Consider the following 48,337-nt stretch of genomic DNA (forward strand, 5'->3'; position numbering starts at 1 on the left):
GCTCCGGTGACGATCCGGTCGATGCGCAGCCGCCGCCACAGGTGGTCCAGGACGTAGGCGCCGCCGAACGGGACCGATGCGCTGAACTCCAGGTCAGAGGCCGCCGTCGCGGCCGGGGTCTGGCCCGGTTCCAGCAGCCTCGATAGAGACGCGATCAGCCGCTTGACCGCGTCGCGGTCCAGTTCGTCCTCGCGGCCGAAGGTGAACAGCACCTTCGGCACGGCCCGGCCCTTGGCCGGGTCCCACTGGTTGTGGGCCAGGTGCAGGTAACGGACCGTCCCGGACTTGTTCTCCCGCTTGGTCGTCTTCACGTACACGACTCCAGACGATAGAGCCGCGCCCCTGGTCGCCGCATGCTAATCCTTGAAATCGCGTCTCTAGGCGATTCTGGCGCTTAGTCCAGCCCTCGACCCGCTGACCTGCAGGTTCAGGCGGTGGAGTGCTCCAGGACCCCCGAATTATGTCGAACGCAGGCGAAGGTGCGGAGGGCGTGCGGTGTGCGCAGGACGGCCGCGTACGACGCAGTCACAGGAGGGGTGTTCCTCAGAAAGGCCCCGGTCCGGGCCGGGGCGGTTTGCGGGGACGCCGGATGCCGCCGTCGCCTTCCCGGCGGCGCGGGACGTCCTACGCAAATATGAGGAACTGCACGGGCCGATGGTAGCGCCTCGCGGGCGCCGGATGCGCGGTCAGGTGCGGGTGAGGCGCCAGGTCTCGGGGGACCGGCAGGTGCGGGCGAGGCCGCGGATGGTGGCGCGGGCGGGGTCGCGGGCGATGGCGATGGTGAGGCCCATCTCGGCGGTGAGCCGGCCCGGCAGGGACGGCAGGCGGGCGCCGCCGCCGGTCAGCAAGAGCCCGCCGCTGCGGGCGGTGCGGCGCAGCGGGACCGGCAGGTCGGTGAGCATGTGCCGGATCCCGGTCGCGATCTGTCCCCGCACGTGCTCGGGGATACGGGGCAGGCTGTGGCCCGCCCGGTGTTCGGGCAGGTACTGGATGGACCGGGCGGCGTGGACGCGGCCCCGCATGATGACGGCGGCCTCGACGATGCCCGCGCCGATGTCGAGGATGAGGCGGGGCCGGGGGTCGCCGGGGTCGATGCCGGCGCCGATCGCGGCGGCGAGCGGTGCCTCCATGGGGTGCCACCGGAATACGGCGGAAACGGGCCGTGGCTCAAGTATCTGCTGGTCAGCGCGCTGAGAGTGCGGCGTATGCCGTGGATCTGCCGATCTTGAGGGTGCGGGCTGCTTCGGCGACGGAGACGCCCTCGTCGACCTACAACGTGACCCGACGATACCTTTCAGGCGTATTCCGGCTGGCCCCTCCCCGGACATGTGCGAGGAGCGCCGCGAGGTCTGGACCGCCGCCACCGAACTCCTCGAACGCCTGAACACCCCGGGGACGGATCACTATCATCTCGCAGATGATCACAACGGACGACGAATCCGGCGGAGCTTTGATCGGCCAGGTCCAGGTCGTCCAGCACGCGGGCGCCTCGATGGTCTTTTGCATCGACGACCGGGGCTACGGCATCAGCGCGTGGACGCCGTCGACCGGGCGCTGGACGTCATCGGATCTGACGTACGTGCACGCGGAAGACCCGAGGATGGCCGCGTTCCCCGACGCGGACAACGTCCTCACCACGTTCGCGGCCCTCTCCCGCGGCGGAAGGCTGCTCCTGGCGGCGGGCGGCCATGAGCAGGAACCGGCGCTGTGGGATTTCGACAGCGGCGAAATCGTGGCCCGCACGCCTCTCAGCGGCGCGTACACGGCCGCTGTCATCGCGCTCGACGAGGCGTTCGTGACCTACCAGCTGTACTCGGACGAGATCAGGCTCTGGGCGCCTGACGGCGCCGTCACGGTACTCGGCCACGTACCGAATCTGCGGCGGCTCGCCTTGGTTCGGGACGGCGACCGTACCCTGATCCTCGGGTTCGGGGAGAGGATCACGGCCTGGGACGCCACAACGCTCACCGAAATCGGCGAGTACGCACCGTTCCCGGGCCCGATCCGGGCCGCGACCACGTGCGTGCTGGATCAGGACGCGATGGCCTTCTCGGTGGTGAAGAAGGTCGGGCTCTACGCCTGGCCATTCGGCGCCGGCAAACCCCTCTACGGCCCTGTTCTCCTAAAGGAAGGGCTCCCCGACTCGATGGCGGTGACGAATGTCGACGGTCGTCCGCTATTGGTGATGCCGATCCAGAACTCGCTGCGCCTGCGGGACGCCAAGGACGGAACCCTGGTCGGCCGCATTCCCACGTCCGGGTATCGCGTCACGGCGATGCAGGCGGCGACCGTCGACGGCCGTCCCTCTCTCGTTACCGGCGGGGATGATGGCGTCCTGCGGATCTGGGACGAGACCGACCTCGCCGAACAACTCCGTCCAGTCTGAACCATCCCCCAGATATGGGCATTTGCCCGCAACCCCGTGACGGTGTCGGTGTTGATCACTACCATCCCGCAAATGATCACAAGCAAGGCTCGGGGCTTGAGCCTGGCACTCAACGGTCGTGTCCTGACAGGCCGGAGAGCGCGGGCATAGGCGGTGGAACGCCCGATCTTCAAGGGGTGCCACCGGAATACGGCGGAAACGGGCCGTGGCTCAAGTATCTGCTGGTCAGCGCGCTGAGGGTGCGGGCTGCTTCGGCGACGGAGACGCCCTCGTCGACCAGGCGCCGCAGGGCGGCGAGTTCAGCGGGGCCGATGACCCGGGGGCGGCCGATGCGCTGCTTTCCGGGCAGAATCTTCCTCTCGGCCTCGCGCCGCTTGGCGGCGGCGATCCCCTCGGCCTGACCGGGGTTGAGGAACCTGCGGACAGCCGTTGGCGGTGAGAATGATCTTGGGTTGGGGTGTCCGTTAGGGGAACGCTCACCGGACAACAACGGTGAGCGCCCGGACGCGAACGCGACCTGCGGCGACGCTGTCTCACATAGGTAGTCCGCGAATCTGTCCGGTGAAGGGGGGCTAAACGGTACGCTGCGCGGGTGGGAGAACTCATCGGCTACGCCCGTTGCTCAACCGTCCTGCAAGACCTCACTGCCCAGACCGAGATCCTTCTCGGACTCGGCGTGCCTGAAGACCGCATCTATCTCGACAAGGGACTGACCGGCACCAACCGGGAACGACCCGGCCTCGACCAGGCCCTCGCGGCCGTCCGCGTCGGCGACACCCTGGTCGTCCCTAAGCTGGACCGGCTGGCCCGCTCGGTGCCCGACGCCCGCGACATCGGCGACGCCCTGGTCGCCCGCGGCGTCCGGCTGTCGCTTGGCGGCAGCATCTACGACCCGGCCGACCCCATGTCCAAGATGTTCTTCAACATGCTGGCGGTGTTCGCCGAGTTCGAAGCCGACCTGCTGAAGATGCGCACCCGCGAGGGCATGGCCATCGCCCGCTCCCGCGGCAAGCTGAAGGGCCGCGCACCGAAGTTGACCAGCCGGCAGCAGGCCGAGCTGGTGCGCATGCACGCCACCGGTGAGTACACCATCGCCGAGCTGATGGAGGTGTTCTCCGTCGGGCGGGCGACGGTGTACCGCGTCCTCGAACGCGCCGGCCAAGAACGTGTAGGCGGAGCGGCATGAGTCGCCGCGATGCCAGGCTCGATCGGGACGTGGCCGCGCTGCTAGCCGCCAAGGCGTTCATCGAGATCCGCTGCCTGGCGGGGAATGCCCGGCGGAGGTCGGAGGATAGCTCCGTCGAGGAGGACCTGGACCGCATGAGGTTCCTTGCCGACCTGTGCCACAACATGCCGGGAATCGCCCGGCCACGTCGCTGGCGGCCGTCCCGCAAAGGCGCCTCCCTCAGCAGCTTCCAGCAGGCGATGGCGCAACGGCCGATGAGTTGGACCTGGAACACCGCCGGCCCGGAAGGGCGCGCATGGATGCTGCGTCACGTGGAACAGGCGGGGCTGACGTGGACGCCACCGCCACCGCTCCCAGCTCACCGCAAGGGCCCGTCGCCGATGACGCTGAGGCAGTGGGCCGGTGTTCTCCTGGGGCATTGGCCGGTCAGAGCCCCGATCGGGCGCCAACCGCTGCCAGCCGAAGCACGCATCCTCAAAGCCCTCGACACCGACGCCATCTGCGCTCTGTACACCGAGGCCGGGCGGCTGCGACTCGGACTCGGCAAAGGCGGACCATGGCTCCGGGAACACCTGGATCCCGACGGCGTCCACTACCTAGTACCGGACCCGGCGAGCTATTACTGGCCCGGCAACTCAAATGCCAGCGGCGGGAAGATCCGCTGGTGGCAGTGCACCGTGCTGCTGCGGATGTACGACGGCGAGCAGGTCAGCGGCATGCTCGCCGTACTCCCGGAAACCTTCGCCGCGCTGCCGCCGACCGTGCCCCGACGAGAACAGCTACGCCTCCTACACCGCGCCCGTTCCACCGAACGCGACACCTACCTATGGGGCCGTGACCACAAGCCCGAATGCGCCCCACAGGTATGCGGCTACGTCCCCGAAACCACCGACGACACCCCGCCAGCCGACTGACGAGGCCAGCCCGCTCATCCCTCTGAGCAGAGGACTTCGGAAATCTGTGCAGAGGACTTCGGAAATCGACAGACACTCTAACGACCAGGCTCGAAACCGTCCAGAAACCTCCGTCCATAAAGACGATGCGGCGAAGCCCGTCGATCATGGGGAGCAGAACTGGTGACACCGCTCAAGATCAAAATACTGGCGCGGCCTTTGTCCTCACCCGGCTCACACCTCTACGATTCTTCGCCCGTGATTCGCATACGCTCCTCCAATCTGGCCCGGAGATCCGACAGGTCGTCATCGGGGAATTCATGGGCAAGAAAGTCGAGCCCGTCGCGCAGGTAGGGCAGTGAGGCGCACATCCCGTAGTTGTCCGGATCCGGCTCCGCGAAGAGGTACTGCCAGTCGTAGAGACCCCTGGTGCGCAACATAACGTCGAGGTAGTCGCCGTAGCCGATGCGGAGCCGAGTGGGACCCTGCCTGATGTCGAAGTACCAGATCTCCGACGAGTCCTGGTTCCGGGTGAGCCTCAGCGCGGAGTAGGTGCCGGTCCCCCCCACCGGATGGGTCTCGAATATCTTGAACTCCTCGACCAGTTGCCGCACTTCTTCGGGGGCCGCCGGATTGATCACCGATCTCGGTACGCCACGTATCACCGCCTCGCCGATGTGCATGATACGGAATTCACCTGCGATCGCCTTGAACGGGTCCAGAGCCCGCCAGGCGAACAAGAGGCTGGAATGACGGTGAAAGTTCCGAGTCAGTTCTTCGGATAGCGGAATATCCTCCACTTTCCGTATTATCTCAAATGCGTCTTCGGCGCGTTCCATGTAAACAGCCAACGGTCCCCGGTCGTATTTTTCCGTTCGTATGGAACTGCGCGCCTTGATCTTCTCCACTGTCTCGCGAAGTCTGCGTTCGTAGTCGGTTTCCACGATTTCCTCCAGTTGAGGGTCTCGGTAGTCCTGGCTTTAGATCATGGGGCGAACAGGACGCGGGATTCGAGGTCGAGTTGCGTGGTCGGGGTGGCGGCCGGTGGGGTGAGGTTGAGGATCCAGTTGCCGAACCGGCGGATGACATGGGTGATGTAGGGGGAGATGGTGGCCAGGTTGTCGGGGTCGACGGGGCGGCCTTCGGCTGCGATGGCGTTGGCGGCGTCGGTGATGTCGCAGGCGGTGGAGTAGATCACGCAGTTGGCGAGCAGCTCGTTGAACTTGATGATCTTCTCTTGGTAGTCGGGGTCGTTGTGGCCGATGAGTTTGCCGCCGAACATGAGCCAGTCGGCGAAGCCGTGGAAGGCTTCGTTGCGGTTGGTGACCTGGGTGATCTGCTCGCGCAGGTCCGGGTCGGACAGATACCGCAGCAGCGTGATGGTGCGGACGGCGCGGCCGAGTTCGCGGAAGGCCCGGTAGAGGCGGTTCTTACGAGAGTGGTTGCCCAGACGGCGCAGCAGGGTGACCGAGGAGATCCGGTTCTGCCGGATGGAGATCGCCGTGCGCAGCAGGTCGGTCCAGTGAGTTTCGATGAGCCGCCAGTCGATCGCCTCGTCGCCGAACAGCGAGTCGATGTGCTGGTAGGCGGTCTCCGGGGTGGGCCGGTAGAAGATCAGGTCGTGCCAGTTGCGGATGCGGGGCAGCAGGTCGAACCCCAGGAGCGCTGCGAGGCCGAAGACCGGCAGCGACTGGCCTTGGGTGTCGGCGTGGATGGTGTCGGGCTGGATTTCTGAGGCGTTCTTCAACAAGCCCTCGATGATGTAGACCGCCTCCCACACCCCGCACGGGATGAAGTGGGAGAACAAGGCGACATAGGTGTTGGAGATGTGCCGGTAGGCCAGACCGCCGTAGCCGCCGTACCGGATGTGGCTTTCCGCAAGGAGGTTGTTCTCCCACGTCTCGACCTGGGAACCGTCCGCGGCGACGGTCTTGCCGTCACCCCACACCGAGGCGATATCGAGCTGGTTGAACGCGTTGATCACCGTGGTGGAGGCTTTGGCGATCTTCTCGCTGGTGGCGTGCTGGTTCGCGGCCCGGGCAAGCTCGGCAGCACTGACCTTGCCGCGCATATGCGCGGCGACCTGGGCCGGGCCGAGCAGGGTGCCGTAGGTGAACACCGTGAGCACGTACCGGCCGAGCGCTTCCTTGATCTTCGGGTCCGATCCGGAGGCGGGCCCGAAGCTGTGGTGCCAGCCCAGCTGGTAGGCGGTGCGGGTGAGGATGTCCAGCAGGTCCCGCTGCGGCAACCGATCGTGCACCGCCTCCTCCAGGAGAAGCGCCTCCTTGCTGCGCTCGGCGCCCCTCCGTCGCCGCAGGATCGGACGGCCGCCTTCCAGGACGAGGTCGGTGTTGCCCGGATAGCCGGCGTCGACGCCTGCGGCGACCTCGGTCAAAAGCCCCCGGTAGTGGCCGGTCAGCTCCGCAGCGTCCGTCGGGAGCCCGGCCTCGGCGCAGAACTCCTCCACCAGCGGCGCGCACTCCTGCCAGCTCATGAGCTGGTCGTGCAGGTTGGCGTAGGAGTCAGACCCCGCCACCGCGATGTCCCCCGACCGCAGCTCCGCGGCGAGGTAGGAGAACACGCACACCTCCAGGTGGCGGCGCACCAGCATCCCTGGCCGGGCCGGATCCTTGAGGATCTTCCGCCACATCGCTGAGGCGAACGCGTCCACGTCCGCCGACAACGTCGCCATCACCGTCGTGCCGTCGGGGGCTTGTTGTTCCACCGTGACCTGTTCGGGGACGAACGCGGCGCGGGCGTTCCGCTGGGCCTGCAGGTACTCCACCGCGTCCAGCACGCTGCGGTCGGCGTTGGTCGACTCCAGATCGATCGACTCCACCAGCGTGAACAAAGCGGAGCGGTGCGAGCGGTAGTGCGCCTCCAGCAGCGGTAGGTAGTTGTTGCCGTGATGGGCTGAGACCGCCTCGTGCGCGGCTGCCAGCGCCTCCAGCCCACCCGCCTGCTCCAGGGCCTTAAGCACCAGACGGCCGGCCCGTTCGGCCACGTCCCCCGGTGCCCCGCCCGCAGCGCCAGCCGCGTCCTGGTCGGGCTGTTGCCCGGCTGGGGTGGTGGCTTCGCGGACGCCGTCCAGGACGTCGCCGAACACGCCCAAGAGCCGCTCTGACTCCGCCCGGTGGATCTCCCGCAGCGCCTCCAGCTGGTCACGGCCCTTCTTGTGGATCGCCGCGATCCGCTTGCAGAACATCGTCACCACGTCGTCACGGACCCCGGTCCGCGCCGTGTGCAGCAGGCTGACGATCAACGTGAGCCGCTTGTCCTCATCCAGCACCTTGCGCAGGTCCGCGACGTCGGTCACCCGCGCCTCACCGGCGAAGTGCGCGACCTTGCCCGGCGGGACGCCTTCCAGCCAGGCCTCGGTCGGGCCGATCGCGTCCAGGTCCCGCAGAAACGCCAGACGGGCCTTGAACTTGCCCAGTGACGCGGCCTGCGCCACGTCCTTCAACCCGTCGTACTCGCTGCGCCGGGAGACCGGATCCACCGCCAGCAGCCGGGCCAGCCCCGCCCGGGCCGCAGCATCGACCCGGCCCGCCACCAGCGTGAAGAACCCGCGGTTCACCTCGGTGCGGATCTTCTTGGTCAGCTCGTCCAGCGTCGTGTAACCGGGCAGCTCGCACTGCGCCCGGACCAGCTCCTCCAATGCCACGTTGATCAAGTCAGCCGGATTGTCCTTCGCCTGCGCTGCCTTGCCGATCGCCTCGGCCGCCACCGCCCGAACCCCGGCCGCGTCGTAGGTGACGCCCATCCGGGTGCGCACGAAACTCCGATGCCGCTTCGCCGACCGCTCCGCGGCCTCAGCCAGCATCACGCCCTCGGGCAACCCGACCACACTGCGGATGTGCTCGGCGACCACCGCCGGGACGTCGGCGAGCTTCGGGAAGTACCCCAGCCGCTGGTAGGCCTTCAGCCACACCAGCAACGCCAGCAGGTGCTGGTCATCCTGCGTCTTACCGCGCGCCCACTCCACCTCGCCGGCTGACGGAGTGAACACCTCCGCCAGCTCCCGCGCAGACACCGCCCGCGTGAACCTCGGGTACGCCGTCCGGTCGATCGACGCCACCCGAACCCCCGGAAACCGTCACCAACCAGCGCGAACCCCTGGAGTCTACGGCCGATGATCAAGAGCGCGGCCCGTTTCTGCCGTATTCCGGTGGCACCCGTCCATGGTGCGGACGGGGCGGCCTGCGGCGGCGCGGACGGCGGCGGCCGCGCGGTCGAGCTGGGCGCCGCTGGCGGCTGCCGGCACGGCGAGCAGGATTTCGCGGAGTTCGCGTTCGGGGTCGGCTTCCAGGAGGGTGAGGCGGGTCAGCCGGGTGCAGGCGCAGGCGTCGGTCACCATGCCGTGCTCGATGGGGCGGGCCCGGAAGGTACGGCCGGTCCGGCCGGTGGGGGCGGGCCCGCCGACCGCCGAGGGGCGGTCGACGAGCACGTCGCGGGCGGGCAGCGTCGCCCGGATGCGGCTGCTGCCGAGGTCGATGGCCGCGTGCGGGCCGGGCGGCGTCAGGGTGGGCATCAGCGCCGTCGTTGCTGGCACCGCACGCAGCGGCGCGCGTAGGGGAGAATCTCCAGGCGGCCCGCGGGGACGGGTTCGCGGCAGTCTTCGCAGAGGCCGTAGGTGCCGTCGTCGAGGCGGGTGAGGGCGGCGTCGATCTCCTCCAGCGTGCCCTGCAGGCTCTCGCGGCGGGCGAAGGACGCCTCGTCGGGGGCGCCGTCCTCCTCGTGCTCCAGGACGGCGAGCTGGGCGATCCGGGTCTGGCGCTCCCGCTGGAGCAGCTCCCGGGCCTGGCGGGTCTGCGCGCCGTCCGGCGGGTAGCCGCCGGACGTGCCGTGGACCGCGATGTTCACCGTCATGTCTCTCGGGCTCCCTTCGGCGCCAGGGTCACGGGCCGGCCGACCTCCACCATGGACGGCGGGGGAGCGGTCGTCCATCGGGTGTGACACCCATCTTCGGTCGGGGCGCCGTGCAGCCGGGGTCAGCCGCTCCATTCGCGGCGGCGGGCCTCGGCGAGGGCGATGGCGGTGGCGACGGCGACGTTGAGCGAGCCGACGCGTCCGATCTGGGGGATGTAGGTGACGGCGTCGGCGGCGGCGAGGAGGGCGGGGGAGCAGCCGTGGTCCTCGCCGCCGACGGCGAGGCAGACGTCGCCGTCGAGGGGCGCTTCGTGCAGGGGGACGGCGTCGGTGGTGAGTTCGACGGCGATGAGGCGCAGGCCTTCTTTGTGGACGGCGGCGGCGGCTTCGGCGGGGGTGCCCGCGTGTTCCCAGGTGACGAGGCGGTCGGTGCCGAGGGCGGTTTTGGCGGCGTTGCGGTGGGTGGGGGGTGTGGTGTTGCCGGCGAGCCAGAGGTGGTCGACGCCGAACACGGCGGCGCTGCGGACGATGGAGCCGACGTTGAAAGGCTGTGTGACCGATTCGACCAGGAGGCCGAGGCGGGCGCCGGTGCGGCGCCGCCAGTCGCGGTTGAGGCGTTTGACGTCGGTGGGGCGCAGCTGCCTGCGCTCCTGCGCGGGGCCGGGGGTGGTCATGGGGTGGGGCCTTCTGCTCGGGGTGCGACGCGCAGGACGCGGTAGGCGGACCGGGAGGCGATCCGTTCGGTGGGGAAGCCCTGGCCGTCGAGCCACCGCTGGAGGGAGTCGGAGCCGAGGTGCTTCTGGACGACGAGGTGGGCGTGGCCGCCGGGGGTGAGGCGGGGGAGCCAGGCCAGGAGGAGGTCGTGCAGGGCGGCCTTGCCGATGCGGATCGGGGGGTTGGACCAGATCGCGGTGAAGCGGAGATCGGGGTCGACCTCGTCCCCCAAGATGAACCTTACATTGTCAAGGCCCGCGGTTTTGGCATTGCCTTCTGCGAGTTTCAAGGCTCGTTGATTAACGTCCACACCCCAAACCATCGCCTGGGGCGAACGCTTGGCCAGGGTGAGGGCGATGGGGCCGTATCCGCAGCCGAGGTCGAGGAGGTCGCCGGCCTGCGGAGGGGTGGGGGCCGTTTCGAGGAGGACGCGGGTGCCGGGGTCGACGCGGTCGGGGGAGAACATGCCGCTGTCGGTGTCGAGGCGCAGGTGCAGGTCGGGCAGGACGAGGTCGACGGAACGGCGGCGGCTGGCGGCGTCGGGCCGTTCGGCGAAGTAGTGTTCCCCCACGTCGGCCGACCGTATCAGCGTCCGGTGGGTACCGGCGCCGCGGCGGGGCGTCAGGGCAGCCGGGAGAACCAGGCCAGGGAGGCGCCCGCGGCGCCGAGCGCGAACAGCAGTGCGATGCCGGTGTAGCGGGCGGCGACGTCGCGGTGCTCGGTCTTGAAGCCGAGGGAGCTGCCGATGTTGGTGTAGACGTCGCGGAGCTGGTCGGCGTCGGCGGCCTCGTAGGCCTTGCCTTCGGTGCTGTCGGCGAGGGCGCGCAGGGTCTCCTTGTTGACGGAGACGCTGGTGGTCTCGCCCTCGATGTCGACGGTGCCGTAGGGGGTGCCGAAGGCGATGGTGGAGACGGGGATCTGGGCGACGCGGCTGGCGTCGATGGCCTCCTGGACGGTGCGTCCGGTGGTGTTGTCCCCGTCGGACAGCAGGACGATGTGGGAGGGCGGGGGGTCCTGGCGCGCTTCGGCGTCGAAGGACCGGACGGCCTGCAGGGAGGTGAAGACGGCCTCGCCGATGGCGGTGCGCTTGGCGAGGACGAGCTGGTCGATGGAGGCGATGGCGGCGTTGCGGTCGGCGGACGGCGCGGCGACGAGGTTGGCGCTGCCGGCGAAGGCGACGACGCCGACGTTGAAGCGTCCGGGGAGGTCGCCGATGAACGTCTTGGCGGCGGCCTTGGCGGCTTCGAAGCGGCTGGGCGGGACGTCCCTGGCCATCATGGACAGGGAGACGTCGACGGCGACCATGATGGTGGCGCGGTCGCGGGGGACTTTGACGGAGTCGGCGGGGCGCGCGAACCCGACCATCATGAGGGCGATCATGACGAGGAACAGGACGGCGGCGACGTGCCGGCGCCATCCGGGTCGTTTGGGGGCGATCTGGGACAGCAGGGCGAGGTTGGTGAAGCGGACGGCGTAGGTGCCGCGGCGGAGCTGCAGCAGTGTGTAGGCGGCGGCGAGGAGCGGCAGGAGGCCGAGCAGCCACAGGCGTTCGGGTGACAGGAAGGTCATGGGCGCGCTCCCGCGGTGCTGACGGACGGGCTCCGCTCGACGGACCGGCCGGCTGCGCGGCGTTGGCGGAGGGCGAAGCGGGCGATGTCGGCGATCCAGTCGCGGTCGGTGCGCAGGACGAGGTGGTGGGCGCCGCTGCGGCGCAGTGCCTCGCGGTTGCGGTCGCGTTGGGCGGCCGCCGCGGCGGCGTACTGCTCGCGGACGCGGCGGTTCAGCACGATCTCGTGGGCGGTTCCGGTCTCGGGGTCGGTCATCTCGACGAGGCCGATGTCGGGGAGGTCGAGTTCGCGGGGGTCGATGATCTCGATGGCGAGGACCTGGTGGCGGGCGGCGAGGCGGCGCAGGGGGCGTTCCCAGTCGGGCCGGCCGTGGGTGGCGGCAGGGGAGGCGGGGTCGAGGCCGGGGGTGGGGTCGCCGCCGTCGGGGGCGAGGAAGTCGGAGATGACGACGCGGAGGCCGCGGCGGGTCTGGCCGCGGTCGAGGGAGGTGATGGCGGCGGCGAGGTCGTGGGGGGTGGTGGCGCCGGTGCGGGCCTTGCCGGTGCGGGGGGCGCCGTCGTGGACGGATTGGGCGTCCAGGGCGGCTTGGAGGAGGGCGTACATGGCGGCTTTGCCGGTGCGGGCGGGCCAGCGGCGCATGCCGTCGGAGTGCAGGAGGTAGGCGCCGGCGCGGTCGCCGAGGCGGACGGTGAGGAAGCCGACGGCGGCGAGGGCGGCGACGGCGAGGTCGCGTTTGATCATGGTGCCGGTGCCGAAGTCCATGCTGGGGGTGAGGTCGACGAGGGCCCAGGCTTCGAGTTCGTGGTCGGCGATGAGGTCGCGGACGTGGGGTGTGGTGGTGCGGGCGGTGACGGCCCAGTCCATGTGGCGGACGTCGTCTTCGCCGGGCTGGTAGAGGCGGGCTTCGGCGAGTTCGGTGCCGGGGCCGGGGAGCAGGCCGAGGTGTTCGCCGTTGAGGAGGCCGTCGAGGCGGCGGGTGACCTGGAGTTGGAGGCGGCGCAGGGTGCGTTCGGGGGCGAGGTGGGCGAGTTTGCCGCTGCGCCGGCGCCGGGCCGAGCCGAGCTCGTCCGATGGGTGGGTCATGCGCTGGTCACCGCCGCTGCTCCGTGGTTCCACACGACGCGGGGCGGCGGGACGGCGGTGACGATCTGGGCGATGACGTCGGCGGTGTCGACGCCGTCGGCGAGGGCGTCGAAGGTGAGGACGAGGCGGTGGGACATGACGTCGCGGGCGACGGCGCGGACGTCGTCGGGGAGGACGTAGTCGCGTCCGGACAGCAGGGCGAGGGCGCGGGCGGCGGAGGCGATGCCGAGGGTGGCGCGGGGGCTTGCGCCGATGTCGATGACGCCGCGCAGGTCGGGCAGGCGGTACTGCTCGGGTTCGCGGGTGGCCATGACGAGCCGGACGATGTAGTCGGCGATGAGTTCGTGGACGGCGACCTCTTCGGCGGCGCGCTGGAGTCCGGCGAGGCGCGGGGTGTCGAGGATGCGGGTGGCTTCGGGTGGGTCGACGCTCATCCGCTGGAGGATCTGGAGTTCTTCGTGGGCGGCGGGGTGGTGGACGTCGATCTTCATGAGGAAGCGGTCGCGCTGGGCTTCGGGGAGGGGGTAGACGCCTTCGGATTCGATGGGGTTCTGGGTGGCCAGGACGATGAAGGGGTCGGGGAGGGGGTAGGTGTTGCCGCCGAGGGAGACCTGGTGTTCGGCCATGACCTCCAGGAGGGCGGACTGGACTTTGGCGGGGGCGCGGTTGATCTCGTCGGCGAGGACGAAGTTGACGAAGACGGGGCCGAGTTCGACGTCGAACTGTTCGGTGGAGGGGTGGTAGATGCGGGTGCCGACGATGTCGGAGGGGACGAGGTCGGGGGTGAACTGGAGGCGGGCGAAGGTGCCGCCGACGACTTTGGCGAGGGTGCCGACGGCGAGGGTCTTGGCGACGCCGGGGACGCCTTCGATGAGGCAGTGGCCGCGGGCGAGGAGGGCGACGATCATTCGTTCGACCATGTGGTCCTGGCCGACGATGACTTTTTTGACCTCGGCGAGGGTGTTCTGGAGGAGGGCCGCGGCCTCGTCGACGTCGGTGGCGGCGATGGTCATTGTGGGTTTCCCTCACTGTGCCTGGGTGCCGGGCTGGGCGCCTTTACGACCCTACGCGATCACTTGTACCCGTTCGCCGGGGATACGTGCGCGTCGCCGGTGATCGGTTGGGGGCGGGGGGTGTCCGGTGCGGGGGGTCGTTGTCCGAGCCGATGGTAGGGCGTGGTTGTTAGTGTTGCGGCCATGTCGAGGCCGTTGCCCCCGGGTGATCCTGCTCAGCTGGGGCCGTTCCGCTTGTCCGCGCGTTTGTCGGAGTCCGCTGCCGGGATCGTGTTCCTGGGGGTGGACGGTGAGGGGCGGCGCGCGAGTGTGGCGGTGCTGAATCGGGGTGCCGCGGGGGATGCGGCGGCGCGGGGCCGGTTCCGTGCGGCGATCAATGCGGCGGTGCCGGGGCGTGGGGCCGGGCCGGCGGTGGGTCCTGGTGGGCCGGCGCCGGTGGTGGCGGCGCAGCCGGATGGGCCGGCGCCGTGGGTGGCGACGTTGTATGAGGCGGATCGTGCTGGGGCGGAGCGGTTTCTGGAGCCGGTGGTGTTCCAGGGGTCGGGTCGGTCGTGGTGGGGTGGGCGGCGGCGTGGGCCGCAGTTCCAGCCGTATTGGCTGGGGTCGGGGGAGCCGGCGTTGGAGCGTCCGGGGCCGCCGGCGGGTGCGGGTGCGGTGGGGGTGGGGGTGGGGGAGCGTGAGCCGCGGCGGAATCTGGTGGCGGCGACGGTGGCGTTGGCGGCGGGTTTGCTGGTGCTGGCGTTGCTGATGGGGGTGTTGTTCGCGTGTCAGCCGGAGGTGGAGGAGCCGCCTCCTCCGCCGCCGGAGCCGACGCCGACGTTCGAGCGGCCTTCGCCGTCGCGGACGCCGACGTCGCCTTCGCCGTCTCCGTCATCTCCGGTGCCTTCGCCGTCTCCGTCGGGGACGGGTGGCGGTGGGGGCGCGCCGCTGTAGGTGTGAGCGTTGGCGGCCGCCTTGTGCGGCTGCGTTGTGTGGCCGGATGCGCGGGGTCGGGTGTGGTGCTGGTGGCGCTGGGGGTTCGGCTGGCGGCCGCGGCGCGCTGAGATGCGGGCGCCGTTTTGGCACATTCTCATGATCACTTCTGGGGTGGCCGGTCGTAGCCTGGGGCGATGACGGCACTGGATGAGTTCGCCGACCGGTATGTGGACGAGTTCGCTGCGCTGGATCCGTGTCTGGCGGCGATGATGGGGATCTCGGGGCAGGACGGGCGGCTGACCGACTACGGGCCGGACGGGGTGGCGGCGCGGGCGGATCTGGCGCGGCGGTCGCTGGTGGAGCTGGACCGGATCGCGGTCGGGGGCGGCGGGCGGGTGGCGGCGGAGGTGCTGCGGGAGCGTCTGCGGGTGGATGTTGCGCTGGGTGAGGCGGGTGTGCGCGATGGTGTGCTGGACACCATCGACGGGCCGGTGCAGCGGATCCGGACGGCGGTGGAGTTGCTGGATCAGGGGGCGGAGACCGACTGGGAGTCGGTCTGCGGGCGTGTCGGTGCCGTGCCGGGTGCGTTGGGCGGGTTGCGGGTGACGCTGGTGGAGGCGTGCCGGGCGGGGCGGTCGGCGGCGCGGCGGCAGGTGGTCCGCAATGCCGCCGAGTGCCGGGATGTTCCGGCGTATCTGGAGGGTCTGGCGGCGCGGTACGGGGATGGGCCGCTGCGGGGTGTGGTGGACGCCGCGGTGACGGCGGCGTCGGCGGCGCTGGAGGAGTTCGCGTCGTTCCTGGCGGGTGAGCTGGCGGGGCGGGCGCCGGTGCGGGATGCGCTGGGGGCGGACCGGTATCGGCTGGGTGTGCGGGATTTCCTTGGGACGGATCTGGATCTGGAGGAGACGTACGGGTGGGGGTGGGAGGAGCTGGCGCGGATCGAGTCGGAGATGGCGGAGGCGGCGGGGCGGATTCTGCCGGGTGAGCCGGTGCCGGCGGTGCTGGCGGCGCTGGACGCCGATCCGGCGTACCGGATCGTGGGGGCGGAGGCTTTTCTGGGGTGGATTCAGGGGCTGGCCGACCGGGCGATCGAGGATCTGGACGGGGTGCATTTCGACGTTCCGGGGCCGTTGCGGCGGATCGAGTGCCGGGTGCCGCCGGTGGAGTCGGGTGTCTACTATCTGGCGCCGGCGGAGGATCTGTCGCGTCCGGGGACGGTGTGGTGGACGGTGCGTGACCGGTCCGCGGAGGTGGTGACGTGGACGGTTCCGGCGACGATGTTCCATGAGGGTGCGCCGGGTCATCATCTGCAGTTGGGTGTGACGACGCTGAACCCGGGTTTGAACCGGTTTCAGCGTGTGGCGGGGGAGCTGCATCCGGGGCATTGCGAGGGGTGGGGGCTGTACGCGGAGCGGTTGATGGACGAGCTGGGGCATTACCGGGATCCGGCGCACCGGCTGGGGATGCTGGCGGGTGGGCAGCAGTTCCGTGCGGCGCGGGTGATCTTGGACATCGGGTTGCATTTGGAGCTGAGGATCCCGCGGGGGGCGGGGTTTCATGAGGGGGAGCGGTGGACGCCGGAGCTGGGGCTGGAGTTCTTGCGGGCGCATATGGGGCCGGAGGCGGGTGCGCCGGCGGCGTTCGAGATCGACCGGTATCTGGGGCGGCCGGGGCAGGCGATCGCCTACAAGGTGGGTGAGCGGATCTGGCTGGAGGCGCGGGAGGCGGCGCGGCGTCGTGGCGGTGCGGGGTTCGATTTGAAGGAGTTCCACCGCAGGGCGCTTGATCTGGGGCCGATGGGGCTGGATCTGCTGCGTGCCGAGTTGGCGGGTCCCTGAACCGGTGGGATCCGGTGGCCGCGTGGGCTTGGCGGGCGGGGGGTGTTCAGGTTGGGCGGGCGGGGGCGGTGTAGGTTTCCATGCCGGTTTCGCGCAGCCATCGGCGCCCGTTGGGGATGTGGGTGACGGGCGCCTCGTCGGCGGCGGCCTCGTGGGGGCCGGTGCCGTTTGCGATGGTGCCCGTTGTGGTGGCCGGGGGGACCGGTTCCGTTGGTGTGTCGGCGGTGGCGCTGCCGACGTGGCAGGCCTTTTCGTCGCCGGGTTCGATGATCCGCTTGTCGTAGTGGGGGGGCCAGCGCAGCAGGATCCGGCGGCCGCAGGTGGTGCAGGCCCATTCCTCGTGTCCGGACTGTGCGGTTTGGATCATCCGCATCTCGTGCGTCCTGTGCACGCTGTGGCCTCCTTGACCGTGGGTGGGTTTCCGGGCTAGGGGGTTGTGCTTCTGTGATTTCCCACGTCAAGCCGGTTAAACGGGACAGGCAAGGGTCTTTAAGGTCTGTGTCGCGGTGATTGTGTTCCGTCCGGAACCGGGGTCGGTGGAGGGCGCGGTCAGTGGAGGGCGCGGTGGACGGCGGCGCCGATGTCGGCGACGGCCTCGGCGGGGCGGCGGGCGAACGCGCTCCAGCCGAGGAATCCGTGGTCCAGGCCCGTGCCGGTGATGAGGGTCACCGGGACGCCGGCGTCGGTGAGCCGTGCGGCGTGCCGTTCGGCCTGGGGGCGCAGCCGGTCGTGTTCGGCGGTCGCGATGATCGCGGCGGGCAGGCCGCGGGGGTCGGGGTCCAGCAGCGGCGACACGTCGGGGTGGGCCGGGTCGGTGCCGCGCAGGTAGGCGCGCAGGGCGCGGTCGGCGCCCGAGGGCGGGAAGACCAGTCCGTCGGGGTCGGGCGGCTGCGGGGGGTTGCGGCGCAGGTCCAGCGCGGGGTAGACGAGGACCTGCAGGACGGGCCGCGCGGGGCCGGGGGCGCGCAGCCGTCCGGCCGCGGCGGCGGCGAGCTGACCGCCGGCGCTGTCGCCGGCCACGCCGATCCGGGCGGGGTCCAGGCCGAGGCGGGCGGCGTGGGCGGCGACCCAGCGGGTGGCGGCGACGGCGTCGTCCAGCGCGGCCGGGAACGGGTCCTCGGGCGGGCGGCGGTACCCGGCCGACACCCACGCGACGCCGCTGGCGTTCGTGAGCGCCCGCACGACGGGGTCGTAGGAGTCGACGTCGCCGAGCATCCATCCGCCGCCGTGGAAGAACACCAGCGCCGGTACGGGGGCGGTGGAGGCGGGGCGGTAGAGCCGTGCGGGCAGTGGTCCCGCGGGCCCGTCCATGACCAGGTCCTGCACGGTGTGGACCGGCGGCCGCGGGGATCGGGCGAGGTCGGCGGCGTGCTCGCGGCGCGCGTCCTGGACGCCGCGGCCCGGCGCGGCGGGCTCGGCGAGGCGGTTGCGCATGAACGCCAGGTATTCGGGGTCGCGTCCCATCGTTCCTCCTCCGCTGAGCCTACGGCCCCTTGTGCGCCGCCGCGGGCGGGTGCCAGCGGTAGGGCATGTCGGCCTGCCGCAGGATCGCGGTGGGGCCCAGGTGACCGGCGAGCCGCAGGAGGGCGTCGCGGGCCGCGACGGGCGCGGCGCCCGACAGGGCGGTCAGGCGGGCGATCCGGCCCCGGCGAGTTGCACGCCGCCGTCGCCGGGTACCTCGCCGGTGTCCTGCCCCCGCAAGGGCGGGAACCCGTCCCCGGACGGAACGGGCCTCAGAGGGCGTAGGCGGCGGTGTACCCCGCGGGCCTCCGCCGGAACGGGCCGCCGGGAAAACCCGTTGCGACCGCGGGCGGCGCCGGGCAGTCTGATTCGTGCGGACGCCGGAACGCCCGGCCCGAGGAGACCGGAAGGGGCCGATCATGATCTGTCGCCGCGACGATCGCACCCGGATCCGGACCCGGGCCCATGGGCGGCCGGCCCCCTGACACGCGTGTCCCACCAGCGCGCGGCGGCCGCCTCCCCACTCCGGAGACGCGGCCCTTTCCCGTTCACGACCTCGTAGCTCAGCGGCCAGAGCACCGGCCCGTCACGCCGGAAGCCGTGGGTTCGAATCCCATCGGGGTCGCACGGCCCGCACCGCGCGGGCCCGTGACGTCGTAGCCGAGTGGTTCAGGCGGCGGTCTGCAAAACCGCCTCACGTGGGTTCGAATCCCACCGGCGTCTCCGGCTCCGCCCCCGCGTCACCCTGGGGGCGGGGCCCCGGCTCCCCGTAGCTCAGCGGACAGAGCACCGGCCTCCGAAGCCGGGAGCCGCAGGTTCGATTCCTGCCGGGGAGGCGCCGGGCCGTCAGGGGATGACGGCCACAGCCTCGACCTCCACGAGCTGGTCGTCATACCCCAGCACCGTCACCCCCAGCAGCGTGCTCGGCGGATCGTGCTCCCCCATGTGCTCCCGGTACACCTCCCACACCTTCACCAGGTCGGCCTGCCGGCCGGAAGCCACGTACACCGTCGTCTTCACCACGTCCGACAGGGACGCGCCCGCGCCCTCCAGCGCCGCCCGCAGGTTCCGCATGACCTGCCGCGCCTGCCCGGCGTGGTCGCCGGGCGCGATCGTCGCGCCCGCCTGGTCCAGCGGGCACGCGCCCGCCGCCCACACCGCCCGCACCGGCGTGTCCGCGACCGCCGCGTACGCGTAGTCGACACCGGCCAGCCCCACGTCGCGCACCAGCCGCACACCCGCAGTCCCCATCGGTCCCCTCTCTCCTTCGATGACCCGCCCGGGCAACGCCCCGCCCACCAAGATCGTTCCGTTCCCGCCTCGCGCCGTCCGGACGCGGCCGACGCCGGGGGGCGTTCAGGCCGGATCCCGTCCTGAATGTGCGGCATGCTGGCGGCATGGCCGACCCCGCGATCCGTCTGCTGAACCTGCTGTCGCTGCTGCAGACGCCCCGCGACTGGCCCGGCACCGAACTCGCCGGGCGGCTGGGCGTCAGCGGACGCACCGTCCGCCGCGACATCGACCGGCTCCGCGAACTCGGCTACCCCGTCGAGGCCGCCCGCGGGCTCGGCGGTGGTTACCGACTGGTCGCCGGGACGGCGATGCCGCCGCTGCTGCTCGACGACGAGGAGTCCGTCGCGATCGCCGTCGGGCTGCGCACCGCCGCCGCCCACCCCGTCGACGGCATCGGGGAGGCCTCCGCCCGCGCCCTGGCCAAACTCGAGCACATCCTGCCGTCCCGGCTGCGGCACCGCGTCGCCTCCCTCGGCGCCGCCACCGAGCCGCTCACCACCGCCGCCGAACCCGGCGTCGACCCCGCCGTCCTGTCCGCCCTCGCCGCGGCGGCCGCCGCCGGAGAACGCGTCCGCTTCACCCACACCGGCGGCGACGGAACCGAGACCCGCCGCCACACCGAGCCGCACCGCATCATCGCCGCCCGGCGCCGCTGGTACCTCATCGCCTACGACCTCGACCGCCGCGACTGGCGCATCTTCCGCGCCGACCGCGTCACCGCGCCCCACCCCACCGGGCAGCGCGCCGAACCCCGCGACGTCCCCGGCGGCGACGCTGCCGCCTACTTCAGGGACGCCATGTCCTCCATGGCCCCCACCTACCGCGCCGAGGTCACCCTCGACCTGCCCGCCGACCGCGCCGCCGCCCACCTCGGCGCGGGCCTCGCCGGCGTCCGCGCCCTGGACGGCGGCCGCTGCCTGCTCACCACCGAGGCCGACACCCTCGACTGGATCGCGGCCCGCCTGCTCATGCTCGGCTGCGACTTCCACGTCCACGGCCCGCCCGAACTCATCGCCCACCTGCGCGCCCTCGCCGACCGCGCCGCCACCGCCACCGGGCGGCCCGGCGGAACCCCGCCGGGCCGCGGCCGCGCGCCCGCCTGAACGCGGCGCCGTACCGCCGTCTTTCTCCCGCCTCACCCTCCCGCCGCCGGCCCGCGTGTCACAGCCGGGCGGGCCGTCTCGTCTCGGGCCCGTACACGGGTGCTGAGAAGAACGCACCCACCCACGGCGAGGAGCCGATCATGAGTGAGCGGACCGAACGGCAGAAGGTCGCACTGGTCACCGGAGCGAACAAGGGGATCGGCCGCGCGGCGGCCGGGCAGCTCGCCGCGCAGGGCATGACGGTCCTGGTCGGCGCCAGGGACCCGGAACGCGGCGAGGAGGCCGCCGCGGCGCTGCGCGCGGCGGGCGGCGACGCGCACGCGCTCACCCTGGACGTCACCGACCAGGCCGCCGCCCGCGCGGCCGCCGGGCGGATCCGGGAGCGCTTCGGCCGCCTCGACGCGCTGGTCAACAACGCCGGCATCACCGGCTCCGGCCAGGTCTCGCCCATGGACGCCCATGACCAGGTCCCCAGCTCGGTCGACCTGGACATGGTCCGGGCGGTGTTCGAGACCAACGTGTTCGGGGTGATCGCGGTGACCAACGCCATGCTGCCGCTGCTGCGGCGGTCACCGGCGCCGCGCATCGTCAACGTCAGCAGCCATGCCGCGTCGCTGACCCTCACCGGCGACCCCGATGGCCCCTTCGCGGCGCTGCTGCCGTCGGCGGCCTACACCCCTTCCAAGGCCGCGCTGAGCGCGGTCACCGTGCAGTACGCCAACGAGCTGCGCAAGGACGGCGTCCTGGTCAACGCCGCGGCGCCCGGCTTCGTCGACACCGACAGCAACGACCACACCGGGCACCTCACCCCCGCGCAGGGCGCGGCGGTCGTGGTGCGCCTGGCCACCCTCGCCGACGGCGGGCCGACCGGCGGGTTCTTCAGCGAGGACGGCCCCGTGCCCTGGTGAGGCCGGCATGTCACAGACGGCCCGGGGCGTCTCGTCTCCCGTGGCAACGACGCGCACATATGCGGAAGGTGATGGTCATGCGGGTTTTCGTCGCGGGCGGGAGCGGGGTCCTGGGGCGGCGGCTGGTGCCGCGGCTGGTGGCGCGCGGCCACCGGGTGACGGCCACGACCACCCGCGCGGCCGGGCTGGAGCCGCTGGACCCCATGACCGGAACGGCGGCCGAACCGGGGATGGCGGCGCTCGCCCACGTCGAGGACGTGGTCGTCAGGGCCGGCGGCGCGGTCCTGCGCTACGGCTGGTTCTACGGGCCCGGCGCCACCGCCGACCTGGCCGAGCCCGTCCGCAAGCGGCGGTTCCCGGTCGTGGGAGGCGGCGCCGGCCACTGCTCGTGGGTGCATCTGGACGACGCGGCCGCCGCCACCGTCCTCGCGGTGGAGCAGAGCGCGCGGGGCGTGTTCAACATCGTCGACGACGAACCGGCGCCCGCGAGCGAGTGGCTGCCCCATCTGGCCGCGTGCGCGGGCGCCGGGCGGCCGATGCGGGTCCCCGCGTGGCTGGCCCGGCCGCTGGCCGGGGCGTGGCGGTGACGTTGATGACCGAGGGACGCGGCTTCTCCAACGCCAAGGCCAGGCGGGAACTGGGCTGGGAACCGGCCCACCCGTCCTGGCGGCAGGGCTTCCGCGAGGAGCTGGCGTGAGCGGCGTGAATCGGGACCGCGAGTTCCAGGAACTGCGGCCCCTGCTGTTCTCGATCGCCTACCGCATCCTGGGCAGCGTCGGCGAGGCCGAGGACGCCGTCCAGGAGACCTGGCTGCGCTACCAGGCGGCGCGCGCCGAACCCGCCTCGGCCAAGGCGTTCCTGGCGGCCGTGGTCACCCGGATCTCCATCGACGTGCTGCGCTCGGCCCGCGTCCGGCGCGAGGAGTACGTCGGGCCGTGGTTCCCCGAACCCCTGCTGGCCGACCCCTACCAGGACCCGGAGCGGTCGGCGGAACTGGCCGACTCGGTGTCGATGGCGGCGCTGCTGCTGCTGGAGCGGCTCAGCCCCCTCGAACGCGCGGTGTTCGTGCTGCGCGAGGTGTTCGGGTTCGGGTACCCCGAGATCGCCGACGCCGTGGAACGCTCGCAGGCGGCGTGCCGGCAGCTCGCGGTCCGGGCGCGCCGCCACATGGACGCGGGCCGCCCCCGGTTCGAGGCCGGCCGCCGCGAGCGCGAGGAACTCGCCGGGCGGTTCCTGGGCGCCTTCCGCGACGGCGACGTGGACGCGCTGACCGCACTGCTGGCCGCCGACGTCCAGATGGTCGGCGACGCCGGCGGCAAGGCCCCGCTGTGGGCCGAACGCTTCACCGGCGCCGGGAACGTGTCGCGGGTCCTGTCCGCCCTCGCCCGGCCGTTCGCCCGGATCGGGGCGACGGTGCAGCCGCACCCGGTGAACGGCCAGCCCGGCGCGATCTTCCGCGACCGGGACGGCAGGATCCTCAACACCTGGATGCTCGACGTCCTGGACGGGCGGATCCAGACGATCCGCACGGTCGGCAACCCCGACAAGCTCGGGCACCTGGGTCCCGTGGCGGACGCCTGGGCGGCGCTGCGCGAGGGGAACCGGCCGCGCCGCGCCGCGCCCCGGCCCGCCGCGGCCGCCCGGCCCCCGGGCGGGGTCACCCGGTGATCCTGTCCAGGAAGGCGTCCAGGTTGGCGTGCAGGCGGTCGATCTTCTCCTGAAGCGTCAGCGTTTCCTCCAGGTCCCCGCCGGCCGCCGACTGCTTGCGTCCCCGCAGGTACAGCGAGCAGTCCAGGTCGCCGCACAGGTACTGCCCGACGGTGTTGCCCTGCCGCCCGGCCTCGCCGGTGCGGCGCGCGGTCATCAGCGCCACGCCGCCGCCGGTGCGGGTGGTCAGGCACAGCGAGCACATGCTGCGCGCGGTGAAGCCGCGCCCGCCGCCGGAGGTCACCCGCAGCGCGACCCCGACCGGCCGGCCGCCGCGCTCGGCGATCAGATGGGCGCGCCCCGGCGCGCCCGGGTCCCGCCAGCCGAGGAAGTCCAGGTCCTCCCACGGCCGGTCCGCCAGGTCCCGGGGCAGCCCGAGGCGCCTGGCCTCGCCCTTGGTGGAGTTGACGAAGCAGCCGCGGATGTCGCTCTCGGTCATCGCCCTCATGGCGGCGAGGCTAATCGACCTGAAGTTGTTAGGCAAATTCCTAAGTCGTTTAGGTTCTGGGAGGATGGCCCCATGAAACGCGCGGGGGTGACCGCCGAGCGCCTGACCCGGGCGGCGGCGGAACTGGCCGACGAGATCGGCTTCGACAACGTCACGGTCACGGCGCTGGCACGCGGCTTCGGCGTCAAGGAGGCCAGCCTGTACTCCCACGTCCGGAGCATGCGGGACCTGCGGGCCCGGGTGGCCCTGCTCGCCCTCGCCGAACTCGCCGACGACGCCGCCGCCGCCCTGGCCGGACGCTCGGGCAAGGACGCCCTGGTCGCCTTCGCCGACGCCTACCGCGACTACGCCAGGAAGCACCCGGGGCGGTACGCCGCCGCCCGCGTCAGCCTCGACCCGCAGACCGCCGCGGCCAGCGCCGCCGTCCGGCACGTGGAGATGACCCGGGCGATCCTGCGCGGCTACCGCATCCCCGAGGCCGACCAGATCGACGCGATCCGGCTGCTGGGCAGCACCTTCCACGGGTTCGTCAGCCTGGAGGCGGCCGAGGCCTTCCGGCACTCCAGCGACGCGCGCGGCACCGACGCGTCCTGGTCCAGGATCCTGGACGTCCTCCACGCCGCCCTCACCGACTGGCCCCCGGCCTGACCCGCCCACCTCACGGCGCGGTAGAGCGGGTGCGCGGCCCCCGCCCCGCCTACAGCCGGGCCCGGGTGATCACGGCCGCCGGGGCAGGGCGCCGGCGATGCAGTCCAGGACGCGCTCCAGCCCGTGGCCGAACCGCTCCTCGCCGCTCATGTGGGGCAGCCGCGCGTCCCTGACGACCCGCTCCAGCATCGGGTGCGCGCCGGCGTCCAGCAGCTCCCGGACCCGGGGGCCGGTGCGCGCCATCAGCAGCTCGGGCGTCAGCCCGCTGCGCCGGTTCTCCCGGGCCCACTCGATCTCGCCGCGCACGACGTGCTCGACATAGCCGTTCAGCATGTCGAGCAGGATGAGCAGGTCGTCGATGGGGACGCCGACGTCCAGCGCGCCGATCGCGAACTCCGTCAGCCGCAGCCGGTTGGGGCCGAGGGGCGCGCGCGGGCGGGGCAGGGCGGCCAGCCAGGGGTGCCGCAGCCACATCGCGCGGGTGTTCCCGGCGACCAGCGCCAGGTCGGCGCGCCAGTCGCCGGTGGGCCGGTCCGGGAGGTCCATCTCGGCCAGGACGTGGTCGGCCATCAGCTCGATCAGGTCGTCGCGGGAGGGGACGTAGCGGTACAGCGACATCGCGCCGGTGCCGAGCTCGGCGGCGATGCGGCGCATCGAGGCCGCCTCCAGGCCGTCGGCGTCGGCGATCCGGACCGCCGCCTCGGTGATCCGGGCGCGGCTGTAGGCGGGGCGGGGGCCGCGGCCCTGCCGCTCCGGGATCGACCAGATGCTGACGTGCTCGCCGCCTGACACCGGACCTCCTCGCGCGTCCTGCGAAGCATCCTAGTTGCGTACGGCGTACCCGGTTGTCTAGTCTGGCGGGCACCGACCGCGTACACCGTACTCAGAGGAGGCGCCGTGACGGGCGAACCGATCGTCGCCGCCGAGGCGCTGCGCAAGCGCTACGGCGGCACCCAGGCCCTGGACGGCCTCGACCTCGCCGTCCCCGCCGGGACCGTCTGCGGGGTCCTCGGCCCCAACGGCGCCGGCAAGACCACCGCCGTGCGGATCCTGGCGACCCTCGCCGACGCCGACTCCGGCCGCGCCCGCATCGCCGGCTACGACGTCGCCCGCCACCCCGACCGGGTGCGGGCCCGCATCGGGCTGGCCGGGCAGCACGCCGCCGTCGACGACAGGCTCACCGGCCGCGGCAACCTGCGCATGTTCGCCCGCCTGTCCCACCTGCCGCGCCGCGACGCGCGCCGCCGCGCCGACGAGCTGCTGGAGCGGTTCGGGCTCGCCGGCGCCGCCGACCGGCAGGTGCGGGGCTACTCCGGCGGGATGCGCCGCCGCCTCGACCTGATCACCAGCCTCATCCTGGCGCCCCAGGTGCTGTTCCTGGACGAGCCCACCACCGGCCTGGACCCCCGCGGCCGGGGCGAGATCTGGGACGCCGTCCGCGAACTGGCCGCCGGCGGCACCACCGTCCTGCTCACCACCCAGTACCTGGAGGAGGCCGACCGGCTCGCCGACGACATCGCCGTCGTCGACCGCGGCCGCGTCATCGCCGGCGGCGCCCCCGACCGGCTGAAGGCCTCCATCGGCGACCGCCTCGACGTCGTCCTGGAGGACCCCGCCATGGCCGGCGGAGCCGCCGCGGTCCTGCACGCCCTCACCGGCGCCCACCCGGCCCTGGACGGCGGCCGGCTGTCGGTGCCGCTGCCGTCCGGCGCCGTCCGCCTCGCCGACGCCGTCCGCGAACTCGACCGCGCCGGCGTCGCCGCCGCAGACGTCGCACTGCGCCGCCCCACCCTGGACGAGGTGTTCCTGCGCCTCACCGGCACCGCCGCCCCCGAACACGGCAAGGAGACCACCCGATGACCGCGCCCGCCGCTCTCACCGCCCCCGTCCCCGCCGGCGCGGCGTCCCGCGCCGGGCGGCTGCGCTGGGCGATCACCGACGGCCTCACCCTCGCCGGCCGCGAACTGTCGCGCCTGCGCCGCGAACCCGGCGAGCTCGTCGCCGCGCTGATCTTCCCCGCCGTCATGGTCGTGCTGTTCGGCTACGTGTTCGGCAGCGCCATCGCCGTCCCCGGCGGCGGGAACTACCGCGAATACCTGATGCCCGGCCTGTTCGCCATGGTCACCTTCACCGCCGCCATGACCGTCACCATGCGCGTCGCCGCCGACGCCTCCCGCGGCGTCATGGACCGGTTCCGCTCCATGCCGATGGCCCGCTCCGCCGTCCCGTTCGGGCAGACCGGCGCCGACGTCCTCGGCGGCGCCCTCGGCATGGCCATCATGGCCGCCGCCGGGCTCGCCGCCGGGTGGCGCGCCCACAACGGCCTGTGGCCCGCCGCCGAGGCGTTCCTGCTGCTGGCCCTCATGCGGTACGCGCTGAGCTGGGCCGGCTGCTACCTCGGCCTCGTCGTCGGCAGCGAGGAGACCGCCGACCAGCTGCTGCCGCTGGTGTTCCCGGCCGCCATGCTGTCCAACTCCTTCGTCCCCACCGGCGGCATGCCCGCCCCGCTGCGGGCGGTCGCCGACTGGAACCCCGTCAGCGCCCTCACCGCCGCCTGCCGCGAGCTGTTCGGCAACCCCGGCGCCCCGGCCGGCGACGCGGCGTGGCCGCTCGTCCACCCCGTCGCCGCCACGCTCGGCTGGTCGCTGCTGCTGCTGGCGGTCTTCGTGCCGCTGTCGGTGCGGACCTACGCGCGCCGCGGCCGCTGACCTGCCCCGCGCACCCGCGGCCTCAGACGCCGAACGGCGCCGGGTAGGCGATCGTCCCGGACGGGACCGGGCCCGGCCCGTCCAGCACCAGCGCCATCAGCGCCTCGTCCGGCACCTCGAACGGCGCTGCGATCCCCAGCGACGACGCCCGCACGAACCCGAACCGCGGGTAGTACTCCGGATGGCCGAGCACCACCACCAGGCGCTCACCCGGCCGGCCCGCCGCCGCGGCCAGGACCGCGCGGACGGCCGCGCCGCCCGCGCCGCGCCGCTGCAACGCCGGGAGGACGGCCACCGGCGCCAGCGCGAGCGCGGCCGCCCCGCCGACACGGCACCGCGTCAGCAGCGGCGTACCCGGCGACACGCCCGCCCGGCGCCTCGGCGACCGCCGACAGGCCCGGCAGCCACGCCGCGTCGCCGCGCAGCGCGTCCACCAGGTCCGCCTCCCCGGCGGTCGGGAACGCCGCCTCGACCACCTCGCGGACCGCGCCCTCATCGGCGGCGGTCTCCGGCCTGGTCGCCCACCTCACCGGCCGCGCCCCCGCTCCCGGTACATCTCCCGCTGCAGCTTGCGGTAGCTGGCGAGGCGGCGGCCCGGCAGCGTCCCGTCCTCGATCGCGGTCCGGCGCGGCAGCAGCGCCGCGATCACCGGCGCCCGTCCGGGCCCTGCGGGCGCAGCGCCGCCCAGTCGCCCGTGCACGGTGCCGCCGAGGGGTCGTCGGTCGAGGCGGCGGGCCCGGTCCCGGCCCGGAGCGGGCCGTCCTCGGCGACCACGTCGCACAGGCCGCGGTCGACCGCGGCGACGCGCGCGGGGATCAGCCCCGCCGCGCGATGAGGGGTGAATTCTTCGTCGAGGGTCTCGTCCCAGCCGTAGGCGGCGAGAGGGGACGGCCCCGCGGATGCGAAGGACAATGTCTTGGAACCCTTGCGGTGAAGGGGCCCCGGCGCGCACGCGCCGCACCGGTGGTGCGGGACGGGATCAGCCGGCGGCCCGGGAAATGAGGACAGGCTGAATGCTGCGGGCAACAGCCACCGCAACGACGGCCATGCATCCTCACCTCCCTCGTGGTTCCGCCCGCGAGTTTATCCGCCGCCCCGGCCCCGGCGGCGGCGCCCGGCCCGCCGGATGATCCCCCGCGCGGGGGAGCGGGATCGGCCGCGGCGGGGAGGCCCCGTCCCGCCCGGGGTCGCAGGATCATGGCATGGCCACCACCACCCTCACCGACCAGACCGGGACGCCCCGCCGGACGCCCGGCCGACGGGCACTCGAACGCCGCCTCCCCGTCATCGCGCTCGCCTGGGTCACCGCCTACGGCCTGCTGCGCGCCCACTGGGCGTCCGGGCACCGGCCCGGCGGCATGTCGCCCGTGGACACCGACCTGGTGGTCTTCACCGGCTGGGCGAGCGCCGCGCTGTGCGGCGCGGCGGCGGCCGTCCTGCTCGCGCTCGCCCATCCGGAGGCGGGACGGCTGCCCCGGCGGCCGCTGCTGGCCGCGGCCTGGACCGCCGCGGTCTGCCTCGTCGCGTCGGGTGCGCTGCTGCTGCTCGACGTGATCGGCGCGATCCTGCCCGGCCTCGGCATCGACTTCTACCCGCTCGGCGCGCTCAGCCGCGCCGCCTGCGTCGCCGCCGGGATCATGACGGGCCTGTCGGCCCTCGCGCACGCGCGCCGCACCCGCACCGGATGCGCCGCCTGCGGCCGGCCCGCGGCCGCGGCCGCCCCCCTCGCCCGCACCCCCGCGTGGGCGTACTGGGCCGCCTACCTCGCCGTCGCCGGGTGCGTCACCCGGATCATCGCGCAGGCCGCGGTCGGCTTCGGGGAGTCGCCGATGTCCGGCGGCGCCTCGGCGATCCTGTTCGAGGCGGGGTTCGTGCTCGGCGGGAGCCTGCTGCCGCTCGCCCTCGTCCACTCCTTCGGGCGGACGTGGCCGCGGCGGCTCCCCGGGCTCGGCGGGCGCCGCGTCCCGCGCCGGCTGGTGCTGTGGCCCGGCGCCGCGATCTCCGGCGGCCTCACCGTCTACTTCGGGCTGATGCTGCTGCTGATGTTCTGGGAGCGGCTGAACGGCCGCAACCCGTTCCCGCCCGAAGGTGGCCTCGACCTGCCCGAGGCGTTCTTCTGGGTCGCCGTCCCCGCCTACCTGCTGTGGGGCGCCGGGATGGCCGTCGCCGCCCGCGCCTACGCCCGCCGCACCCGCGTCCCCTGCCCGTCGTGCGCCCGCTGACCGTCCCGGGGCGGGCGGCATCCCGGGGCCGTGCGCAGGAACCGCCGGCGGTGTTCGGAAGTTAAGGTGATTTGGGGGCGGATTAGGACAAGGGGGTGTGGCAGTGGACGACGACGGCAGACGGCGGGAACCCGGATCCGGCGAGCGCACCGGGCTTGCGGGACGGGCCGACCAGGCCGACCGGGCCGCGGCGGAGCGGCTGGAGGAGATCTGGGACGGGCTGGCCCCGGCGGCCGTGAGCGCCGCGCGGACGGCCGCATCCGCCGGTGAACCCGTCGCCGCCGCCGCGCGCGACGCCGCCGCGCTCGCCGCGACCCGCATCCTGGACCAGGTGTCCGGCACGCCCGCGATGAAGGCCGTGGAGCGGGCCGCCCGCGACGCCGCCGTCAAGACCGCCACCGCCATGGCCGAGCGGGCCGTCACCGAGGCCCGCGCCGCCGCCGCGGCCAACCCCGCCACCGCGAGCGCGTTCGAGGCCGCCACCACCGCGATGACCCTCGCCGAGCAGGCCGCCCGGCACCCCATGGCGGCCGCCGCGCGCCGCTTCGCCGCCGAGAGCCCCCTCGCCCGCGCCGCCGCCGACGCCGCCATCGACCTGGCCGGCCGCACCGCGACCGCGCCGGTCGTGCAGGCCGCCACCAGGACCGTCGTGGACGCCGCCATCGACACCGTCGCCGACGCCGCCGTCGACGCCGCCATGATCGCGGGCCGCGACGTCGTCGCCCGCGTCGTCCGCGAGACCGCCGAGCAGGCCGCCCGCGACCTGGCCGCCGCGGTGCGCGACCGCGCCCGCGACGCCGCCGGGTCCGCCGAACTGGCCCCGCTCACCGGCGCCGCCGCCGGCGTGGCCGCCCGTGCCACAGCCGACCCGGCCGTGCGCGACGCCGCCCGCGGCGCCGGGGACCTGATCGCCGCCGCCGCCGGCAGCGCCGTCGCCCGCACCGCACGCGACCTGGCCCTGCGCGCCGCGTCCCGCGCCCTCACCGCCGCGGTCGAGGCCGTCCTGCGCGAACTGCTGCGCGACGCCCTCAAGCTCGCCATGCAGGACACCCTGCGCGGCATCATCGTCGACGTGTCCCGCGACGTCGTCGTCGACGTCGCCAAGACCACCTGGACCACCGCCACCCGCCCCGCCCCCGCCGCCACCAGGGCGACGGCGACCGTCGTCGTCCAGGCCACCGCGGACACCGCCGACGTGTGGGCGCAGGTCACGGCGCAGACACCGGCCGAGCCCACGGTGGAGGTCACGGCCGAGGCCGGGGTCGAGGTCGCGGTGGACGACCCGCCCGAGGGTCGCCCCTCCTGAACCGGCCCCGAGGCTCCCGAAAGGGACCCTGGGACACCCCGCCGCCGGCCGGGGCGCTCACCCGTGGTGCCCGCGGTGAGCGGACGGAGCCCGGCACGCCGGGGAGGGGCGGCGCGTGATGTACTCGGCAGGGAGAGGTCATCCCTCGGCGACGAACAGGAAGTGATCCCGATGGCCGACACGCTCGACGACACCGCCGTCGCCGACCGCCTGCGCGACCTGCCCGCCTGGAGCCGGGACGGCGACGAGATCCGCCGGACGGTGAAGGCGCCCTCGTTCCCTGCGGGGATCGACGTGGTGACCGACGTCGCCCGCGCCGCCGAGGACGCCGACCACCACCCCGACATCGACATCCGCTGGCGCACCCTGACGTTCGCGCTGTCCACCCACAGCGCCGGCGGCCTGACCGGCAAGGACTTCGCGCTCGCCGCGACGATCGACGAGATCGCCGCCCGGCACGGCGCCGAATAGCCGGGCCGCGCCGGCCCGGGCGGCGGTGTGCGGGCCGGGCGAGTGCACCGAACGGGAACGGGACCACGCGCACGAAACCGGGAGGCCGCCGGCCGCAGGCCCGTCGCAGGCGGCCGGCCCGCTCGGCCGGGGGCCGCGGTCAGTGCGCGGAGAACCCGCCGTCCACGAAGATCGACTGCCCGGTGACGTAGGCGGCCGACGCCGACGCCAGGAACACCGCCGCGCCGGCGATGGCGCGGCCGATGCCCGAGCTGCCGCCCGTCACGACCGCGACCCTGCCCTCCAGCGAGAACAGCCCGGACAGGTATGCGGCGGGTGACGGCCGGTCGCTCATGAGCGCAGAGTCTACGACCCGTCCCGCGCCCCGTCCGGCGGGCCTCCGGGCGGGCTTTCGGGCGGGTCTTCGGGCGGGCCGCCCGCGGCATCCCCGGCGGGGTCGTCGCCGCGGCGGCGGTCGCGCCAGATCACCACCGCGATCACCGCGACGACGATGAACGTCGGAACGAAGAACGGGACCGCCGTGATCAGCGGGTGGGTCGCCAGCACCCCGCCGGCGGGGCTCACGTGCCCGCCTCCGCCGGAGCGCCGGAGGCGGCGGCCGCGGGCGCGGGCAGGAGGCGGGCGATCCGCGCGACGCCCCAGCCGAGCGACAGGACCAGCGCCAGCGTGCACAGCAGCACCACCGCCGAGCACGCCGCCCACAGCCAGCCCGGCACGTCGGTCTTCAGCTCCCGCTGCAGGATCGTCCGCTCGCCCTGCAGAGCGCGGGTGAACCGCGCCGGGGCGGCCACCTCCCGCGCGCCGATGGCCGGGTCGGCCGGCAGGTAGATCGGGACGCCCGCCAGCGTCCGTCCGTCGTGGACGCGGATCAGCGTCTTCCACTGGCCGTGCAGCGGCATCGGCTCGGTCGTGCGGTACACGCCCTCGCGTTCGCGCACCAGGTGGTCGACGTGCAGGCCCTCGCCCTGCCAGCCGGTCACCGTCACCCAGGCCGCGCCGTCGACCGCGTCCGCCGGGGAGAACTCGATGCGGGCACCGGCCGTCCGCTGCGCCTCCCCGCCCGCCGCACCGGGCGTCCGGGCCGAGCCCGGCGGCTGGACGGTGAGCGTCACGGTCGCCGTCCGGTCCGGCGGGACGGTGATCAGCAGGCCGTTCGCGACCGCCGCGGCCACCACCAGGATCGCCCCGGCGAAGATCCCGCGCGCCGCCGCGGGCCGCGGCGCCCGCCCCTGCAGGCCCTCGGCCAGCAGCGCCCCGCACAGCCCGCCCGCGACCCCGCCGGCCACCGCCATCGCCATGCCCTCGGCGGCGATGTCGGGCGTCCACGGCAGCCGGAACGCCACCTGGCTCCAGGCGTACTCGGCGCCGAACCCGGCCGTGCCGATCAGCGCCCCCGACACCGCGCCCAGCGCCAGCGGCCGCCGCGCCAGCAGCAGCGCGGCCGCCTCCACGCACAGGGCCTCGGCGAAGTACAGCGGCACCGACGCCCACAGCTCCCCGATCGGCCAGCCGACCAGCACCGACACGCCGCCGCGCACCAGCATGTAGAACGCGACGGCCGACACCGCGCCGCCGCGTCCCGCCCACAGCCGCGCCGCGACCAGCGCGCAGCCCGCCGCCAGCGCGATCAGCAGCGGCTGGTGGACGAGCCGGAACTGCGGCACGCCGAAGTCGTACTCGGCCTGGAACACCGACAGCCCGATCAGCAGGCCGCCCGCGTGCATGGACCGCCGCACGTACCGGACCCATCCGGGCGGCTGCTGGGACGCCGGCCCGCGGAAGGCGCGGCGCCCCTCCCGCTCCAGGACCATCATCGCCACCAGCGACAGGCCGGCGCCGCCGATCAGCATCAGGTGCGTCGGCCCCCACAGCGTCACGTCCTGCCCGAAGATGCGGTGCCACACGTCGTCGAGGGGGAAGCCCAGCAGCGCGTAGAACCCGGCGCCCGCCAGCAGCACCCCGCCGGCGGGGGCGTGCCAGTCCCGCGTGATGCGCACCGACGCCGCGCCGGGACGCTCGCCCTTGGGCAGCACGACGGCCAGCACACCGGCGGTGAAGATGCCGAACAGGCCGATGAGGATGGGGTAGTGGGCGATGTTGGCCAGCGGGCCCTCGTCCCGGCCGTGCGAGATGTGCAGGGAGATGTCCCAGTACATGCCCAGGAGCGCGATGAGCAGCGACACCATCGCCACGGGCGTCGGCAGCGCCGCCCAGCCGGGCGTGCCGCGTCCCGGGCCGCGCTCGGCGAGCCGCGCGAGCCGTTCCAGGACGGTGATCCGGCCGCTGCGGTGCCCCCACCCGAGGACCAGCAGCGCGGCCGTCAGGGCGGCGGCGCCGCCGGAGGCGATGAGGATCTGGTCCAGGGCCGCGCCGCCCGCCGGTTTCGCCGGCGTCTCGGCGGCCAGCCGCAGCGCGGTCCCCGCCCCCCTGCCCGTCAGATGATCCAGCACCGGTGCGCTCCCTCGCCGCAGGAAACCAGACAAGGGGCGCGGCGGCCCCACTACCCGGGAGTATGTCATCTTCTAATGTGTCATTGTCTAGTGTCATATCTGTGGTGTGGGACACCGGAACGGAAGGAGTGCGGACATGCGCAGGGCGTTCACGGCGGGCACCGCGGCCGCGCTGGCCGCCGCCACACTGGTGGCGGCGGCCGGCTGCGGCGAGCCCCCGCCCGCCGGCGGCCCCCGCGGCGGCGCCGCGACCGGCACACCCGGCGCCTCCGGCACACCCGGGAGCACCGGACCCTCGGTGGTCACCGTCACCGCGACCGTGGCCGGCGGGAAGGTGCACACCGCGCGGCGCCGCGTGAAGGTCCCGCGCGGCGCGACCGTCCAGATCACCGTCACCGGCGACCGCGCCGACGAGTTCCACCTGCACGGCTACGACCGCGGGATGGCGCTCACCCCCGGGCGTCCCGCCACCCTGCGGTTCACCGCCGACACCCCCGGCGTCTTCGAGGCCGAGCTGCACCACTCCGGCGGCCGCGTGTTCGAACTCCAGGTCGGCTGACCGTGGACGCCGCCCCCCGCGTCCACGCCCGGCACGTCCTCGCCCACGGGCTCGGCGGCCGCACCGACCTGCCCCTGGACGCCGTCGCCGCCATCGCCGGCGGCGGCATCGCCGTGGCCGCCTCGTTCCTCGCCCTCACCCTGGCGTGGAAGCGGCCGCGCCTGCACCCGTCCGCCGGGCGGCCCCTGCCCCCGGCGCTCGCCCGCGCCCTGGACGCGGCGGCCCTCACCCGGGCCGGACGCGTCCTCGCCCTGGCCGCCGCCGCCTTCGTCGTCGCGGTCGCGTTCGCCGGACCGCGCGCCACCGGCGCCAACCTCGCGCCATGGGCGCTGTACGTGACGTTCTGGGTCGGGCTCGTCCCCGCCAGCGTCCTGCTCGGACCCGTCTGGCGGCGCGTCAACCCGCTGCGGACCCTGCACGCCGTCCTGTGCGCCGCCACCCGCACGTCCCCGGCCGGGCGCCGCGCGCTGCCGCCCCGGCTCGGATACTGGCCGGCGGCGGCATGGCTCACGGGGTTCGTGTGGCTCGAACTGGTCGCGCCGAACCGGTCCGACCCCCGCGTCGTCGGCACGCTCATCCTCGCCTACGCGGCGGTCAACCTCGCCCTGGCCTGGTGGTTCGGCCGCGACTGGTTCACCGGCGGCGACGGCTTCGAGGCCTACTCCACCCTGCTGGCCCGGATGTGCCCCCTGGGGCGGCGCGGCGGCGCCGCGCCGCTCCAGCGGCCCGCGCCCGCCACCGGCCCACCGGCGGGCTCCACCCGGCCCCTCGTCCTGCGCACCCCGCTGACCGGCCTGATGACCGGCACCGCCGAACCGGGGCTCACCGCGGCCGCGTGCGTGCTGATCGGCTCCACCGGATTCGACGGCCTCACCCGCACCACCTACTGGCGCGACAACGTCGACCCCTCCAGCGTCCCCGCCGGGACGCTAGGGCTCGCCGCCGCGATCGCCGCCGTCGCCGCCCTGTACACCGCGGCGCTGCGGCTCAGCGGGCGCCTGACCGGCCAGGACTCCGCCGCCCTGCCGGGACGGTTCGCCGCGACGCTGCTGCCGATCGCCCTCGGCTACACCGTCGCGCACTACTTCTCGTTCCTCGTCCTGGAAGGGCAGACGACCTTCATCCTGCTCGGCGACCCGTTCGGGACGGGCCTGGACCTGTTCGGCACCGCCGGCAACCGCGTCGACCACGACCTGGCCGGGCCGACCCTCACCGCGCAGGTCCAGGTCAACGCCATCGTCCTCGGGCACATCGCGGGCACCGTCGCCGCGCACGACCTGGCGCTGCGCTCCCCGGCCCGGGCCCTGCGCGGCCAGCTCCCCATCGCCGCCGTCATGATCGCGCTCACCTGCGCCGGCCTGTTCGCGCTGCTGAGCGGCTGACCGCCTGCGCCGCACCTCCCGCACCGCGACGACCGCCGCGATCACGATCGGCAGCCAGAACTTCGTCGTCGCCAGGACCGCCAGGAGCCACGCCGGCGCCGACACGTCCGGCGGATCGGGCCACGGGACGTCCGGCCAGGGGATGTCGGGCCAGGGGAGCGACGGCGCATCGACGTCCGGGAGCCGCACGGACGGCCACGGGATCATCCTGATGAGCACGTTCAGCAGGGCGGTGACGCCCAGCAGCGGGAACACCACCCTGCCGGCCGCCGCCATCACGTGCCGCGAGGCGTACAGGACCGGGCGGGTGCGCGCGAGCTCCTCCCGCGCGGCCGCGCGCGTCCCCTCGGCGGGAACGAACGGCACCGTCTCCCGCGCGCACTCCTTCCCGCCCTTCTCCTTCCCGCCCTTCTCGTTCCCGCCGTTCTCCCCGCACTCGCCGCCGGGTCCGGGCGCCGCCAGCTCGCAGCGCGCCGCCTGCCCGTCGATGAGGCCGAGGACGCCGAACCCGACCGCCACCACCAGATCCCCGTACGGCAGCGCCGCCTTCCGGACGGCCGTGGCCTGCCCGGCGAGCGCACCGTCCACGTACAGGCGCACGACGCGGTTCCACCCGGCGCGTCCGGTCTCCACCTGCAGCCGGTGGCCGCCGTGGTCGAGCGTCCAGCGGCCCGCGGGCCCGCCGCTCAGTGAGATGCCCCCTGTCATGACTCCAGTCTCGGCCGCGCCGGCGCCCCGGCCATCGTCCGGACGTTCACGGCCGGTAGACCAAAGTCGGCGTCACCGGGGGCCGAAGCTCCAGCGGGTCGCGCCGAACGGCTCGGCGGTCGCCACCCCGACCGCGGTGCGGAAGGTGAGGCGGTACAGGTACCACGGCGGCGGGCCCGCGCTCTGCGCGCTGAACGGGGCGGTGAGCGCGTCGCCGTCCACCTGCGCCGGCCAGCCGCCCTCCCGGTACCCGGCCGCCACCGGTTCCAGGACGGCCGGGTCGGTGACGCGCTCGGCCTCGCCCTCCAGCACCAGGTCCACGCCCGGTACCCGGACCGAGATCGTGCACGCCGGGTTCGCCGCCAGGTCGCGGGCCTTGCGGGTGCCGGGGCCGCTGGTGAAGTACAGGTCGCCCTCGTGCCACAGCGCGCCGATGCCCGCCGCGTGCGGGCGGCCGTCCGGCCGGACGGTCCCCAGGAACACCGGAGTCTCCATCTTGGGCAGCGCCGCCCTCAGCGCGTCCCGCGCGGTGTCCCACGCCAGCTCGCCGCCGCCGTAGATGTCGAGGTTGCGGGCCTCCACGGGTTCACGGTCGTTCATCGTCATCGTCCTCCTTGTCGCCGGAACGGTTCCGCAAGGGTCGACCCGCCGCCGCGCGCGAACTCATCGGCGGATTCCCTAGGGTTGCGGACATGGCCCCTTCGATCGCCACCGCGAACCGCGTCGAACGTCCCGGACTTCTCGACTTCCTGCGCCCGAGACACCACGCGGTCCTGTCCACCGTCCGTTCCGACGGGCGCCCGCAGATGTCGCCGGTCACGTGCGGCGTCGACGAGCGGGGACGCATCGTGATCTCCACCTACCCCGAGCGCGCCAAGGCACGCAACGCCCGCCGCGACGCGCGGGTGTCGGTGTGCGTGCTGTCCGACGAGTTCAACGGCCCCTACGTGCAGATCGACGGGACCGCCGAGGTCATCGACATGCCCGGCGCCGCCGACGCCCTGGTCGACTACTACCGCTGCATCGCCGGCGAGCACCCCGACTGGGACGAGTACCGCGAGGCCATGCGCCGCCAGGACAAGTCCCTCATCCGCGTCACCATCGACCGGTGGGGCCCGATCGCCACCGGCGGGTTCCCCGCCCGCCTCGCCCCCGGCCGGTAGCGCGCATCGGCCCGCGAGCAGGCCGGGTGCGGGAGCCGGCGGCAGGGAGCCGATCTTCGTTTCGGGGAGCCGGCCACTGGCCGGCAGCCGGAACCGATCATTGGCCGGTCTCGGCCGCCGGGCCGCCGACGGTCACTACGATCACGCCGCATGCGCATTGATCGTCACAGCATTTCCGAAGAGTCCCTCGCGTCCGCTCTGGCGGCCGTCCCCGAGCAGCTGGACCGGGACACCGGCCTCGCCGAGAACGGCGGCCCGCTCAGCATCGGGATGCTCGCCGACATGCTGCTCGACTACGCGGCGGCGCGCACCGTCGAGGTCGACCCGCGCATCGAGACCCGCGAGACCTGGCGCGCGCTGACCTCGGCCGCGTCGCTGTACCGGGACTACGCGCGCGCCCGGACCGTCCCGGCCGGCGGCGAGGTCCGCGCCTTCGTCGACTACCTGGGCGCCGGGTTCGGCTTCCTGCAGGAGCGGGACGAGAGCCTGAGCGCACGCGACTGGGTCTGGGCCTACCAGGTCGCCCTCGCCATCGGCACGGACGACGTCCTGACCGGCCTGCGCCCGCTGGTCCGGTCCCTGCCCGAGGACGACGACCTTCAGGGCTTCCGCGCCTTCTGGGCGAAGCGGCCCGCCGAGACCTACCCGGACTCCCAAGAGGGCCGGATGCTGCACGCGATCGCCGAAGGCGACGCCGCCGCCTTCGGCGCCGCCCTGACCGCGGCGCTGGAGCGGCACCGCGAGCGGGCCGGGAGGTACCCGCGCGACCTGATCGCCTGGGGGCCGCTGGCCATGGCCGCTCTCGCGCACGAGACCGGCCTGCCGATCGAGGTCGAGTCCGGCTACCTCCCCCGGCGGCTGTTCACACGCGCGGGGCCCAAGAAGCCGAGCGCGGACGGCCCGATCGCCCGCCCCGACTTCGGCGCCGACCGCGCCGCCCGCTGGCTGAAGAACGCCGGCGAGGGTTCCCGGCAGGGCGAGGATGTGGATCTCGCGTTCGACCCGAGGGTCCAGGCCCGGTTCTCGGCGATGGCCCGTCCCGGGAACACCATGATGATGGCGCTGTCGTTCCGCTCCGTGCTGGACCCGCGCGCCGAGAGCACCGCGTACACCGACGGGCTGGTCCTGGCGAGCGAGTCGTTCGCGTCGGCGTTCCGGCTGGCCTCGGTCCCGCGCGGCACACCCATCGCCGTCACGCTGGGCGGACGCACCGAGGAGCTGCCCGCGTCCGGGCCGAACCGGGACGCCTCCGACTGGAACTACGCGAGGGCCGCCGCGCTGGCATGGACGTCCCGCAGGCAGGCGGATCTGGCGGTCCTGGCCGCGTTCAACGCCGGCGACCTCCACACCACGCTCCCGGACACCACCGCCTACGCGCGCGCGTGCCATGCCGTCCTGAGCGGACGGGACCCGCGTCCGCATCTGCGGGATGCGCTGGCCAAGACCTCCGGCGATGAGCACTGGGAGTGCCTGCGCAACCCCCGTGCCCGGCTGCTGGAGCGCATCGCCGAGGACGACGCGGACGGCTTCAACGCCGTCCTCGCCGAGGCGCTCGGCCTCTACCGCGACCACTACGGCATGGGCGAGGACATCGACGGGCAGCTCTCCTTCGACGCGCTCGGACTGGCCTGCCTCGCCCACGACCGGGGCATTCCGGTGCGGGTCGAGTCCGACTACCTGCCGCGCGCGGTGATCGAAGGGCTCAGCCCGCAGTGACGACCGGCCCGCTCGACGATCACCGCACCACGCCGCCCCGGGGGCCCAGACGCCGTCAGCCGGCGGGGGACCGGCCGACGACCTCGACGGGCACGCCGCCGCGCGGGCGCATCGCGGTCACGCTGGCCGGCGTGGCGGCGGGGGACAGCAGCCGCAGCCGGGTACGGCGCAGCAGGCACGCCAGCATCGTCTTCAGCTCGACGGTCGCCAGCGTCGAGCCGATGCAGCGGTGCGGGCCGCCGCCGAACGGCAGGTACGTCGCGGGCGTGGCGGGGCGGTACAGGTCCGAGGACGGGTCCCACCGTTCGGGACGGAACCGGCCCGCCTGCGGCCACACGTCCGGCATCCGGTGGGTGACGTAGGGGGAGTAGAACACCATCGCGCCCGCCGGGACGCGGTGCCCGGCGTACTCGAAGTCCTCCACGGGCACGCGGGCGCTGAGCGGGGCGGGCGGGAACAGCCGCAGCGTCTCGCTGACGACGCCGTCCAGGTAGGTCAGCGCGGGCAGGTCGGCGGCCGTCGGGGGCCGGTCGCCGAGCACGCCGGCGACCTCCCGGCGGGCGCGCTCCTCGGCGCCCGGATGGGTCAGCAGCGCGTACACCGCCCACGCCATCGCCGCGCTGGTCGTGTCGTACCCGGCGGAGATGAGGCTGATGACCTGGTCCTGGAGTTCCTGCCGGGTCAGGCCCGTGCCGTCCTCGTCGCGGGCGTCCATCAGCATGCCGAGCACGTCGTCGTGGGCGGTGCCCTCGCGCAGCCGCCGGTCGATCTCCTCGTCCACCCGCCGGGCGACCAGCGCGCGGGACGCGGCGACGCGCCGCGAGTACGGGTTGGGGACCGACCGCAGCATCAGCTGCAGGACGAAGTTGCGGTCGACGCCGGCCAGCGCGGCCTGCAGCCGCCGCCCGATCACCTCGGCGTCGGCGGCGAGCCGGTCGCCGAACAGCACCTCGACGGTGCTGCGGCGGATCACCGACCGCAGTTCGGTGTAGGCGTCCAGGGTCCGGCCGGGGAACCAGCCGTCCAGGGCGGCGTCGGTGTTGGCGGCCATCCGCTCGACGTAGGCGCCGACGCGGCGGTGGTGGAACGCCGGCTGGACCAGGCGGCGCCGCCGGCGGTGGTCGGCGCCGTCGCTGACGATCAGCGCGGTCTCCCCGTTGACCGGCACCAGCAGGTCGAACGCCTCCCGCCAGCGGAACAGGCCGGAGTTGGCGAACACGAACGCGTTGGCGTCCGGCCCGAACAGGTGCACCAGCGGTTTGCGCCGCGACCCGACGGCCGCGACCGGGCCCGCCTCGGCGTACAGCCGCAGCAGGCTCGCGCACGGGTTCATCGCGAACCCGATCCCGTGCCGGGCGGTCAGCGAAAGCGACGGGCCGCCCGGCACGCGCACGCCGGTCGTGCGCGGCCTGCCCGCCGGGATCTGGAGTGTCACGCGCCCACTATGGCACGCCCCTGCGGGCGGCCCGTCCGGGCGCGGTGGGAGGATGGGGGCGTGGAGGAGACCGAGATCGTTCCGGGCCGGCCGGTGGCCGGATGAGCGGGCGACCGGAGGGGCCGTTCCCGCCCCGGCAGGATCCCCCCAAGCCCGGCACGCAGACGGTGGACCGGTCGGTCGCGGTGCTCCGCTCGTTCGAGGCCGACGCCCGGCAGACGCCCACCGAGATCGCGCACCGGCTCGGGCTGTCGGTCAGCACTGCGCACCGCATCGTCCACGCCCTGCACGCCACCGGGATGCTCGGGCAGGACCCGGTGACCGAGCGGTACTTCCTGGGCCCGACCACCGCGATCCTGGGCCGGCTGGCGCTGGAGCGGATGGGTGCGACGCTGCTGCAGCCGGAGCTGACCGCGCTGCGGGACGGGACGGGTGAGGCCGTCAGCCTCGGTGTCCGCGCCGGCGACGAGGTCGCCGTGATGCTGCACCTGCCCTCCCCCCATCCGCTGCGCTACGACCAGCCGCCGGGCGGCCGCAACCCCATCCACGCGTGCGCGATGGGCAAGTCGCTGCTGGCGTTCGGCGACGGCCCGGTCGCGATGGACGAGCCGTTCAGCCGCTACACGCCCGCGACCCTCACCACCCGCGAGGACCTGGGCGCCGACCTGGACCGCGTCCGCGACCGGGGCTACTCCCTCAACGACGAGGAGCGCCTGCCGGGGGTGCGCGCGGTGGCCGCGCCGGTCCGCGACGGAAGCGGGCGCGTGTTCGCGGCCGTGGCGCTACAGGGCCCCTCGGTCCGCTTCGGCGACGACCGGCTGCCCGTCCTGGCCGAGGCCGTCGTGGCCGCCGCCGGGCGCCTCACCGACCTGCACCGGTACCTGTCCTAGCGGCCGCGGCGGGCGAGGGCGCGGGCGGCGGCGGTCATCGAGCCGAGCCGCGCCACCTCGCGCAGGATCCGTCCCCGGTGCAGGTCCAGCATCCCCGCAAGGTATTAACGACACTGATGGGTCGCCCAGAAAAACGTACTTTGTCCTATGGGTGGTGGAGGGACGATGATCGGTGCATGAGCCCACCGGCCGAGCAGGCCCTCTCGATCCACGAGGCGCAGCGGGAGTTCACCGCCGGCGTCGCCTACCTCAACACCGCCACCTACGGGCTGCCGCCCCGCGCGGCGCACGAGGCGATGCTCGCCGCCGAGCGGGACCGGGCCGCCGGGCTGATGACCACCGCGGCGCTGGACGAGGCGGTGACCCGCTCCCGCGAGGCGTTCGCGCGGCTCCTCGGGGTGCCCGCCGCGCGCGTCGCCTGCGGGCCGCAGGTGTCCTACTTCGTCGGGCTGGTCGCGGCGTCGCTGCCCGCCGGGTCCACGGTCCTGGTCGCCGACGGCGACTTCACCTCGCTGCTGTGGCCGTTCGCCGCCCGGGCGGGGCTGACCGTCCGGTCCGTGCCGCTGGAGCGGATCGCCGAGCAGGTCGACGGCGGCACGGACCTGGTCGCGGTGTCGGCCGTGCAGTCCGCCGACGGCCGCATCGCCCCCATGGACGACCTCATCGCCGCCGCCCGCGCGCACGGCGCCCGGATCCTGCTGGACGCCACCCAGGCCGCCGGATGGCTGCCGCTGCCGGCCGCGGACGTCGACTGGCTGGTGTGCGGCGGCTACAAGTGGCTGCTCGGCCCGCGCGGCACCTGCTTCCTCACCGGCACCGGCGAGGCCCTGGACGCGCTTCCGGCCATCGGCGCCGGCTGGTACGCGGGCGCCGACATCTGGGACTCGGTCTACGGGCTGCCGCTGCGGCTGGCGCCGGGCGGGCGGCGGCTCGACCTGTCCCCGGCGTGGCAGTGCTGGGCCGGGCACGCCCCCGCCCTGGAACTGCTCGGCCGCGTCGGCGTCCAGGCCGTCCACGACCACGACGTGGCGCTGGCGCGGCGCTTCCGGGCCGCGCTGGGCCTGCCGCCCGGCGACTCGGCGATCGTGTCGGTGGCCGTCCCCGACGGCACCGCCGACGTGCTGCGCGCGGGCGGGGTGATCGCCGCTGTCCGCGCGGGACGGCTGCGCTGCGCGTTCCACCTGACCACCACCGAGGCCGACGTGGACAAGGCCGCCGGGCTGCTCGCCCCGCTCATCGCGCCCGCGGGCTAAAGATCTTACAAGGTTCGAACAAGGTGGCCTGACGGGGCCGTTCACGCCCGTCCGGGCGGTCGGCGCGTCCTACGTTCGACCGCATGAACGTACTGCTCACCGGGTCGGCCGGATTCATCGGCTCGCACATCGCCGAGGCGCTGGCCGCCGCCGGGCACCACGTCCGCGGCCTGGACACCCGGCCCGGCGGCCCCGGGGCCGCGGACGTCGGCGGCGACCCCGCCGGGGGCGCCGCCGACGTCCGCGACCCCGGCGCGGTGGCCGGCCTGCTGGACGGCGTGGACGCCGTCTGCCACCAGGCCGCCAAGGTCGGCCTCGGCGTGGACGTGTCCGACCTGCCCGGCTACACCTCCGTCAACGTGCAGGGAACCGCCGTGCTGCTGGCCGAGATGGCCCGCGCCGGCGTCGGCACCCTCGTCCTGGCCTCCTCGATGGTCGTCTACGGGGAGGGCGCCTACACCTGCGACCGGCACGGCACGGTCCGTCCCGGCCCCCGCGCGGAGGAGGCGCTGCGGGCCGGGCGGTTCGAGCCGGGCTGCCCGTCCTGCGGGCGGCCGCTGGCCCCCGGCGTCGTCGGCGAGGAGACCCCGCCCGACCCCCGCAACGTCTACGCCGACACCAAGCTCGCCCAGGAGCACCTGGCCGCCTCGTGGGCGCGGGCGACCGGCGGCTCGGTCGCCGCGCTGCGGTACCACAACGTCTACGGGCCGCGGATGCCGCGCGACACCCCCTACGCCGGGGTCGCGGCGATCTTCCGGTCGCGGCTGCTGGACGGGCGGGCGCCGCTGGTGTTCGAGGACGGCGCGCAGCGCCGCGACTTCGTGCACGTCCGCGACGTCGCCCGCGCCAACGTGCTCGCCCTGGAGCGCCTGGCCGTCGGGCCGCCCGAACCGGGCGGGCTGCGCGCCTACAACATCGCCAGCGGCGAGCCCCGCACCATCGGCGACATCGCCGGCGCGCTCGCCGGCGCGTTCGGCGGGCCCGGCCCGCGCGTCACCGGCGGCTACCGGCTCGGGGACGTCCGCCACATCGTCGCCCGTCCCGACCGCGCCCGCCGCGAACTGGGGTTCTCCCCGTCGGTGTCGTTCGCCGACGGCATGGCCGAGTTCGCCCGGCGGCCCGTCACCAGTTCGTAAGGGTCATTCGCCCGTCACCGAAAGTAGCGTCACGGACGTGATCGATGTGCTTCTCCCGTGCCTCAACGAGGCCGACGCCCTGCCCTGGGTGCTGACGCGGATGCCCGAGGGCTTCCGGCCGCTGGTGGTCGACAACGCCTCCACCGACGATTCCGCGCGCGTCGCCGCCGCCCACGGCGCACGCGTCGTCCCCGCGGCCGACCGCGGGTTCGGCGCCGCCTGCCACGCCGGGCTGCTGGCCGCCTCCACCGGGGTGGTGTGCGTGATGGACGCCGACGCCTCCCTCGACCCGGCCGACCTGCCCCGGCTCACCGCCGCCCTCCACGAGCTGGAGGCCGCGGGACGGCCGGGGCTGGTGCTGGGGCGGCGGCGGCCGTCCGGGCGCGGCGCGTGGCCGCCGCACGCGCGGCTCGGCAACGCCGTCCTGGCCCGGTCGCTGAACCGGCGCGCCGGGACCCGGCTGCACGACCTGGGGCCGATGCGCGCCGCCCGCCGCGAAGACCTGCTCGCACTCGGGCTGGCCGACCGCCGGTTCGGCTACCCGCTGGAGATGGTGCTGCGCGCGTCCCGCGCCGGGTGGCGGATCGCGGAGGTCGACGTGGCCTACCTTCCCCGCACCGGCCGGTCGAAGGTCACCGGGACGGTCGGCGGGACGGTCCGCGCCGTCCGCGACATGCGCCGCGTCCTGACGGAGGTCGCCCCGTGAACGGCGCCGCCGGCCGGGCACCGCTCGCCGATCTGATCGTCATCGCCAAGGAGCCCGTCCCCGGGCGGGTCAAGACGCGGCTCACCCCCGCGTACACGCCCGCCGAGGCCGCCGCGCTGGCCGAGGCGTCCCTGCGCGACACCCTCGCCGCCGTCGCCGCCGCCCCGGCCGGGCGCCGCACCCTCGCGCTCGACGGCGCCCCCGGCCGGTGGCTGCCCCGCGGCCTCACCGTGATCGCCCAGCGCGGCGGCGGCCTGGACGAGCGCCTCGCGCACGCCTTCGACGACGCCTACGCGGGCCGCCCCCTCGTGCTGATCGGGATGGACACCCCGCAGGTCACGCCCGCGCTGCTGGAGCGGGCCCGGCGCGGCCTGGCCCGGCACGACGCGGTGGTCGGCCCGGCGTCCGACGGCGGGTTCTGGCTGCTGGGGCTGCGGCGCCCCGACGCGCGGTTGCTGCGCGGCGTCCCGATGTCGCGGTCCTACACCGGCGCGGTCCTGCTGGCGCGGCTGCGCGCGGCCCGGCTGGACACCGGGTTCCTGCCGCGGCTCACCGACGTCGACACCCCGGCCGACGCCCGCGCCGTCGCCGCCCGCGCCGCGGGCGGCCGGTTCGCCGCCGCCGTGCGGGCCCTGGGCGCCAGGACGGCCGCGGCGTGATCGGCGAACTGTACGAGGAGGCGCTGCGGGGCAGCGGCCCGGTGGAGATCGAGCACGCCGACGGCCGCCGCCGCCCGCTGCCCGTCCAGGACTGGCTGGCGCCCCGGGCCGGCGACGCCGGGCTGCTGGCCCGCTGCGAGGGCGCCACCCTCGACGTCGGATCCGGGCCGGGGCGCCTCACCGTGGCGCTGGCCCGCCGCGGGCTGCCGGTGCTGGGCATCGACCTGGCCCCCGCCGCGGTCGCGCTGACGGTCGCGGCGGGCGGGCCCGCCCTGTGCCGGGACGTGTTCGGCCGCGTCCCCGGCACCGGCCGCTGGCGGACCGTGCTGCTCGCCGACGGCAACATCGGCATCGGCGGCGACCCGGCCGCGCTGCTGCGCCGCGTCCTGGCGCTGCCGGCCCCCGGCGGGCGGGTGCTGATCGAGGTCGAGCCGCCCGGCGCCGGATCCCGGATCGAGCCGCTGCGGCTGCGGTCGGGCCGATCGGTCGGCGAATGGTTCACCTGGGCGCACGTGTCGGCCGACGCCGCCGCCGGCCTCGCCGCCGCGTGCGCCGCGACCGTGACCGAACTCTGGGAGGAGGCGGGCCGGTGGTTCGTCGCCGTGCGCTCGTGAGACCGCGCCCCCCGGCGGTGCTGACGTCGCTGCCGGCGCGGTTCAGCAGCCGCCTGCACGACGAGCGGGTCGCGGCATGGCTGGGCATGGCCCTGGGCGTCAGCTTCCTGTCGGCGTTCGCGACCGGGCTGATCAGCCACTTCATGCAGCATCCGCCCGGCTGGGCGCAGTGGCCGTCGCGGCCGGTGAACCTGTACCGGGTCAGCCAGGGCGTGCACGTGATCGGCGGGCTGGCGACGGTGCCGCTGCTGCTGGCCAAGCTGTGGACGGTCTACCCGAAGCTGTGGCAGTGGCCGCCCGTCCGGTCCGCCGCGCACGGCCTGCGGCGGCTGCTGATGTTCGCGCTGGTCGGCGGGGCGCTGTTCCAGTTCGTCACCGGGGTGCTGAACATCGCCTACTGGTATGCGTTCCCCTTCTTCTTCACCACCGCGCACTACTGGACCGCCTACATCGTCATCGGGGCGCTGCTGATCCACGCCGCCGACGAATGGTCCAAGGTGCGCCGCACCGTGATGACCCGCCCGCAGGACGCGGTGGGACGCCGCGCGTTCCTGTTCACCGCCGCGGGCGCGGGCGGCGTGATCGCGGCGACGACGGTCGGGGAGGCGTTCGCGCCGCTGGCGCGGCTGGCGGTACTGGCCCCCCGCCGCCCCGGCAACGGGCCGCAGGGCCTGCCGGTCAACAAGTCCGCCGCCGCCGCCGGGGTGAGCGCCCCGGCCCGCGACCCCGGCTGGCGGCTCACCGTCACCGGCCGCGTCGCCCGCGAACTCACCCTGTCGCTGGAGGACCTGCGCGGCCTCCCGCAGCACACCGCGCGGCTCCCGATCGCGTGCGTGGAGGGCTGGAGCGCCGGCGGCGCGTGGCGCGGCGTCCGGCTGCGGGACCTGCTGGCCATGGCGGGCGCCCCCGCCGGCGCGCGGGTGCGGATCGAGTCGCTGCAGCGCGGCGGGATCTACCGCACCTCGCACGTCGCCCCGCGGCACTGGCGCGACCCGCTGACCCTGCTGGCCCTCGGCCTCAACGGCGAGGCCCTCCACATCGACCACGGATATCCGTGCCGCCTGATCGCCCCGAACCGGCCCGGCGTCATGCAGACCAAGTGGGTGCACCGGGTGGTGGTCGAGTGAAGGCCCTGGTGACCGCGGCGGGCCTGGCGCTCATCGCCGTGGGCGTGCGCGGCGTCGTCACCGACCTCGACGTCGCCGCGTGGCTGGCGTGGTTCGCGGGCGCCGCGATCCTGCACGACGGAGTCCTGGTCCCGGTCGTCCTCGCGGCGGGGCTCGCGACCCGCCGGCTGCCCGCCGCCTCCCGGCGCATCGTGCGCGCCGCGCTGGTCACGGCCGCGTGCGTGACCGCCGTCGCGCTGCCGCTCGTCCTCGGCCGCGGCCGCCGCGCCGACGAGCCGTCCCGGCTGCCGCTGCCCTACGACCGCAACCTCGCGATCGTGCTGGCGGCGATCACCGCCGCCGCCGGCGCGGCGATCGCCGTCCGCGCGTTCACCGCCCGCCGCCGCCCCCGGCCGCCGGGCCCCGCGCAGAGAGAAGGCCGAACGTGACCCGCACCGAGACCCGCAGGCGGCCCGCGGCGGCGGAGGACGCCGCGCGGCGCGGACGGCCCCGCTGGGCCGCCGTCGCGGTGTGGGCGGGCGCGATCACGGCGGCGTTCGCGGTGGGCTGGTATCTGCGGCGCGCCGGCCTGGCGACCGAGGACCGGCTGCCCCCGCTGCACGCGCGGGCGCGGGGGTGGCCGCCGGCCTGGCGGCTGCTGCCCGCGGCGGCGGTCGCGGCCGCCGCCGTGGTGGCGCTGCCGGTGCTGGCGGCACGGCTGCCGTGGCGGGCGCTGCCGGCCGCCGCGTGGGCGGCCGCGGCGGCGTGGGCGGTGGCGCTGGCGGCCGCCGACGGCTGGGACGCGCTCGCCGCCCCCCTGAACGCCCCCACCGAGTACCCGGCGGGCCTGGCGCAGGTCCGCCCCGACCCGCTGCTGTGGCTGCAGACCTTCACCGAGCGCCTCGGCGGCTACACCACGCACGTGCGGGGGCATCCGCCGCTGCCGACGCTGGTGCTGTGGGCGCTGGAGGCGGCCGGGCCGGACGGCACCGGCTGGGCGGCGGCGTTCATCATCGCGGCGGGCACGTCCGCGGTGGCGGCGATCGCGGTGACGGTGCGGTGCGTGGCGGGCGAGGACCTGGCGCGGGCGGCGGTGCCGTTCCTGGCGCTGGCGCCGGCGGCGCTGTGGATCGCGACCGCGATGGACGCGTTCTTCCTGGCCGTGGGCGCGTGGGGAACGGCGCTGCTCGCCCTGGCGGCCCGCCGCGCCGGGGCGCGGGCGCTCGCCGCCGCCTGCGCGGGCGGGCTGCTGCTCGGATGCCTGCCGTATCTGAGCTACGGGCTGCTCCCGCTGTTCGCGGTGCCGCTGGCGGTGCTGGTGCTGACCCGTCCCCGGCCGCACGTGCTCGCCGCCCTGGGCGCGGGGCTGGTGGTGGTGCCGGCGGCGTTCACGCTGCTGGGGTTCTGGTGGCCCGACGGCGTCCGCGCCACGCTGGAGACGTACCTGGTCAGCCGCGGGTCGGCGCAGCGCTCCTACGCCTACTTCGTCGTGGCGAACCTCGCCGTGCTGGGCCTGCTGACCGGCCCGGCGGTCGCGCACGCGCTGCCTCGTGCGCTGGGGGCGCTGCGCGGCGCGATCCGGGCGAGGGCCGCGTCCCCGCCCGCCGCGGCGGCGGCGCCGGCGGTTGCGGCGCTGGTGGGCGTGCTCGTCCTGGACGTCTCCGGCGTGACCCGCGGGGAGGTGGAGCGGATCTGGGTGCCGTTCGCCGCCTGGCTGCTCGCCGCGGCCGCGCTGCACCGGCCCCCGGCGCGGGCATGGCTGGCGGCACAGGCCGCGACCGCCCTCGCCGTGCAGGCCCTCATCGTGTCCCCGTGGTGTA

General features: G+C 74.3%; 51 protein-coding genes, 3 tRNA genes and 2 pseudogenes. 32 read left to right on the forward strand and 24 right to left on the reverse strand.

What is annotated here, in order from left to right:
* Positions 1 to 317: pseudogene (locus ACGFIS_RS24405) on the reverse strand (transposase); the annotation flags it as partial.
* A gap of 369 nt (positions 318 to 686) precedes the next feature.
* A complete protein-coding gene (locus ACGFIS_RS24410) occupies positions 687 to 1,130 on the reverse strand; it encodes a rod shape-determining protein (protein ID WP_392972613.1) in 444 nt (147 codons plus the stop codon).
* Between the two features lie 287 nt (positions 1,131 to 1,417).
* On the opposite strand from ACGFIS_RS24410, the gene ACGFIS_RS24415 reads away from it, so the two are divergent.
* The 3 genes from ACGFIS_RS24415 to ACGFIS_RS24425 all read left to right on the forward strand — a co-directional run bounded on the left by ACGFIS_RS24415 (position 1,418) and on the right by ACGFIS_RS24425 (position 4,486).
* Positions 1,418 to 2,386: a WD40 repeat domain-containing protein gene (locus tag ACGFIS_RS24415; RefSeq protein ID WP_392904157.1), complete on the forward strand. Its 969-nt coding sequence runs from the start codon at positions 1,418 to 1,420 to the stop codon at positions 2,384 to 2,386.
* A gap of 592 nt (positions 2,387 to 2,978) precedes the next feature.
* Positions 2,979 to 3,572, forward strand: coding sequence for a recombinase family protein (locus ACGFIS_RS24420; protein WP_392904159.1), 594 nt, complete (start codon positions 2,979 to 2,981; stop codon positions 3,570 to 3,572).
* Entirely contained in the window at positions 3,569 to 4,486 is a 918-nt protein-coding gene (locus tag ACGFIS_RS24425; protein WP_392972615.1) for a hypothetical protein, read from the forward strand. Before ACGFIS_RS24420 ends, ACGFIS_RS24425 begins: the two co-directional genes overlap by 4 nt.
* 221 nt (positions 4,487 to 4,707) lie before the next feature.
* Here ACGFIS_RS24425 and ACGFIS_RS24430 read toward each other — a convergent pair whose 3' ends face one another.
* The 9 genes from ACGFIS_RS24430 to ACGFIS_RS24470 form a co-directional block, all read right to left on the reverse strand.
* On the reverse strand, positions 4,708 to 5,409 hold the full coding sequence (locus ACGFIS_RS24430) for a hypothetical protein (protein WP_392904164.1): 702 nt from the start codon (positions 5,407 to 5,409) through the stop codon (positions 4,708 to 4,710).
* A 41-nt stretch (positions 5,410 to 5,450) separates the two neighbouring features.
* On the reverse strand, positions 5,451 to 8,543 hold the full coding sequence (locus ACGFIS_RS24435; RefSeq protein ID WP_392904166.1) for a Tn3 family transposase: 3,093 nt from the start codon (positions 8,541 to 8,543) through the stop codon (positions 5,451 to 5,453).
* A 45-nt stretch (positions 8,544 to 8,588) separates the two neighbouring features.
* Positions 8,589 to 8,996 (reverse strand): hypothetical protein, encoded by a 408-nt coding sequence (locus tag ACGFIS_RS24440; RefSeq protein WP_392972617.1) that lies wholly within the window; start codon positions 8,994 to 8,996, stop codon positions 8,589 to 8,591.
* Positions 8,996 to 9,334 carry a TraR/DksA family transcriptional regulator gene (locus ACGFIS_RS24445; RefSeq protein ID WP_392904424.1) on the reverse strand — a complete coding sequence of 113 codons (339 nt, stop codon included), beginning with the start codon at positions 9,332 to 9,334 and terminating at the stop codon, positions 8,996 to 8,998. The genes ACGFIS_RS24440 and ACGFIS_RS24445 overlap by 1 nt, the downstream gene beginning before the upstream one ends.
* Before the next feature lie 122 nt (positions 9,335 to 9,456).
* Entirely contained in the window at positions 9,457 to 10,008 is a 552-nt protein-coding gene (locus tag ACGFIS_RS24450) for a TrmH family RNA methyltransferase (RefSeq protein WP_392972619.1), read from the reverse strand.
* Entirely contained in the window at positions 10,005 to 10,619 is a 615-nt protein-coding gene (locus ACGFIS_RS24455; protein WP_392972621.1) for a class I SAM-dependent methyltransferase, read from the reverse strand. The genes ACGFIS_RS24450 and ACGFIS_RS24455 overlap by 4 nt, the downstream gene beginning before the upstream one ends.
* A 50-nt stretch (positions 10,620 to 10,669) precedes the next feature.
* Positions 10,670 to 11,617 (reverse strand): VWA domain-containing protein, encoded by a 948-nt coding sequence (locus tag ACGFIS_RS24460; RefSeq protein ID WP_392904415.1) that lies wholly within the window; start codon positions 11,615 to 11,617, stop codon positions 10,670 to 10,672.
* Complete coding sequence (locus ACGFIS_RS24465) at positions 11,614 to 12,699, reverse strand: DUF58 domain-containing protein (RefSeq protein ID WP_392904413.1); 1,086 nt, start codon at positions 12,697 to 12,699, stop codon at positions 11,614 to 11,616. Before ACGFIS_RS24465 ends, ACGFIS_RS24460 begins: the two co-directional genes overlap by 4 nt.
* Positions 12,696 to 13,712, reverse strand: coding sequence for an AAA family ATPase (locus ACGFIS_RS24470; protein WP_392904411.1), 1,017 nt, complete (start codon positions 13,710 to 13,712; stop codon positions 12,696 to 12,698). Before ACGFIS_RS24470 ends, ACGFIS_RS24465 begins: the two co-directional genes overlap by 4 nt.
* A gap of 764 nt (positions 13,713 to 14,476) precedes the next feature.
* Between ACGFIS_RS24470 and ACGFIS_RS24475 the strand changes: the two genes are divergently transcribed.
* Complete coding sequence (locus tag ACGFIS_RS24475; RefSeq protein WP_392904409.1) at positions 14,477 to 14,755, forward strand: hypothetical protein; 279 nt, start codon at positions 14,477 to 14,479, stop codon at positions 14,753 to 14,755.
* A gap of 66 nt (positions 14,756 to 14,821) precedes the next feature.
* Positions 14,822 to 16,465, forward strand: coding sequence for a DUF885 domain-containing protein (locus ACGFIS_RS24480; RefSeq protein ID WP_392904407.1), 1,644 nt, complete (start codon positions 14,822 to 14,824; stop codon positions 16,463 to 16,465).
* A gap of 46 nt (positions 16,466 to 16,511) precedes the next feature.
* Here ACGFIS_RS24480 and ACGFIS_RS24485 read toward each other — a convergent pair whose 3' ends face one another.
* Complete coding sequence (locus tag ACGFIS_RS24485) at positions 16,512 to 16,856, reverse strand: hypothetical protein (protein ID WP_392904404.1); 345 nt, start codon at positions 16,854 to 16,856, stop codon at positions 16,512 to 16,514.
* Between the two features lie 158 nt (positions 16,857 to 17,014).
* The gene (locus ACGFIS_RS24490; RefSeq protein ID WP_392972623.1) at positions 17,015 to 17,929 is read right to left on the reverse strand and encodes an alpha/beta hydrolase; all 915 of its coding nucleotides are present in this window, start codon (positions 17,927 to 17,929) and stop codon (positions 17,015 to 17,017) included.
* A 549-nt stretch (positions 17,930 to 18,478) separates the two neighbouring features.
* Between ACGFIS_RS24490 and ACGFIS_RS24495 the strand changes: the two genes are divergently transcribed.
* The 3 genes from ACGFIS_RS24495 to ACGFIS_RS24505 all read left to right on the forward strand — a co-directional run bounded on the left by ACGFIS_RS24495 (position 18,479) and on the right by ACGFIS_RS24505 (position 18,762).
* Positions 18,479 to 18,551 (forward strand) — tRNA-Asp (locus ACGFIS_RS24495).
* A 25-nt stretch (positions 18,552 to 18,576) separates the two neighbouring features.
* A tRNA-Cys gene (locus ACGFIS_RS24500) sits at positions 18,577 to 18,649 on the forward strand.
* 40 nt (positions 18,650 to 18,689) lie between these two features.
* Positions 18,690 to 18,762, forward strand: a tRNA-Arg gene (locus ACGFIS_RS24505).
* A 10-nt stretch (positions 18,763 to 18,772) separates the two neighbouring features.
* Here the strand turns inward: ACGFIS_RS24505 and ACGFIS_RS24510 are convergent.
* Entirely contained in the window at positions 18,773 to 19,177 is a 405-nt protein-coding gene (locus ACGFIS_RS24510; RefSeq protein WP_392904394.1) for a RidA family protein, read from the reverse strand.
* Between the two features lie 146 nt (positions 19,178 to 19,323).
* On the opposite strand from ACGFIS_RS24510, the gene ACGFIS_RS24515 reads away from it, so the two are divergent.
* From ACGFIS_RS24515 to ACGFIS_RS24530, 4 genes are all read left to right on the forward strand, one after another.
* Complete coding sequence (locus tag ACGFIS_RS24515; RefSeq protein ID WP_392904392.1) at positions 19,324 to 20,322, forward strand: helix-turn-helix transcriptional regulator; 999 nt, start codon at positions 19,324 to 19,326, stop codon at positions 20,320 to 20,322.
* Positions 20,323 to 20,462: 140 nt separating this feature from the next.
* Positions 20,463 to 21,230 carry an SDR family NAD(P)-dependent oxidoreductase gene (locus tag ACGFIS_RS24520; protein WP_392904390.1) on the forward strand — a complete coding sequence of 256 codons (768 nt, stop codon included), beginning with the start codon at positions 20,463 to 20,465 and terminating at the stop codon, positions 21,228 to 21,230.
* Between the two features lie 77 nt (positions 21,231 to 21,307).
* Entirely contained in the window at positions 21,308 to 21,817 is a 510-nt protein-coding gene (locus ACGFIS_RS24525) for an NAD-dependent epimerase/dehydratase family protein (RefSeq protein WP_392972625.1), read from the forward strand.
* 106 nt (positions 21,818 to 21,923) lie between these two features.
* Positions 21,924 to 22,898, forward strand: coding sequence for an RNA polymerase sigma-70 factor (locus tag ACGFIS_RS24530; protein ID WP_392972627.1), 975 nt, complete (start codon positions 21,924 to 21,926; stop codon positions 22,896 to 22,898).
* On the opposite strand, the gene ACGFIS_RS24535 is transcribed toward ACGFIS_RS24530, so the two are convergent.
* Positions 22,888 to 23,385 carry an FBP domain-containing protein gene (locus tag ACGFIS_RS24535; RefSeq protein WP_392904386.1) on the reverse strand — a complete coding sequence of 166 codons (498 nt, stop codon included), beginning with the start codon at positions 23,383 to 23,385 and terminating at the stop codon, positions 22,888 to 22,890. The two genes, ACGFIS_RS24530 and ACGFIS_RS24535, sit on opposite strands and share 11 nt — an antisense overlap.
* A 72-nt stretch (positions 23,386 to 23,457) precedes the next feature.
* On the opposite strand from ACGFIS_RS24535, the gene ACGFIS_RS24540 reads away from it, so the two are divergent.
* Positions 23,458 to 24,033 (forward strand): TetR/AcrR family transcriptional regulator, encoded by a 576-nt coding sequence (locus tag ACGFIS_RS24540; RefSeq protein WP_392972629.1) that lies wholly within the window; start codon positions 23,458 to 23,460, stop codon positions 24,031 to 24,033.
* A 69-nt stretch (positions 24,034 to 24,102) separates the two neighbouring features.
* Here the strand turns inward: ACGFIS_RS24540 and ACGFIS_RS24545 are convergent, their stop codons facing one another.
* Positions 24,103 to 24,825, reverse strand: coding sequence for a TetR/AcrR family transcriptional regulator (locus ACGFIS_RS24545; RefSeq protein WP_392904382.1), 723 nt, complete (start codon positions 24,823 to 24,825; stop codon positions 24,103 to 24,105).
* A gap of 105 nt (positions 24,826 to 24,930) precedes the next feature.
* Between ACGFIS_RS24545 and ACGFIS_RS24550 the strand changes: the two genes are divergently transcribed.
* Together ACGFIS_RS24550 and ACGFIS_RS24555 are read left to right on the forward strand one after the other, a co-directional pair.
* Positions 24,931 to 25,893 (forward strand): ATP-binding cassette domain-containing protein, encoded by a 963-nt coding sequence (locus ACGFIS_RS24550; RefSeq protein ID WP_392904379.1) that lies wholly within the window; start codon positions 24,931 to 24,933, stop codon positions 25,891 to 25,893.
* On the forward strand, positions 25,890 to 26,741 hold the full coding sequence (locus tag ACGFIS_RS24555; protein WP_392972631.1) for an ABC transporter permease: 852 nt from the start codon (positions 25,890 to 25,892) through the stop codon (positions 26,739 to 26,741). Before ACGFIS_RS24550 ends, ACGFIS_RS24555 begins: the two co-directional genes overlap by 4 nt.
* Positions 26,742 to 26,763: 22 nt before the next feature.
* On the opposite strand, the pseudogene ACGFIS_RS24560 reads toward ACGFIS_RS24555, so the two are convergent.
* The 3 genes and pseudogenes from ACGFIS_RS24560 to ACGFIS_RS24570 form a co-directional block, all read right to left on the reverse strand.
* Positions 26,764 to 27,271, reverse strand: a pseudogene (locus ACGFIS_RS24560) (GNAT family N-acetyltransferase).
* Entirely contained in the window at positions 27,268 to 27,390 is a 123-nt protein-coding gene (locus ACGFIS_RS24565) for a hypothetical protein (protein ID WP_392972633.1), read from the reverse strand. Before ACGFIS_RS24565 ends, ACGFIS_RS24560 begins: the two are co-directional and overlap by 4 nt.
* The gene (locus ACGFIS_RS24570) at positions 27,387 to 27,653 is read right to left on the reverse strand and encodes a hypothetical protein (protein WP_392972635.1); all 267 of its coding nucleotides are present in this window, start codon (positions 27,651 to 27,653) and stop codon (positions 27,387 to 27,389) included. The genes ACGFIS_RS24565 and ACGFIS_RS24570 overlap by 4 nt, the downstream gene beginning before the upstream one ends.
* A 290-nt stretch (positions 27,654 to 27,943) precedes the next feature.
* On the opposite strand from ACGFIS_RS24570, the gene ACGFIS_RS24575 reads away from it, so the two are divergent.
* The 3 genes from ACGFIS_RS24575 (at position 27,944) to ACGFIS_RS24585 (ending at position 30,740) form a co-directional block, all read left to right on the forward strand.
* Positions 27,944 to 28,963, forward strand: coding sequence for a hypothetical protein (locus tag ACGFIS_RS24575; RefSeq protein ID WP_392972637.1), 1,020 nt, complete (start codon positions 27,944 to 27,946; stop codon positions 28,961 to 28,963).
* Positions 28,964 to 29,060: 97 nt separating this feature from the next.
* On the forward strand, positions 29,061 to 30,269 hold the full coding sequence (locus tag ACGFIS_RS24580; protein WP_392972639.1) for a hypothetical protein: 1,209 nt from the start codon (positions 29,061 to 29,063) through the stop codon (positions 30,267 to 30,269).
* A gap of 171 nt (positions 30,270 to 30,440) precedes the next feature.
* The gene (locus ACGFIS_RS24585) at positions 30,441 to 30,740 is read left to right on the forward strand and encodes a 4a-hydroxytetrahydrobiopterin dehydratase (RefSeq protein WP_392904366.1); all 300 of its coding nucleotides are present in this window, start codon (positions 30,441 to 30,443) and stop codon (positions 30,738 to 30,740) included.
* Positions 30,741 to 30,879: 139 nt separating this feature from the next.
* On the opposite strand, the gene ACGFIS_RS24590 is transcribed toward ACGFIS_RS24585, so the two are convergent.
* From ACGFIS_RS24590 to ACGFIS_RS24600, 3 genes are read right to left on the reverse strand one after another with little or no spacing between them, the layout of a single operon-like run.
* Positions 30,880 to 31,074, reverse strand: coding sequence for an SDR family oxidoreductase (locus ACGFIS_RS24590; protein WP_392904364.1), 195 nt, complete (start codon positions 31,072 to 31,074; stop codon positions 30,880 to 30,882).
* A gap of 11 nt (positions 31,075 to 31,085) precedes the next feature.
* Entirely contained in the window at positions 31,086 to 31,304 is a 219-nt protein-coding gene (locus tag ACGFIS_RS24595) for a hypothetical protein (RefSeq protein ID WP_392972641.1), read from the reverse strand.
* Entirely contained in the window at positions 31,301 to 33,190 is a 1,890-nt protein-coding gene (locus tag ACGFIS_RS24600) for a hypothetical protein (protein ID WP_392972642.1), read from the reverse strand. The genes ACGFIS_RS24595 and ACGFIS_RS24600 overlap by 4 nt, the downstream gene beginning before the upstream one ends.
* Positions 33,191 to 33,326: 136 nt before the next feature.
* Here ACGFIS_RS24600 and ACGFIS_RS24605 point away from each other — a divergent pair, with 136 nt between their 5' ends.
* From ACGFIS_RS24605 to ACGFIS_RS24615, 3 genes are all read left to right on the forward strand, one after another.
* On the forward strand, positions 33,327 to 33,749 hold the full coding sequence (locus tag ACGFIS_RS24605) for a hypothetical protein (protein WP_392972644.1): 423 nt from the start codon (positions 33,327 to 33,329) through the stop codon (positions 33,747 to 33,749).
* Between the two features lie 2 nt (positions 33,750 to 33,751).
* Positions 33,752 to 35,131 carry a hypothetical protein gene (locus tag ACGFIS_RS24610; protein ID WP_392972645.1) on the forward strand — a complete coding sequence of 460 codons (1,380 nt, stop codon included), beginning with the start codon at positions 33,752 to 33,754 and terminating at the stop codon, positions 35,129 to 35,131.
* 279 nt (positions 35,132 to 35,410) lie between these two features.
* Positions 35,411 to 35,824 (forward strand): hypothetical protein, encoded by a 414-nt coding sequence (locus tag ACGFIS_RS24615; RefSeq protein ID WP_392972647.1) that lies wholly within the window; start codon positions 35,411 to 35,413, stop codon positions 35,822 to 35,824.
* Positions 35,825 to 35,911: 87 nt separating this feature from the next.
* Here the strand turns inward: ACGFIS_RS24615 and ACGFIS_RS24620 are convergent, their stop codons facing one another.
* Positions 35,912 to 36,445 (reverse strand): pyridoxamine 5'-phosphate oxidase family protein, encoded by a 534-nt coding sequence (locus ACGFIS_RS24620; protein ID WP_392972649.1) that lies wholly within the window; start codon positions 36,443 to 36,445, stop codon positions 35,912 to 35,914.
* 86 nt (positions 36,446 to 36,531) lie between these two features.
* Between ACGFIS_RS24620 and ACGFIS_RS24625 the strand changes: the two genes are divergently transcribed.
* Both ACGFIS_RS24625 and ACGFIS_RS24630 read left to right on the forward strand, forming a co-directional pair.
* Positions 36,532 to 37,002: a PPOX class F420-dependent oxidoreductase gene (locus ACGFIS_RS24625; protein ID WP_392904349.1), complete on the forward strand. Its 471-nt coding sequence runs from the start codon at positions 36,532 to 36,534 to the stop codon at positions 37,000 to 37,002.
* 150 nt (positions 37,003 to 37,152) lie between these two features.
* Entirely contained in the window at positions 37,153 to 38,718 is a 1,566-nt protein-coding gene (locus ACGFIS_RS24630; RefSeq protein ID WP_392972651.1) for an Imm49 family immunity protein, read from the forward strand.
* Positions 38,719 to 38,773: 55 nt separating this feature from the next.
* Here the strand turns inward: ACGFIS_RS24630 and ACGFIS_RS24635 are convergent, their stop codons facing one another.
* Positions 38,774 to 40,153 carry a cytochrome P450 gene (locus tag ACGFIS_RS24635; RefSeq protein WP_392904345.1) on the reverse strand — a complete coding sequence of 460 codons (1,380 nt, stop codon included), beginning with the start codon at positions 40,151 to 40,153 and terminating at the stop codon, positions 38,774 to 38,776.
* Between the two features lie 101 nt (positions 40,154 to 40,254).
* Here ACGFIS_RS24635 and ACGFIS_RS24640 point away from each other — a divergent pair, with 101 nt between their 5' ends.
* The 9 genes from ACGFIS_RS24640 to ACGFIS_RS24680 form a co-directional block, all read left to right on the forward strand.
* Complete coding sequence (locus ACGFIS_RS24640) at positions 40,255 to 41,043, forward strand: IclR family transcriptional regulator (protein ID WP_392904342.1); 789 nt, start codon at positions 40,255 to 40,257, stop codon at positions 41,041 to 41,043.
* A gap of 176 nt (positions 41,044 to 41,219) precedes the next feature.
* Positions 41,220 to 42,296 carry an aminotransferase class V-fold PLP-dependent enzyme gene (locus ACGFIS_RS24645; RefSeq protein WP_392972653.1) on the forward strand — a complete coding sequence of 359 codons (1,077 nt, stop codon included), beginning with the start codon at positions 41,220 to 41,222 and terminating at the stop codon, positions 42,294 to 42,296.
* A gap of 83 nt (positions 42,297 to 42,379) precedes the next feature.
* Complete coding sequence (locus tag ACGFIS_RS24650) at positions 42,380 to 43,432, forward strand: NAD-dependent epimerase/dehydratase family protein (protein ID WP_392972655.1); 1,053 nt, start codon at positions 42,380 to 42,382, stop codon at positions 43,430 to 43,432.
* 37 nt (positions 43,433 to 43,469) lie between these two features.
* Complete coding sequence (locus ACGFIS_RS24655) at positions 43,470 to 44,138, forward strand: glycosyltransferase family 2 protein (protein ID WP_392904334.1); 669 nt, start codon at positions 43,470 to 43,472, stop codon at positions 44,136 to 44,138.
* Entirely contained in the window at positions 44,135 to 44,797 is a 663-nt protein-coding gene (locus ACGFIS_RS24660; protein WP_392972657.1) for a TIGR04282 family arsenosugar biosynthesis glycosyltransferase, read from the forward strand. The genes ACGFIS_RS24655 and ACGFIS_RS24660 overlap by 4 nt, the downstream gene beginning before the upstream one ends.
* The gene (locus tag ACGFIS_RS24665) at positions 44,794 to 45,411 is read left to right on the forward strand and encodes a class I SAM-dependent methyltransferase (RefSeq protein WP_392904327.1); all 618 of its coding nucleotides are present in this window, start codon (positions 44,794 to 44,796) and stop codon (positions 45,409 to 45,411) included. Before ACGFIS_RS24660 ends, ACGFIS_RS24665 begins: the two co-directional genes overlap by 4 nt.
* Positions 45,408 to 46,538: a molybdopterin-dependent oxidoreductase gene (locus tag ACGFIS_RS24670; protein WP_392904324.1), complete on the forward strand. Its 1,131-nt coding sequence runs from the start codon at positions 45,408 to 45,410 to the stop codon at positions 46,536 to 46,538. Before ACGFIS_RS24665 ends, ACGFIS_RS24670 begins: the two co-directional genes overlap by 4 nt.
* Positions 46,535 to 46,966, forward strand: coding sequence for a hypothetical protein (locus ACGFIS_RS24675; protein WP_392904321.1), 432 nt, complete (start codon positions 46,535 to 46,537; stop codon positions 46,964 to 46,966). The genes ACGFIS_RS24670 and ACGFIS_RS24675 overlap by 4 nt, the downstream gene beginning before the upstream one ends.
* A partial coding sequence (locus ACGFIS_RS24680; protein ID WP_392972659.1) for a hypothetical protein occupies positions 46,963 to 48,337 on the forward strand: 1,375 nt, incomplete at its 3' end. The genes ACGFIS_RS24675 and ACGFIS_RS24680, both read left to right, overlap by 4 nt.

Source organism: Spirillospora sp. NPDC048824 (assembly GCF_043198455.1).
Lineage (GTDB): Bacteria > Actinomycetota > Actinomycetes > Streptosporangiales > Streptosporangiaceae > Spirillospora.

Excerpts from the sequence above, each read along its gene's own strand:
- ACGFIS_RS24410 (WP_392972613.1), bottom strand. The coding sequence starts at position 1,130 with ATGGAGGCACCGCTCGCCGCCGCGATCGGCGCCGGCATCGACCCCGGC.
- ACGFIS_RS24415 (WP_392904157.1), top strand. The coding sequence starts at position 1,418 with ATGATCACAACGGACGACGAATCCGGCGGAGCTTTGATCGGCCAGGTC.
- ACGFIS_RS24425 (WP_392972615.1), top strand. The coding sequence starts at position 3,569 with ATGAGTCGCCGCGATGCCAGGCTCGATCGGGACGTGGCCGCGCTGCTA.
- ACGFIS_RS24440 (WP_392972617.1), bottom strand. The coding sequence starts at position 8,996 with ATGCCCACCCTGACGCCGCCCGGCCCGCACGCGGCCATCGACCTCGGC.
- ACGFIS_RS24445 (WP_392904424.1), bottom strand. The coding sequence starts at position 9,334 with ATGACGGTGAACATCGCGGTCCACGGCACGTCCGGCGGCTACCCGCCG.
- ACGFIS_RS24450 (WP_392972619.1), bottom strand. The coding sequence starts at position 10,008 with ATGACCACCCCCGGCCCCGCGCAGGAGCGCAGGCAGCTGCGCCCCACC.
- ACGFIS_RS24460 (WP_392904415.1), bottom strand. The coding sequence starts at position 11,617 with ATGACCTTCCTGTCACCCGAACGCCTGTGGCTGCTCGGCCTCCTGCCG.
- ACGFIS_RS24465 (WP_392904413.1), bottom strand. The coding sequence starts at position 12,699 with ATGACCCACCCATCGGACGAGCTCGGCTCGGCCCGGCGCCGGCGCAGC.
- ACGFIS_RS24470 (WP_392904411.1), bottom strand. The coding sequence starts at position 13,712 with ATGACCATCGCCGCCACCGACGTCGACGAGGCCGCGGCCCTCCTCCAG.
- ACGFIS_RS24480 (WP_392904407.1), top strand. The coding sequence starts at position 14,822 with ATGACGGCACTGGATGAGTTCGCCGACCGGTATGTGGACGAGTTCGCT.
- ACGFIS_RS24490 (WP_392972623.1), bottom strand. The coding sequence starts at position 17,929 with ATGGGACGCGACCCCGAATACCTGGCGTTCATGCGCAACCGCCTCGCC.
- ACGFIS_RS24510 (WP_392904394.1), bottom strand. The coding sequence starts at position 19,177 with ATGGGGACTGCGGGTGTGCGGCTGGTGCGCGACGTGGGGCTGGCCGGT.
- ACGFIS_RS24515 (WP_392904392.1), top strand. The coding sequence starts at position 19,324 with ATGGCCGACCCCGCGATCCGTCTGCTGAACCTGCTGTCGCTGCTGCAG.
- ACGFIS_RS24520 (WP_392904390.1), top strand. The coding sequence starts at position 20,463 with ATGAGTGAGCGGACCGAACGGCAGAAGGTCGCACTGGTCACCGGAGCG.
- ACGFIS_RS24525 (WP_392972625.1), top strand. The coding sequence starts at position 21,308 with ATGCGGGTTTTCGTCGCGGGCGGGAGCGGGGTCCTGGGGCGGCGGCTG.
- ACGFIS_RS24535 (WP_392904386.1), bottom strand. The coding sequence starts at position 23,385 with ATGAGGGCGATGACCGAGAGCGACATCCGCGGCTGCTTCGTCAACTCC.
- ACGFIS_RS24540 (WP_392972629.1), top strand. The coding sequence starts at position 23,458 with ATGAAACGCGCGGGGGTGACCGCCGAGCGCCTGACCCGGGCGGCGGCG.
- ACGFIS_RS24555 (WP_392972631.1), top strand. The coding sequence starts at position 25,890 with ATGACCGCGCCCGCCGCTCTCACCGCCCCCGTCCCCGCCGGCGCGGCG.
- ACGFIS_RS24575 (WP_392972637.1), top strand. The coding sequence starts at position 27,944 with ATGGCCACCACCACCCTCACCGACCAGACCGGGACGCCCCGCCGGACG.
- ACGFIS_RS24585 (WP_392904366.1), top strand. The coding sequence starts at position 30,441 with ATGGCCGACACGCTCGACGACACCGCCGTCGCCGACCGCCTGCGCGAC.
- ACGFIS_RS24590 (WP_392904364.1), bottom strand. The coding sequence starts at position 31,074 with ATGAGCGACCGGCCGTCACCCGCCGCATACCTGTCCGGGCTGTTCTCG.
- ACGFIS_RS24605 (WP_392972644.1), top strand. The coding sequence starts at position 33,327 with ATGCGCAGGGCGTTCACGGCGGGCACCGCGGCCGCGCTGGCCGCCGCC.
- ACGFIS_RS24620 (WP_392972649.1), bottom strand. The coding sequence starts at position 36,445 with ATGACGATGAACGACCGTGAACCCGTGGAGGCCCGCAACCTCGACATC.
- ACGFIS_RS24625 (WP_392904349.1), top strand. The coding sequence starts at position 36,532 with ATGGCCCCTTCGATCGCCACCGCGAACCGCGTCGAACGTCCCGGACTT.
- ACGFIS_RS24630 (WP_392972651.1), top strand. The coding sequence starts at position 37,153 with ATGCGCATTGATCGTCACAGCATTTCCGAAGAGTCCCTCGCGTCCGCT.
- ACGFIS_RS24640 (WP_392904342.1), top strand. The coding sequence starts at position 40,255 with ATGAGCGGGCGACCGGAGGGGCCGTTCCCGCCCCGGCAGGATCCCCCC.
- ACGFIS_RS24645 (WP_392972653.1), top strand. The coding sequence starts at position 41,220 with ATGAGCCCACCGGCCGAGCAGGCCCTCTCGATCCACGAGGCGCAGCGG.
- ACGFIS_RS24650 (WP_392972655.1), top strand. The coding sequence starts at position 42,380 with ATGAACGTACTGCTCACCGGGTCGGCCGGATTCATCGGCTCGCACATC.